A 56,514-nucleotide genomic window follows, 5' to 3' on the forward strand; every position below is an offset into this window, starting at 1 on the left:
GTGCACCGCCGAACGGTCGCCGTTCAAGGAGTGCTTTTTGTCCGGCGCCACGTAAACCGCCTGTGCCCCTCCCCCACCCTTCGGGTGGTCCCCCTCCCCCGTTGGGGGAGGATCGGCTATGCCCACTTCCGGTCGTCTAAGGACATTCGTCATCCCGGACTTGATCCGGGATCCACCGCGGCACTGAAGTCGTGGACCCCGGATCAAGTCCGGGGTGACGATGATGGATGGGGAGGCTTTCGGTCGTTAGCCGCCGCTCAGTTCGCGCTCGTCGCCTTCATCTGCGCCGCATAACCCGCCTGGACCATCGCGCTCATCCGATCGAACAATGCGTCGGGGTCGCTGCGGCGCAATTGAGCGATCGCGGCCTCGGCGCCCTCGGCGACCACCAGTTCGCGCGTGCCGGCATCGACTGCCTCGAGTATCTGCGCGGCGGCGAAATCGGGTGACAGGCCATTGTCGATCGCGGCGTCGCTTTCCCCGCGAACGCTGCCGTCGGCGTTCAGCGCGTTGCGGCTGACGTTGGTCTGCACCGATCCCGGCGCAACGACCAACACCTTCAGCCCCAGATGCTCATTCTCGGCGCGCACGCTGTCGTGATAGCCGATCAGACCGTGTTTGGCGGCGCAATAGGCGCTGCGCAACGGTACCCCGGCGATGCCTGCAACGCTTGAGATCGCGACGATCTGCCCGCCGCCCGCGCCGACCATGCGCGGCAGCAGTTGCTGGGTCAGCGCAATCGGGGCGAGCAGGTCGACCGCGACAATCTGCTGATAGACGGCAAAGTCGGTGTCGATTGCCAGGCTGCGCTGCGAGATTCCGGCGTTGTTGATCAGTCCGTCGATGCGGCCCTGCCAGTTCCAGGCTTTCTCGGCGATGGCGGGCAGGGCGGCATAGTCGGTCGCCTCGAACGGCAGGATCAGCGTTTCGGTCGCGCAGCCAGCAGCGACCGCCTCCAGCCCGGCGACATTGCGCCCCGACAGGATCAGCTTTGCACCGCGCGCCGCCAGCGCGCGGGCCAGTGCTGCACCGATTCCCGACGAGGCACCCGTAATCCACCAGATCTGATCGTTCATACCCGCTCCCACTCCCTGCTTTCGTTGCAACCTGAAACGGGTTCACGCGGCCGTCAAGGCGGCGCGCTCGCGCATCCCCGGGCGGGGGTGGCAATTTTGTTGCGAATCTGTTATAATAAATATCAACGCGCTGACATTCTGCCTCTTCCCGTCTCGGGCTGGGGCGTTTCGCGGCGTTCCGATGGAGCCATATCCCTTGTCACTCTGACTGGCTAGCGCCGAGCGACCGTAAATCCCCCTTGGCTAGAGGGCGGGATGCGCCGCTGTTGTCGCAGTTTCAGATCGGGGTCAAGGCACAACAAAAGGAAATTGCATGTCCGTAAACACGCTCTTGTTCGAAGTCGGTGATTATGTCGTTTATCCCAAACATGGCGTGGGGCGCGTCATCGAGTTGCAGAAATCGGAAATCGCCGGAATGCAGCTCGAACTTTACGTCCTGCGCTTCGAAAAGGAAAAAATGACGCTTCGCGTGCCGACGAACAAGGCCGAAGGCGTGGGGATGCGCAAGCTGTCGTCGGACAAGACGCTGAAGGAAGCGCTACAGGTGCTGACCACCAAGCCGAAGGTCAAGCGCACCATGTGGTCGCGCCGCGCCCAGGAATATGAAGCGAAGATCAACTCGGGCGACCTGGTGTCGATCGCCGAAGTGACCCGCGACCTGTTCCGCGCCGACGACCAGCCCGAACAGAGCTATTCGGAACGCCAGATTTTCGAAGCGGCGTCGAGCCGCCTCGCGCGCGAACTGGGCGCGATGGAAGAAAGCGACGAAAAGACGGCGCAGGCGAAGATCCTCCAGATCCTCAACGAACATGCGCCGCTATATTACGCCGAAAAGGTGTAAGCTGCGAGCTTAGCGATAAGGGAAGGGGCGGTCCGAAAGGGCCGCCCTTTTTCGTTTCAGTGATGGTTCCGTTTGTGGCGTTGCGTATGGTCCTGCGTCCGCGGCCTCATCACGATCGGCGTTTATGCCAGTCGAACCTATTTCGCCTGGTCCTCTTCGATAATCGATGTCCGAAGCTCATCGGCAGCATAGGTTGCGATGATGCGGCATTGCCTCTCTTTCGGACAATTGAGAGCCACACGTTTGGGCGCCGCTGCTTCATTGGCGGAATCGGTCCAGTAGGTTGCGCCAACGTTGTCGGCAAAATGGACCAGTATGCCCGAGCCGCTGTACTCGCCGAGCACGCATTCCATGCCTGTGTCAGCCGCGCACCGCTTGACGGCGGCGTCGACAGCCGCGTCCAAGCCGCTGATGCCTGAAACAAGCCATGTTTTCCACCGCCATGCTGGCGCTGCCGCCTTCGTCCAAGCGACGACGGCATATTTTCGGATTAACGGGATAAACGTCGGGAAGCTGTCCTTCGGACCTGTGCTGTTGAAGAAAGTCTTGGTAATCTCGCAGCCAACACTTTGTTGCTGACAAGATGCCAGAGCTTTTGAACGAGCAACTTCGTTATTGACGTCGCCTGCGGCAAAGGCATGTCCAATAGCATCTTGGGCCACCACGATGACAAAGGCGTTATAGCCCCCGTACAGAGCATAGCATCCTTTGCCCATCTGTCGTTGACACGCTTGCAAAGCGGCTTTGTCGGCAGCCGGACCACTGTCATAACCCGATGTCGCCCACAGCACCGAAGCGTCGGGGTGCGCGATAACGGACATGAAGGCGTCGGGTATCGGTCCAGGCGCCGAGTCGGGTTCGCCTTGGGGATTGCCGTCCGTCGGACCCATGGGGGCACATGCAAACCAGCCGACGTCCGCTCCGCCGGTGGGGTAATATCCGGGTGGACAACGTCCCTCCGCATTCGCCGGAGCAGAGATGCCAGCAATGCCGATCAGTGCGGCAAGAAAAACGTAAAGAGCTGATCGAGCAAAATTGAATGAATGCGAGCTCAACATCAATGCCTCGTTGCGGCTGATTGCCACCAAAACATCTTGGGGCTTTTGGGAAGCCTAACTCACGATGTCACTGGCAATACATAAATTTGGTACTGGTGCATTCACGAAGCGGGTCAGATCGCGGCTGTCGGCCCGAAGCGATGCGATGCCGAACCTGTCGGCAATCGTACCGAAGGGGTCCTCGAACGTTGCAATGATGCCCTGGCGGGTGTTTCGTTGGCTTGTGACAGGCCAGCTATGATCGTTAGCACCTGATGGTGCAGGACGCTACGCTCCGCAGCTAACTCGAGCACGACACATTCCGCGCCGACCGGCCGGTGTCTCTCATTTCCGAGCTTTTCGGTGGCGACCGGTTCGATTTCCTCGCCGAATTTCAGGCCGGGACGAAGAAGCGCGAAGGCGATTGACATCGACGCTGCCCCCGCCGACTTCATCTGCATTCTGCGGTGCGGAGCATAACCTATTTGCTTATGCTGTATTGCGATATTAATACGGTAGCTAAGCATGACCTGGTTCCGTAAATCCAAAACGCCCGATCCAGCGCCCGCCGCGCCGCCGCTTGCCATGCCCGGCGCGCCCGGTTTCGACGTGCCGCCCCCGGTTGTACCGGAAAGCCGCCGTCGCAAATGGTGGCGGCGAATCTCGCGCGGCTTTGCGATTTTTTGTATTCTCTTCATTCTGCTCGTCGGCTGGCTGGCGCTGACCGCGCCGCTGTCGAAATCGCTCGAACCGATTGTGCCGCCGCAGATCACTTTGCTCGCCTCGGACGGGACGCCGATCGCGCGGTCGGGGGCGATCGTCGATACGCCGGTGAAGGCGAGCGCGCTGCCCAAGCACGTCACCGGCGCCTTTCTCGCGATCGAGGACCGGCGGTTCTATTCCCATATGGGCGTCGATCCACGCAGCATCGCGCGCGCCGTTTGGAGTAATGTCACCGGCGGGCGGACGCAGGGCGGCAGCACGATCACCCAGCAGCTGGCGAAATTCACCTTCCTGACCCCCAAACGCACATTGGGGCGCAAGGCGCGCGAGGCGCTGATCGCCTTCTGGCTCGAAGCGTGGCTGACGAAGGACGAGATTCTCGAACGCTATCTTTCAAACGCCTATTTTGGTGACAATACCTATGGGCTGCGGGCCGCCTCGCTGCACTATTTCTATCGCCAGCCCGAAAAGCTGACCCCGGCGCAGGCGGCGATGCTGGCGGGGCTGGTGCAAGCGCCCTCGCGCCTCGCTCCGACCAAGAACCCCGACCTCGCCGAAAAGCGGATGCAGCTGGTGCTGAATGCTATGGTGGCGACAAACTATCTGTCCGCAGCCGATCGCAAGGCGATCCGTACCCCGCGCATCGATGTGCGCTCGCGCAACACGTTGCCGACGGGCACCTATTTCGCCGACTGGGCGCTGCCCGAGGCGCGCAAGCTCAGCGACGTCGGCTATTCGCGCCAGACGATCAAGACGACGCTCGACGCGCGGTTGCAGGCGGTGGCGCGGCGGGTGACGAGCCGCGCCGGGTTAGGCCAGGCGCAGGTCGCGCTGGTCGCGATGCGCCCGAATGGTGAGGTTGTCGCGATGATCGGCGGGCGCGATTATGCTGCCTCGCCGTTCAACCGCGCAACCCAGGCGCGGCGCCAGCCAGGATCGACGTTCAAGTTGTTCGTCTATCTCGCTGCGCTGCGCGCCGGGTGGGAACCCGATGATGTGATCGACAACCAGCCGATCGAAACCGGGTCGTACCGCCCGAAAAATTCCGGCGGCACCTATTCCAAAACGATCACCTTGGAGGATGCGTTTGCAACGTCGAGCAATGTCGCGGCAGTACGGCTGCTGCGCGAAGTCGGCGACGACAAGGTCATCGACATGGCGCGCGATCTGGGTGTCACCGCGCCGATGACGAAAGGCGACCCAAGCCTCGCGCTCGGCACGTCGAGCATGACCTTGCTCGAACTGACCGCCGCTTATGCCGCGGTCGCGGCAAACAGCTATCCGGTCGTCCCGCACGCGTTCGCGGGTGAGGAAAAGGGTTGGTTCGAAAATCTCATTTCTGGCCCGAGCCGCTTTCGTTCAGGCGTTCACGACGATATCGAACAGATGCTGCGCGCTGCGGTCAATCGCGGTACCGGCCGCGCCGCGCGGCTGCCGCAGGCAAATTTCGGCAAGACCGGGACCAGCCAGGACAATCGCGACGCGCTGTTCGTCGGCTACGCCAATGGCCTGGTCGTCGGAGTGTGGATCGGCAACGACGATAATTCGCCGCTGCGCGGCATTTCGGGCGGCGGACTGCCCGCGCGGATCTGGCGCGATTTCATGATTCAGGCATCGGGACAAAAAGCGGCGCCGCCACGGCCGACCAATCCGCGCGGCCCCGTCGAGCCGCAGGATATTCCCGATGTCGGTGCGATCCCGATCGGTGAAAGCAGCAGCGTGGGGATTGAGGGCGGCGATGCGGTGATCTCGACCGAAATCAACGGCAGCCGGATCGACTTGCGCGTGCCGATCGCGAACGAGGCGCCGCCCCCCGAGCCTGTCCCCGCGCCGCCGTGAGGGGGTGGGGACAGAGCATCGGCGTTCGTCTGATCGTTTTAAGATAACGCTGTTCTCCCGCGAAAGCGGGAGCCCATCACCGGCCCGTGCCAGTTGGAACCGGCCGGAGATGGATCCCCGCCTTCGCGGGGAAACAGGAATTTTCTTGGGCCTTAATCAGTCGGCCAACAGATCAAATTCGCTCGTTGCCATCGTCTGTCCATTGACGATCAGATCGACATTGTGCCGCCCCGGATGATGCCGCCGCGTACTGAAATCGCGGATCGTTTGGTTGATGCGCAGTGCGACGGCTTCGCCCCCGGCGAGGTCGAACGTCTTCCATTTGAACACCTTCGCTGCGCTTTTCCCGCCCGCCCGCGCATAGTGGACCCGGTAATCGACCACCAACGGCTGATTTGCCGTCGTGTCCGAAACGATTTCGGCGTTGATCGCGATCCGCTCGCCCAAGTGCACGGTCGATGGCTCAACCGCAAAGTTGCGCACCGTCACCGCAGCGCCATGGCCGACGCCGATCAGCGCCAGCGCGCGCGGTTCGCCCTGCTTGATCAGGGTGCGCAGCGCGTGGCGGATGATCCACGCGGTGAGCGGATCATCGTTCGGCCAGTCTGCCAGCCGATCGAGCAGCCAGTCGGGGCGGTCCTTGGCGATGTCGTTGAGATGGTTGGCGACCGATTTGCGAACATAGAGACTCGGGTCGGCCTTCAACGTCTCCAGAATAGGCGCCGCGCGCGTCGGATCGGCCTTCAGCGCCGGGACGCGCGTGGCCCACGGCAGCCGGGGGCGGGCGCCTTCGCTCGCCAGCCGCCGGACATGCTCGTCATCGCTGCCGGTCCAGCGCGCCATCGTTGCGAGCGCGCGATCAGCATCCTGCGCCAGAAAGGGCCGGATCGCGAATTCGGCGGTGCCAAAGCGCGTCAGAGCGGCGAGCGCGTCCAGCGATCGGTCGAAATCGTCGAGGCCATATCGCGCCACATATTCGGTCACCGCCACGGCCTGAAAACCATGCGTCAGCCGCGGCGCCATCGACCCGATCACATCCAGCGCTGCCGCATAGTCGGTGGGCAACGCAGGATGCAGCGCGTCCGCGATATGGCGCACCCGCTCCATGATCGACAGCGCGTCGAGGCCGTCGGAGGCGGCGGTCAGGAACGCCGCCCGATCAAACCGCGGCGTAGCGGCGGCGCCCGCATCGGCGATCGTCGTCAGTGCTTGCGGACCCAATATGTCCTTCAATAGGGCAGGGGCGTTATCCGTAATCGGCTGGCCCTTTCAGAGCGCGAAAAGACATGACTGGGTATCGTCATTGCGAGGAGCGAAGCGACGCGGCAATCCAGAGTGGCGTAAACCGCTCTGGATTGCTTCGCTTCGCTCGCAATGACGGAGTTGGGTCAACCAAAGTCACATGCTCTAGCGCCGCTCGACCAGCCCGCCGCCCAGCGCGACGTACAGCGTCACCAGATTGTCGACCTGCGCGCGGCGCGTTTCGATCAGGGTCTGTTCGGCGGCGAACAGATTGCGTTCGGCGTCGAGCACTTCGAGGTAGGTCGAAACCCCTTCGCGGTAACGCTTGCGCGCCAGATCCGCGATCTGGCGCTGCGCCAGCGTCCCGCGTTCCTGCGCCTCGACCTGCTCTGCCAGATAGCGGCGCCCGGCGAGGGCATCGGCGACTTCACGGAACGCCCCCTGGACTGTGCGCTCATAGGTCGCAACCGCGATATTCTCGCGCGCCTCGGCGACGGTCAGATTGCCTTTGTTGCGCCCGAAATCGAAGATCGGCAGGCTGATCGTCGGGCCGAAACTCCAGCCGAATCCATCGTTGCTGAACAGGTTATCGAGCGACCCTGATGCGAAACCGAGGTTGCCGGTCAGCGAGATCGACGGGAAGAAAGCCGCCCGTGCGGCGCCGATATTGGCCCGCGCGGCGCGCAACCGTTCCTCGGCGGCGAGAATGTCGGGGCGGGCGACGAGCAGCTCCGACGGCAACCCCGCGGTCAGCGTCGGCGACTGCCCCTGCGCAACGAGCGGGAGCGGCGCGGGCAAGGGACCGGCGACCGGGCCGCCGGTCAGCACCGACAGGAAGTTGTCGGCCTGCGCCTTGCCTAGTTTCAGGCTGGCGAGCTGCGTCTCCGCCTGCGTCAGCAGCGTTTCCGACTGGCGATAATCGAGCGCCGAGGTCACCCCGGCGTCGAGCCGCCGCTTCGCAATGCGAAGCCCTTCCTTGCGGCTGGTCACCGTCGCTTCGGCGAGCGCGATCTGTTCGGTCGCGCCGCGCGATGCGAAATAGGTCGACGCGACGTCGCGCACCAGGGCCAGCCGGAACGCGCGCTCGGCCTGTTCGGTCGCCAGATACTGGCTGCGCGCCGCTTCGGACAGATTCTTGACCCGTCCCCAGAAATCGAGCTCGAACGACGTGACCCCGACCCCGACCGAATAGCGGCTGGTGGTGTCGGTCCCGGCGCCGGTCAGCGACTGGCCGCGGCTGCGCGTCGCATCGGCGCTGGCGCCCACCGTCGGCAGCCGGTCGGCGTCCTGAATGCGGTACAAACCGCGCGCTTCTTCGATCTGTGCAACAGCCACTGCCAAATCGCGGTTGCGTTCGATCGCCTGCGCAATCAGCACTTCCAGCTGCGGGTCGGCGAAGAAATCCTGCCACGCCACATCGGTCGCGCGCTGGCCAATCGTCACGTCACCCGCGAACTCGGCGGGATAATCCGGCGCGGTGGGCAGCGCCGGACGGTCGTGCGGCGGCGCCATATTGACGCAGCCGGCAAGGCTGGCCGCCGCGACCAGCGCGATCCACTTACGCATGTCCGGGCTCCTCATGATGACCTCTTTCGGTGGGAGCAGGGGGCCGCTTGCGGCTGATCCATTTGCGCACCGACAGATAGAAGAGCGGGATAAAGAAGATGCCGAGCAAGGTGGCTGCGATCATCCCGCCCATCACGCCCGATCCGACCGCGATCCGGCTGGCGGCACCCGCGCCGCTCGCGATGACCAGTGGCACCATGCCCAAAATGAACGCCAGGCTGGTCATGATGATCGGGCGCAGCCGCAGCTTCACCGCCTCCATCACCGCATCCAGCGTCGATTTGCCCTCGGCCTCCTGCTCGATCGCAAATTCCACGATCAGGATCGCATTCTTCGCTGACAGGCCGATGATCGTGATCAGTCCGACGTTGAAATAGATGTCGGCGGACAGGCCACGGAACATCGAGAACAAGACTGCCCCCAGCACGCCCAGCGGCACCACCAGCAGCACCGACACCGGCACCGACCAGCTTTCGTACAGCGCCGCGAGCAGCAGGAACACGACGACCAGCGACAGCCCGAGCAGCAACCCGATCTGCCCCGCCGACTGTTTCTCTTCATAGGAGATGCCGGTCCACTCGAACGCGAAGCCCGACGGCAGCGTCTCGGCCAGCCGCTCCATCTCGGCCATCGCCTCGCCAGTCGACTGCCCCGGCGCCGGTTCGCCCGAGATCGTCATCGCCGGATAGCCGTTATAGCGCTGCAACTGCGGCGCCTCGGCCGACCACTCGGCTTTGCTGAACGATCCGAACGGAACCATGCCGCCATTGGCACTGCGCACGCGCAGGTCGAGCACGTCCTGCGGCGTCATCCGGCTCGCGGCATCGGCCTGGAGCAGCACGCGCAGCACGCGGCCTTCGCGGGTGAAGTCGTTGGCGTAGGCGCTGCCGAAACTGATCGCCAGCGTCGCATTCACGTCGCCAATCGACAGGCCCAGCGCGCGCGCCTGTACCCGGTCGATATCGACCTTCAGCACCGGCGCATCTTCCTGACCCTCGGGGCGGACATTGGCGAGCAGTTTGCTCTGCATCGCGCCGCCCAGCATCTGGTTGCGCGCCGCGACGAGCGCCTCGCGCCCGTTGGCGCCGCGGTCCTGCAGCTTGAAGGTAAAACCGCTCGACGTGCCAAGCTCGGGGATCGACGGCGGGCTCAGCGAGAAGGCAAACGCCTCCTTGATCCCCATCAGCGTCCCCATCGCCTTGCCGGCGATCGCATCGGCGCTGTCGCCATCGCCGGTGCGCTCGTCCCAGGGTTTCAGCGGCGTGAACATGATCGCGTTCGCCTGCCCCTGCCCAAAAAAGCTGAAGCCGTTGACCAGCACGATATTCGCAACCTGCGGCTGTTCGGCAAAGAAGGCTTTGACCTGTTTCGTCGCCTCAGCGGTGCGCTGCGACGTCGCGCCGGGGGGCGCCTGAACAACGGTGATCAGATAGCCCTGATCCTCCTGCGGCAGGAACGATCCGGGCAGGCGCGTGAACAGCAGGCCGGTCACCAGCACCATCGCGGCAAAGACACCCAGCCAGCGCAGCGGCGACGCGAGCATTTTGCCAACTCCGCCCTGATAGCGATCGGTGGTACGGCCAAACCAGCTGTTGAAGCGCGCAAAAAAGCGGTCGAAAAACGCACCGATCTTGCCCTTGCGCGCCTTATCATCATGCGGCTTGAGCAACGTTGCGCACAGCGCCGGGGTCAGCGTCAGCGCGAGCAGCGCCGAAAACGCGATCGAGATCGCCAGCGTCATCGAGAATTGGCGATAGATGCCGCCGGTCGACCCGGGAAAGAACGCCATCGGAATGAACACCGCGATCAGCACCAGCGTGATGCCGATGATCGCGCTGGTGATCTGGCCCATGGCTTTCACCGTCGCCTCATAGGGCGACAGATGCTCCTCGTTCATGATCCGCTCGACATTTTCGATCACGACGATCGCATCATCGACCAGGATGCCGATCGCCAGCACCATGCCGAACAGCGTCAGCACGTTGATCGAGAAACCGAACATCCACAGGCCCAGACACGCGCCCGCCAGCGCGATCGGGACGACGATGGTCGGGATCACCGTCGCCCGCCAGTTTTGCAGGAACAGGAACATGACGAGGAAAACGAGCACCATCGCCTCGACCAGCGTGATGATGACTTCTTCGATCGACAGCTGGATAAACGGCGTCGTGTCATAAGGGATCGACCAGGTGATGTCGGGCGGAAAGCCCTTCGCCAGCGTGGCCATTTGCGTGCGGACACCCTCGGCGGTCGCAAGCGCGTTGGCGCCGGGGGTCAGCTGGACCGCCAGGCCCGCCATCGGCTTGCCGTTCAGCTCCGACGAAAACAGATAGCTGGCCGACCCCAGCTCGACGCGGCCCACGTCGGCCAACGTCACCGCCGACCCGTCGGGATTGGCGCGCAGGATGATGCTTTCGAACTGCTCGGGCTTGGTAAAGCGGCCCTGCGTCGTGATGACCGCGTTGAGCTGCGCGCCCTTGGCGATCGGCTGGTCGCCCAGCTGGCCGCCCGGGGTCTGGCTGTTCTGCTCCTGCACCGCGCTCAACGCTTCGGCGGCGGACAGATTGTAAGACGCCAGCTTTTGCGGATCGAGCCAGATCCGCATCGCATATTCGGGCGCGAACGCCTGCACATTGCCGACGCCGTTCACGCGGCGCAGCTCGTCGAGCACCCGCGTGTTGGCGAAATTATTGACCTCCATCGGGTCGGTGTTGCCGCTCTTTGACGTGATCGCGACGATCAGCAGGAAACCCGAATTGGCCTCGGTCACTGAAATGCCCTGACGCCGAACGTCCTCGGGCAGGCGCTGCTCGACGCGGCGTAGGCGGTTCTGCACCTCCATCTGGGCATTATCGATGTCGGTTCCGGCCTCGAAGGTCAGATTGATCGACGCGGTGCCGTTCGATTCGCTGGTCGAGGCCATGTAGAGGAAACCCTCGACCCCGTTCAGTTCCTGCTCGATGACCTGCGTGACATTCTGTTCGAGCGTCTTGGCGTCGGCGCCCGGATAGGTGACGCCGATGGTCAGCGACGGCGGGGCGACCGACGGATATTGTTCGATGGGCAGGCCGCGCAGCGCGATGATTCCCGCGAGCAGGATGCCGATGGCAATGACCCATGAAAAGATGGGCCGGTCGATGAAAAAGCGGGGGGTCATGTCAGATCAGCGCTTCGCGGCGGGCGTCGACGCCGTGCGCTTGGGCGGCGCAATCCGCACCGGCTGGCCGGGCTGCACCTTTTGCAATCCGTCGACGATCACCCGGTCGCCGGGCCTCAGCCCATCAAGCACCGCCCATTGGCCCGCGACCATCGCGCCGAGTTTGATCGGCCGCGGAGTCGCGATATTTTTGGCATCGAGTACCATCACGCTTGCCTCGTCTCCGGTCAGTTTGACCGCGCGCTGCGGGATCAGCATGCCATCGGCGCGGTTGCCGGCAAAGATGCGCGCGCGAACGAACTGACCGGGCAGCAGCGCGGAAGCCGGGTTCGGAAATTCGGCGCGCAATGCCGCGGTTCCCGTCGCCTCGTCGATCGACAGGTCGAGGAAGTCGAGATGGCCGACCACCGGATAGGCGCTGCCATCCTCCAGGATCAGCTGGACTTCGACCCGCTCAAGCTGCGGGGCGCTGACCTTGCCCGACCCGATGTCGCGGCGCGTCGCCAGCAAATCCGAACTCGACTGGCCAAAATTGACATAGACGCGGTCGATCTGTTCGATCGTGGTCAGCAACGTGCCCTGCGCGGCGCTGACCAGCGCGCCTTCGGTGACCTCGGCGCGGCGGGCGCGGCCCGAAATCGGGGCGGTGACCGACGCATAGCCCAGGTTCAGGCGCGCCGACTCCAGATTGGCCTGCGCCGCCTGGACATCAGCCTCGGCGGTGCGTTGTGCAGCGACCGCGGCGTCATATTCCTGTTTGCCGATCGCTTGGTCGGCGAGCAGCGGCTGGTAACGCGCGACGACCTGCCGCGCATTGGCCGCCGTCGCCTGCGCGCGGGCCAGCTGCGCGCGCGCCGCATTGGACGTCGCGTTCAACTGGCGCGGGTCGATGCGGAACAGCGAGGTTCCGGCGCGGACAAAACTGCCCTCGTCGAACAGGCGTCGCTCGACGATACCATCGACGCGCGCGCGCACCTCGGAGGTGCGAATCGCCTGGACGCGGCCGGGCAGTTCGATGACGTTCGGCACCGCTTGCGAACGGACGGTGACGATCGTCACCTCGGGCGGTGGTGGGGCCGGGGGCGCTTCGGACGCGCAGGCGGTGAGCAACAAGGCCAACGCGGCGACGCTGACGCTGGCAAAGGAACGAGCGCGACTCATAAGAACCCCTGAATAATGCTGTATTATGAAGCGTGGAGGACGCAAAATACGCCTTGCACAAATCGCCATGTAATTTATATTACAGAAAAGCACAAGGGAGAGAATCGCGGATGGTAAAGTCCGATTTGCTGGAATGCCCGATGGAGCCACCGTCGCTGCGCGAACGTCGCCGCGATGCGATCCTCGACGCCGCCGAAGCGCTGTTTCTCGAACAGGGCTATGACCGCACCAGCCTTGCCGAAATCGTCAAACTATCGGGGGGATCGCTCGCGACGCTCTATGATTTGTTCGGAAATAAACAGGGGCTGCTGCACGCGATTGCGTCGCGCTGGGGTAATGAAGCCCGTTGCCAGCCCGCCGGATGCATGGCGATGGCGGATCTGTCGAACGCCGAACTGCTCAGGGGCTATGCGCACCGCCAGTGCGACCGGATGCGCTCGCCGCGCGCTGTTGCGCTCATGCGAATGCTCGTTTCGGAAAGCTTGCGCGACCGTGATTTCGCGCTGCAAATCTATCGCGACCTGCACATACCGGCGGTCGAAGAACTATCGGCGCTGTTCGCCGAATGGGCCGCGGCAGGCGAGGCTGAAATCGACGATCCCGAAGCGGCGGCAAAACTGCTGCTCAGCATCGTCATCGGCGATTCGATGCTCCACACCCTTGCGGGGCTGGAGGATGAATGGCTCGACGCCGACCAGCTTGACTGGCGCCTCCAGCCGTTTCTGTCGCATTTCAAAATCGGCTAGTGGCACGGACAATGCGTGTCTGTTGACATCACTGTCAATAACTGAAAGCCTGCGGTCTTCGGCATCGGGAGCATCGCATCGTGGTCAGTACCGTTCTGCCATCGGCTGGCCAGCCCGATCAAGCTGACACATTGCGCCCGCGCACCGTCGCCGCCTACGCCGCCACTGCCGGGCCGACGGTCATCCTCGGTCTGCCGTTCAGCGTCTATCTGCCGCCCTATATCGCCGAGGGCGGGGTTATTTCGGTGGCGCTCGTCGGGCTGCTCTTCTCGCTCACCACCATCTGGGACGGCGTCGTCGATCCGCTGATCGGGACGATGGTCGACCGCGTTCGCACCGGGCTGGGCGCGCATCGCCGCTGGATGCTGCTCGCGCTGGTTCCGCTCGCGCTGCTTTTGCTCGCGCTGGTCACCGTCGGCGACCGGCTGCCGTTCGCCGCGCTGTTCCTGATGATGGTGCTCTTTTACTCCAGCTACAGCCTGTACGAGGTCGCGCAATTATCATGGGGCTCGGCGCTCGTCCGCACCCCGCGCGACAGCGCTTTGCTCTATGGAATGCGCGACTGGTTCGCGAAAATTGCCTTGATCCTCGCCTTTGCCGCGCCGGCAGCGGCGCAACTGCTCATCCCTGGGGTCAGCCTGCAGGGCCGCATCATGGCCTATGCCAGCCTGTTCATGCTGATGGTCCCGATCGCGCTCTACGCGATCCGCCTGGTCCCGCCGCGCGCGGTGATCGCCGAACGCGGCATTGGCTGGCGCGACGAGATCCGCGTGTCGCTGGCGTTCCCGCCGCTGCTGCTGCTGCTCGGGGTGCAATTTCTCAACAGCTTTGCCTTTGGCTCGCTCACCTCCTTGTTCGTTTTCTTCGCCGCAGCGGTGCTCGATCTCGACGGGCAGAGTGCGGTGCTGCTTTTCGCCAGCTTCATCGGCGGGGCGATCGCCTCGCCCGTCTGGACATGGCTTGCGCGGCGCTACGGCAAGCCGCCGATGATGATCATGATGGGGCTGCTGATCTCCAGCCTGCTGATCACCACCTTGTTCCAACGGCCGGAGGGCGTCGCGCAGGCGGCGGGCTTTTCGATCATGCTCGGCACCGGTTTTGTCGGGCTGTTGTTCACTTACTCGATGCTCGCCGATATCATTCCGGGCGATGCCGCGCGCTGCGCCCGCAATCGCTCGGCGTTTCTGTTCGCGCTGCTCAACCTGATGCAGAAATTCGGCGTCGCTGCCGCCATCGCGGTCAGCTATCTTCTGCTCGACCTTGTTGGCTTCGATCCCCAAAATGGCAAGGCGGCGGCGCGCGAACTGCATCTAGTGTTTGCGCTCCAGCCGACGATCAGCTGGATGATCATGATCGGATTGCTCCTTTGGATGCGGCGCGCGCTGGCGCGCGAAGCCGACCCTGCACTTGCAATCGCCGCAGCGCGCCAGTAAAGGCCGCTTTCATTCGGACAGATGCGCCGTTTTCGTTCCGCCTTTCGCCGACACGCTCGGGGAGGGTGGGCGGACTATTGCCCAAAAGCGCGCTTGACGCGGGGGGCGCGGCAACCCATCTGGCCCGAAGCAGTAGTTTGTAGGACAGGACGATCGACATGGCGAAAACCAGCCCGGCTGAGTTCATCAATCAGGTGCGCGCCGAAGCCAAGAAGATCGTCTGGCCGACGGGACGCGAGACGGTGCAGACGACGATCATGGTGCTGATCATGACGACGATCCTCTCGCTGTTCTTTCTCGGCGTCGACACGGTTTTCAACGCGATCGTCAGCTGGCTGACGTCGCTCGCGCGCTAAACGCCGCACTTACAGGGACAGGATACGAACACACATGGCGCGCTGGTACATCATTCACGCCTATTCGGGTTTTGAAAACAAGGTGCGCGATTCGGTGCTTTCCGAAGCGGAGCGCATGGGCCTCAGCGAATTTGTCGAAGCGGTCGAAGTGCCGGTGGAAACCGTCACCGAGGTGAAGCGCGGCAAAAAGGTTCAGGCGGAACGCAAATTCTTCCCCGGTTACGTCCTCGCCAAGCTGACGATGACCGACGATGTCTATCACCTTGTGAAAAACACCCCAAAGGTCACTGGCTTTCTGGGTTCGATGGGCAAGCCGCAGGCGATCAGCGAATCCGAAGCCGCGCGTATCCTGAACAGCAAGGAAGAGGCTGCGGCCCGTCCGAAGCAGGAAATCCGCGTCGATTACGAAATCGGCGATCAGGTCAAGGTGCTCGACGGTCCTTTCGCCAGCTTCAACGGGCTGGTCGAGGAACTCGATTTCGAAAAGGCGCGGGTCAAGGTGTCGGTGTCGATCTTCGGTCGCGCGACCCCGGTCGAGCTCGACTTCGAACAGGTCGAACGGATGAAGTGACGGCGCCTGCCGTCAATCTTTTTGCAGATGGGATGACGTGATGACCCTGACTCCGGACGAGATTCAGGCCCGCATCGAACGCGCCCGCGAAATCAACGCCAGTATCGATGCGACCAAGGTCGTCGGCGCGGTGGCGCGCTTGTTCGATCTCTCGCCCGCTGATGAACCCGACGAGTTCACTTTCCCGGCGCTCGCGACCACTGCGCGCGAGCGGATTTTCGGCGGCCAGGTGATCGCTCAGGCGATGGTTGCTGCGGCGCGCACCGTCGATGCGGACAAGCAGGTCCATTCGCTCCACGCCTATTTCCTGCGCGGCGGCGACGAGACCAAGCCGCTGCATTTCCGCGTCCACCGCGATTTCGACGGGCGCAGCTTCGCCAACCGCCGTGTCGTCGTGCGCCAGGATGGCAAGGTCATCTTCAACCTCACCGCGTCGTTCCAGCTGCCCGCGCCCGGCCTGTCGCATCAGGTGTCGATGCCCGACCTGTTGCCGCCCCAAGAATGCCGCGACTTCCTCGAAACCATCGCCGCCGACCCCAACATCTCCGAACAGGCATTCGCGCATATGGCCCGGCGGCGCCCGTTCGAGCTGCGCAACCATCGCCCACCCGCGTCGGCGCAGGCGACGCAGCATTATCAATGGTTTCGCGTGGCGGCGCCGATCGGCGACGACCAACTGATCCACCGGGCGTTCCTGGCTTTTGCGTCGGATATGGGGTTGCTCTCGTCGGCGATGCTGCCGCACGGGCTCAACTGGTCGACCCCGGGGCTGTTCTCGACCAGCCTTGATCATGCGATGTGGTTCCACAATGATATCCGCGTCGATGACTGGTTCGTATTCGTGATGGACAGCGACTGGACCGGCGGCAGCCGCGGGATCAACCGCGGCTCAATCTATCGCCAGGACGGAACCCTGATTGCCTCGGCGGTCCAGGAAGGGCTGCTGCGCTACAATCCGGTTGCCTGACCGCGCCACAAGGCTTGTTTTCAGCAGCATTTGCGCTTATGCGCGCCGCTTCGCGTCAGATACGGGCGTGATTCCGCGCGGGAGGAGGGGGTGATGCCCTTCTGTTCGACCGCTTATTTTGAGCGCCGGATCTAGTCCGGGGCGACAGAAAGATAGGAGGCCATCATGGCTAAGAAGATCAGCGGCTATATCAAGCTGCAAGTTCCGGCGGGGACCGCAAACCCCTCGCCGCCGCTCGGGCCGGCCCTCGGCCAGCGCGGTGTCAACATCATGGAATTCTGCAAGGCGTTCAACGCCGCGACCGATTCCTTGGAAAAGGGCACCCCGACCCCGACCATCATCACCGTGTTCGCCGACAAGAGCTTTTCGTTCGTCACGAAAACGCCGCCGGCGACCTATCTGATCAAGAAGGCCGCAAACCTGAAGTCGGGTTCGAAAGAGCCGGGCAAGATCAGCGGCGGCAAGATCGCCCGCTCGAAACTGACCGAAATCGCCGAGATCAAGATGAAGGATCTCAACGCGAACGATCTGGAACAAGCGACGAAGATCATCGAGGGCAGTGCGCGCTCGATGGGCCTCGAAGTGACGGAGGGCTGATCCGATGGCCAAGCTGACCAAGAAGCAGAAGTCCCTCGAGGGCAAGGTGGACAGCCTCAAGCTGCACACCGTCGACGAAGCGCTCAAGACCGTGCGCGAGCTGGCCTCGGCCAAGTTCGACGAAACGCTCGAAGTTGCGCTCAACTTGGGTGTCGATCCGCGCCACGCCGACCAGATGGTCCGCGGCGTCGTGACGCTGCCCGCCGGGACCGGCAAGGACGTCAAGGTCGCCGTGTTCGCGCGCGGCGACAATGCCGACAAGGCGCTGGCCGCCGGTGCCGACAAGGTCGGTGCCGAAGACCTGATGGAAGACATGCTCGCGGGCAACCTCGACTATGGCCGCGTCATCGCGACGCCGGACATGATGGGCATCGTCGGCCGCCTCGGTAAGACGCTGGGTCCGAAGGGCCTGATGCCGAACCCGAAGCTGGGCACCGTGACTCCGAACGTCGCCGAAGCCGTGAAGGCCGCCAAGGGTGGTCAGATCGAATTCCGCGTCGAAAAGGCAGGCATCATCCACGCCGGTCTGGGCAAGCTGTCGTTCGGCGAGGAAAAGCTCCGCCAGAACTTCGACGCCTTCGTCGACGCGATCGTCAAGGCGAAGCCGGCTGGCGCGAAGGGCAAATATGTCCGCAAGATCGCGCTGTCGTCGTCGATGGGCCCGGGCGTCAAGGTCGATACGGCCGACGTCACCGGCGCCTGATTTCGCGTCGCACTGAATTAGGAAAGGGCCGGGGGAAACTCCGGCCCTTTTCTTATGGGCGGCGGTGGGCTCCGCATCAATTTCGTCATCCCGGCGAAGGCCGGGATCTCACTCTCTCGTATCATCGCACCGGCGAGATCCCGGCCTTCGCCGGGATGACGGGACTATTGACGCCCGCCACCGCTTACTCCCTCAACCCCCGCATCGCCGCCCCCGCCGCAAACGGCCCGATCATCGTCAGCAGCAAACTCGTCGCGCCAAGCAATTTCATCGCCCCGCGCCCCGACGGGTCGAGCATCCCGGCGCCAAAGATCAGCAGCGGCACCGCCAGCGGCAGCACCAGCAGCCCGCCGATCGCGCTTCCGCCCTTCAGCCCCGCGGTCAGCGCCGCGCTTAGCACCGCCAGCGACGCCAGCGCCGGGATCGCAATCGCAATGCCGACCGCCAGCACCTCAACCCGCGCCGCGTCCTGCGCCAGCAACGCCGCCGCCGGGAACAAGGCGATCATCAGCGGCAAGCCGAACGCAATCGCATGCGCCACGATCTTCACCGCCGCGATCACCTCGTCGGCGATGCCGCGCACCGCGAGTTGGTCGAGCACCCCGGCGTCGCGGTCGGGGCGCACCAGCCGGTCGATCGGCAGCAACGCCGCGAGCAGCGCCGCCACCCACACCATCCCGCCGCCCGCGCGCCGCAGCAACGGCGCGTCCGGCCCCACCGCAAAAGGAAAGGCGGTCGCGACGAGCAGGAAGAACAGCACCGGCAACCACAATGCCCCGCTGCCCCACGCCCGCCGCAGGTCGCGCCAGAACAGGGCGAGCAGGGTGGTCACGCCAACGCCCCCATATCCAGCTCCGCCAGATCGCCAATTCCCACCGCAAAATGCGACGCCAGCAACACCGCGCCACCATTATCCCGATGCGCCGCAATCGCCGCCACCAGCCGCGCCTGCGCCGCATCGTCCATCCCGTTTGCGGGCTCGTCGAGCAGCCAGATCGGCGCCCCGCTTGCGATCACCCGCACCATCGCGGCGCGCTTGCGTTGCCCGGTCGACAGCATCGCGACCGGCACGTCGCTTAGCGGCGCCAGCGCCATCGCCGCCATCGCGCGGTCGACCGCATGGCCGTCAACCGTGTCGACGCGCGCCCAGAAATCGAGCGCGCGGCGCAGCGGCATTTCCGCATCGAGCGCCGATGCTTCGTCGATCAGCGCGCAGCGCCCGCGCCGCTCGACCGTCCCCGCCGCGGCGCGCAGCAGTCCTGCGGCCAACCGGATCAGGCTCGACTTGCCCGCGCCATTCGGGCCGCGCAGCCACAAAGCCTCGCCGGGTTTGAGCGCCAGCGACAGATTCTCGAACAACAGCCGCTCGCCGCGGATGCACGCCACGCCATCGAGCCGCAGCAGCTCGCTCACGCCATATCTTCCAGGGCGTGCATATCATCGTCCGAAAAGCCGAAATGATGCCCGATCTCATGGATCAGCACATGCCGCACCAGCCGGTCGAGCCGCTCACCGGTCTCGATCCATTCGACCAAGATCGGAATGCGGTACAGCGTCACCCGGTCGGGCATCCCGCCGCTCTGATCGATGCTGCGCTCTGTCAGCGGGCGGCCTTCGTACAGCCCGGTCAGGTCATAGGGATGCTCGATGTCGAGCGATTTCAGCACCTCGTCGTCGGCAAATTCTTCGATCGCGATCACCACGCCCTGAATGTGCGGCAGAAACACCGCGGGCATCGTGTCGAGCGCGACCTCGGCCATCGCGAACATCGCATCGGCATCGGGGGCGGTTCCGGTCCATCCGGCTGGCAGGCTGCTCTTGTCGCTCATCGCGCCCTTCCTTATGGCGGCGGCACGGCCTTTACCAGCGGGAGAAAATTCATGGTCCAGAAACTCGACGACGACGCCCGCACCGCCTTGCTCGTGCGTTTCCCCGCGTGGACGCACGAACCGACCCGCGACGCGATCACCCGCCGGTTCGAATTCGATGATTTCGCAAAGGCGTTCGGCTTCATGACCAGCGTCGCGATCATCGCCGAGAAAATGGACCATCATCCTGAATGGTCGAACGTCTATAACCGCGTCGACATCCTGCTGACGACGCACGACGCCGACGGCCTGTCGGAGCGCGATGCCAAGCTGGCCGAAGCCATCGAGCGGCTGCTCTGATCGCATGATCCGCTTCGACCCCTCGCACCAGCTGCTCGCCATCGGGGTCGCGATCCTCGCCGGGTTTGTCGATGCCATCGGCTTCGTCGAATCGGCGGGCTTTTTCGTGTCGTTCATGACCGGCAATTCGACCCGGCTCGCGGTCGGGCTGGCCGAGGGGCAGCACGCCGCACTGGTCGCCGCGATTATCATTGCCGTCTTTGTCACCGGCGTGGTCGCCGGGTCGCTCGTCGGCGCGCATGCCGGGCGGCGACGGACTCCCGCGGTGCTGCTCGGCGTCACCATCTTGCTGGCTATCGCGACCGTGCTGCGGTTCGACGGCGAGGATTGGAGTGCGATCCTGTCGCTTGCCCTTGCGATGGGCGTTGCAAACGCCGCCATCGCGGGTCGCGACGGGGCGGTGATCGGCGTCACCTACATGACCGGCACGTTGGTCCAGATGGGGCAAAAGATTGCCAATGCCTTGCGCGGCGAGGGCGATCGGCGCTGGCTCCACCACCTCGGCCTGTGGGCAGCGCTGGTTGGCGGCGCCCTCCTCGGCGCGCGCGCGGTCATCTGGTCGCCATTGCTGGCCTATGCGCTCGCCGTTGCGCTGGCCGCGGTGCTGGCGCTGCGCGCTGGCTGGATCGTCCGCAATGCAAGGTAGCGATCTTCATCGAACCGTCCAATTGCCACTCCGAAGCTGTTGCTTCACGCGATTCTCACGGCGCATCTTGCGCTCATGTCACACCGGCCTCAAAGGCAGGAAAAATTTTTTCCTTTAGGAGAGGGCTCCCCATGTCAGACAGCTTGCTGCGCCGTAAACCAATCGTTCCGGAAAAGCAGGAGGGGCATGGGCTCGCCCGCACCCTCGGCTGGCCGCACCTGATCGCGCTTGGCGTCGGGGCGATCGTCGGCACCGGCATCCTGACCCTGATCGGGGTGGGCGCCGACAAGGCTGGTCCGGCCGTCATCCTCGCCTTTGGCATCGCGGGCCTGATCTGCGCCTGCGCCGCGCTCGCTTACGCCGAAATGGCGACGATGATCCCTGCTTCGGGCAGCGCCTACACTTACTCCTATGTCGTGATCGGCGAACTCATCGCCTGGGTGGTCGGGTGGAGCCTGATCCTCGAATACTCGCTGGTGGTCAGCGCGGTCGCAGTTGGCTGGTCGGGCTATGCCGCGCCCTTGCTCGAAGCCTGGGCGGGCGTGCCGATGGCGTTGATGCAGGGGCCGGAACTCGGCGGCGTCGTCAACCTGCCTGCGATCGCGATCATCGCGGTCGTCGCTGGATTGCTGCTCGTCGGCACGCGCGAAAGCGCGACGCTTAACGCGATCCTGGTGATCGTGAAGGTCATCGCGCTGGTGATCTTCGTCGCGGTTGCGCTCCCCGCGTTCAACGCCGCCAATCTCGAACCGTTCAGCCCCTATGGCTTTGCCAAGCATATGGGTCCCGACAACGTCGAGCGCGGCGTCATGGCCGCCGCCGCGATCATCTTTTTCGCCTTCTACGGCTTCGACGCGATCGCCACCGCCGCCGAGGAAACGCGCAACCCCGACCGCGATCTGAAAATCGGCATCGTCGGGTCGATGTTCGTCTGCGTCGTCATCTATATCGCGGTTGCGGTCGCTGCGGTCGGCGCCATCGCCTACACCCGCTTCGCCAACAGCCCCGAACCGCTGGCGCTGATCCTGCGCGAACTCGGCAGCCCGCTCGCGGCGCAATATCTCGCGGTGTCGGCGATCATCGCGCTGCCCACGGTGATCCTCGCCTTCTTCTACGGCCAGAGCCGCATCTTCTTCACCATGGCGCGCGACGGTTTGCTGCCGGCCAGCCTCGCGACCCTGTCGTCGCGCGGCACCCCGGTGCGGATCACCATCTTCACCGCGCTCGTCGTTGCGGTGCTCGCAGGCTTCATCCCGCTCGGCGAACTGGCGGCGCTCGCCAATGCCGGGACGCTTGCGGCGTTCACGGCGGTATCCATCTGCATGCTGATCATGCGCGTCCGCGCCCCCGACGCCCCGCGCACCTTCCGCGCCCCGATGCCGTGGGTGATCGGCGGCATCGCGGTGTTCGGCTGCATCTATCTGTTCTTCAGCCTGCCGACGCAGACGCAGCTGTGGTTCCTGGTATGGAACGTCGTCGGGCTGGGGGTCTATTTCCTCTACGCCCGGCGGAATGCGGTGGTTGGTTAGTAGCATCCGTCGCCCCCGCGAAGGCGGGGGCCGCTGTCATTCTACACAGAGGTGACTGGTCTAGGCCGCCGGCGGCCCCCGCCTTCGCGGGGGCGACGGCTTTCAGTCGAACAACTCGCTCAAAAAGCTCTTCTTGTAATTCTTCTTGTATGGCTTGCTGCCATAATAGCGGTCGTCATGGCCATGCTCACGATACTGCGGCGGCTGCTGATAGGGCTGCTGCGGCGACGGAGGCGGCGGGGCCGAGGCGCGCGGGGCAGGGGCGGCGACTGCTTCGCTGCGCTCGATAATCTTGTCCAGCTCGCCGCGGTCCAGCCATACGCCGCGGCATTGCGGACAATAGTCGATTTCGATCCCCTGCCGCTCCGACATCGTCAAATTCACGCGGCAGGTCGGGCACAGCAGGCCTTGGGGCTCGGTCACGGAGGATCCTTTCGTCGGTTGCGAATACGGCAGCTGAAAAAGCCGCCGCCTGGTCCAACGCATCATTGCAGATTCGCGTTCCGCGTCAAACCGGCAAAGGAAACCCCGCTCCGACCGGGGGGCGGAGCGGGGTCAGGTTGGTCGGGGAGGCGGCGTCAGCGTTCGGGTTCGAACGCCAACAGATCGCCCGGCTGGCATTCCAGTTCGGTGCAAATCGCCTCCAGCGTCGAAAAGCGCATCGCCTTGGCCTTGCCGGTTTTCAGGATCGACAGATTGGCCAATGTGATCCCGATCCGGTCGGACAGGTCGGTCAGCGTCATCCGTTTGGCGTGCAGCAGGTCATCCAGTTTCACGACGATCGCCATCACACGGTCCCCTCCAGCTCATCGCGCATTGCTGCGCCCTGTTCGAACACCGTGGCCAGGACAAATGCGAGCAGGATGGCGAGCAGGCTGCCGATCGAAATCCCGCCCATCTGGCTGAAATCGCTGCTCGCCTTTGCAATGCTGCTGGCGGTCCAATGCAGCGGAATAGCCAGCAACTGGATCGCAACCAGCGCCCAGCCGATCCGGCGCAGCCGCGCGGCATTGTCGATGACGAAGGGATCATGCGCGGCACTGGCGACCAGCGCCTGCAACTGGCGAATGACATAGCCCGCCGCGGCCAGGATCGCGATAAGCAACAGCATCAGGACGCTTAGGGGAAATCGCATGGTCGTCGCGTCGATGAACATGGGGCTGTTGCGAATTTCGGCCATCACGTCGGGCCAGGCGACAACCAGTGCGACCGTGACCCCGGCGACGATAAACGCCGACGCGATAATCAGCCCCAGCGTCAGCCAGAGCAAGCCGCGTGTCGCGCGGAGGAGAGTGGGATTGGTGGTGGGCATGTCGTTCTCCGATAAGTGGTTTATCGAAGAACAATATATTGTGAGTCGTGCTTATCGTCAATCAATAATATCGAAGAACGATAAAATCGGGCCTCGGCTCGCGTCATCGCAAGCGAAACCCGGCAATCCAAAGCGGTTGCCACTCGATGTTTTGCACTGCCCGGTCGAGATCGCGGCGGCGGCGTCGATCCATGAATTCGCGGCGCCCATCGACTTCTTCCAGCGCGTGGGCACGCAGCGAGGGACAAGTTTATCGACGTACGCGCTCTGCCTTGACTTCCCGTCGTTTCCGGCTAATAGCGCCCCCGTGTTGCCGCAGGTTCGCTTGCGGCAATTCCGTCCGAGACAGTTGGTGCAGGGGATTGGCCCTGCTTAATTTCCAGCCGAGACGGGGAACAGTCTTTTTCGGTCGCCCGCCTGCATGTTCAGGCGACGCGTCTTGACCGACCCCTTCGGACATCGTTGCGCAAAGACGGCTGAGCTTTGGCTCGTATCCGGTTTTGCGTGTGTTAGCCGCCCGGCGGCGCCAAGCGTTTCGGCGCCTCGCGCATCCGGGCACAGAGTGGAGTATAGGCATGGATCGTACGGAAAAGGCCGAAGCCGTATCCTCGCTGAACGCTACGCTGGCATCAGCTGCCTCGGTTGTGGTCGTCCGCAACCTCGGCATGACCGTCGCTCAGTCGACGGTGCTGCGCCAGCAAATGCGCGATGCAGGAGCCGACTTTCGCGTCACGAAGAACCGTCTTGCCAAAATCGCGCTCGACGGCACGTCCTACGGCGGGATCGGCGATCTGCTGACCGGCCCCACCGCGCTTGCAACCTCGACCGATCCGGTCGCGGCCGCCAAGATCGTGGTGGAATTTGCCAAGACCAACGACAAGCTTGAAATCGTTGGCGGCGGCATGGGCGACGTGGTGCTCGACGTGAATGGCGTCAAAGCGCTGGCTTCGCTTCCCTCGCTCGACGAGCTGCGCGCCAAGATCATTGGTCTGGTGCAGGCTCCGGCTACCAAGGTTGCGCAGATTGCCGCAGCCCCGGCTGGCCAGCTGGCGCGGGTTTTTGGCGCATATGCCGCCAAAGAAGCAGCGTGATTTCGAACTAACTTTAAACCTTACTGCCGGGATATCCCGGTTTTGATGGAGAATGAACATGGCTGATCTTGCAAAGATCGTTGAAGAACTGTCGGCACTGACCGTCCTCGAAGCGGCTGACCTGTCGAAGATGCTCGAAGAAAAGTGGGGCGTTTCGGCTGCCGCTGCTGTTGCTGCTGCTNNTCTCGAAGAGAAGTGGGGCGTTTCGGCCGCAGCAGCGGTTGCAGCAGCTCCGGCAGCTGGCGGCGGCGCCGCTGCTCCGGCTGCTGAAGAGCAGACCGAATTCGACGTCATCCTGACGGGTGACGGCGGCAACAAGATCAACGTGATTAAGGAAGTCCGTGCGATCACCGGCCTGGGTCTTGGCGAAGCCAAGGCACTTGTCGAAGGTGCGCCGAAGGCCATCAAGGAAGGCGTGAACAAGGCAGAAGCTGAAGAGCTGAAGGCCAAGATCCTCGCCGCTGGCGGCACCGTCGAACTGAAGTAATCAGTTCGCGGATCCGGTCGGCTCAGCCGATCGGCTTCTGACAAAAAGAAAGGGCGGCGCCGCGAGGCACCGCCCTTTTTTTGTGCGGTGAGGGGACCACCGCAGGAAACCGACTTAGCTGTTCGAAAAGCCCGGGCGGAACGTTGTCGTCGTACGGGTACGGGCCGGTTCGGGGCGGCGCACGTCCTGTTCCTGCATCACGGGCGCCGGGCGCTGAGCGATTTCCCAGGCACTTACTGGCTTGCGGGTCACGTCCTTCTGGGCTGCCAACGTGTCGGCATAGGCGATGCGCTCCTGACGATCGAGGAACCGCGCTCGCTTTAGGCGCTTGCTGAGGGTCGCAAACGGGTTTTCCGGCGTCGGACCCGTCATCGCCATGGCTTCATGGCGTCCCATGCTGCCGCTCGGCGCTGCGGCAAAGGCCGGGGTGGTCCGCAGTGCTGCCGTGACCGGCTCGCGCGGTGCATAGGCCGGGGTCACCCATTGTTCGGTTTCGTTTGTCACCGGCGCGCGCGCAGCAACCGGGTCGAAACGCTGGGCCGGAGCGTCATGGACAACCTCGTCATAAGTGACTTCGGTCGCATGGTGACGGCGACGGCGGGCAAGGGCGAGTCCGGCTCCGCCAATTAGGAGCAACGCGGCGGCGCCGCCAGCGATCTCCCAAGGGAATTCACTGCCGTTGGTCGTAGCCGTTTCGGCGGGCAACGGAGCCGCGTCGATCACCGGGTCGGTCGGCACGTCCATCGGGGCAGAGATTGGCGCCATTTCGGTGGTCGAGGGGGCTTCGGGTGCCGTCGGCGTAGTCGCTGCGGCCGCTGTCGGCGTGGCGGCTACCGGCGCGGCAGCGGCGGGACGGCTGCGTTCAGCCGCGCGCGGGGCGCGAACCGGAGCGGGCGCTTCGGTGCGCTGGGTCGTTTGCGGGGTCGGCGCAGGTTCAGTCGGGGCGATATCCAGCGGCACACGGATCACCGGCGTCGGGGTCGCGGTTTGCGCGGCAGGCGGCGCGGCCACCGGGGCGGGCGTGGTCGGCTCAGCCACTGTCGGCGGAGTTTGCGTCGTGGGCGCCGTCGGTTCTGCGACCGGCGGGGTCATCGTGATCGTTGGCGCTTCCTGGGCGAAAGCGGCGGGGGCGGAAAGGACCAGGAACGCGGCAATCGCGCTCGTGGCGGGGCGGGAGAGGGCGATATTCTTCATCATAGTGAAGGACAAACGAACCGCGTCGGAAAAGCGCTGCGCCCGATCGCGGATTTCCGCGACGAGCCGTGGCCGTCCGGCGGCGCGACGAAGATTTAGTGATGATTCATCGGGCTAGCGCATCGGCTTTGCGGTCAGCCGAACCACGCTGCCGGGTCGGCGTCACGACGCAAAAATCTAAATTTTCCAACACGTTAAAACAAAAAATGACATTGGTCTTGCAGTTTGCAGTCATCCATCGTCACCAATTCGTCATCGCCGCGCAACCTCGACGTGGTCGGTGCGGCCTATGAAAACGACCGACCTCGCGCCGACCCGGCTGCCCGATCGCCTGCGCGAAACGCAGCGCCTGTTGTTCATCGCCAAGCACGCCCGCTGGACCGGGGGGCTTCATGCCGACGACCGCAACCATGCGCTATATCACCGCGAGATGCGCGAGACGTTGGAGGGGCTGGGCATCAGGCTTTTGATCGCTGATGACTACGCCTTGCTATTCGATCGGCCCGCCGCCGACTTCGTGTTTCCGCTGCTCAACCGGGGCGGCTTCTTCAATTCGGAAATGCTGATCCCGTTGCTTTGCAACCGGCATGGCATCCCATATCTGGGCGCTTCGCCGATCGTCCGTGGCCTGTCCGACGACAAGCATCTGACCAAGCTGGAGGCCGCGGCGCGCGGTGTCCCCACCGCGCCTTGGGCCCTGTTCCGCCGCGGCGCGCCGGTCGATGTGGCGCGTTGCCCGCCCGCGCGGCGCTGGGTGATCAAGCCGAACAACAGTTCGGCGTCATGGGGCGTGCGCGACGCGCAAGATCGCGTCGAACTGGCGCAGGCGATCGCGGAAATCCACGCGCTCGACCATGATGCGATCGTCGAACCCTTTATCGACGGCAGCGACATCGAGGTGCCGGTCATCACGCTGGACGGCGAACCCGCGATGCTGCCGATGATGATTTTCGAGCAGGACGATCCGACACAATTGCGCACCTATCAGGAAAAGCGCGATCTGGTTGGCAACGTCGGCTATTCTATCAAACGCTTCGATGACCCGCTGATCAGTCGGCAGGTCGTCGAATATACCCGCCGCATGGCCGATGTCTTTCGTCCCTTCGATTATGGCCGCTTCGAGTTTCGGGTCGATCAGGCGACCGGCGACGTGCGCCTTCTTGAAGTGAATCTGAACTGCAACCTGTGGTCCGAAAAGCTGTTTTCGCGCTCGGCCACGATTGCGGGCTTCACCCATGCAACGCTTATTGAAACCATTGTTGCCGAGAGCATGATCCGCCAGATCGTTCCCGCGATGGCGCGGCGCGACGCCGCATGATCGGCTCGATCCTGATCCTCGCGGGCCGACGCGCGGGCGCCATCGATGCGTTGGCCGCCGCACATGGGGTCGCTGACAAATGCCTGGTTCCCGTCGCCGGGCGCCCGATGATCGCGCATGTGCTCGACAGCGCCGCGGCCGGGCAAGCGAAACAGATTTTCGTGTCGACCCATCATCCTGGCCTGCTCGCCGACCTGCCCGAATCGGTGATCCAGTCCTTGGGCGATCGCCTGATCATCGTCCCCGCTGCCGACAATCTGGCGGATTCGGTCCTCGCGGTCGCGGGTGTTGCCCGCTTTCCTCTACTGATCACGACCGCTGACAACTGCCTGTTGACGCCAGAGACGATCGCCGAGATTGAGGCGGAGGCGGCCCGCCTCGACGCTGAGGCGGGGGTGACGCTGGCGCGGCGCGAGGATGTGCTGGCGGTGCATCCAGAGGGGCAGCGCCGCTTCTATGAATTTTCCGACGTCGCGGTGTCCAACTGCAACGCCTATTGGATCGGCCATCCCGGTGCACTGAAAGCAACCGAGGCGTTTCGCGGCGGCGGCCAATTCGTCAAGAAGCCTTTGCGCGTGATGCAGGCGTTCGGTCTGATCAACCTCCTGCGCTTCCGCTTCGGCATGGGACCGATCCACCATATTTTTGCGCGTATTTCGCGGCACATGAAGGTCGAGATCGCCCCGCTGCTGATCAGCAACGGGGCGACGGCGATCGATGTCGACAATGAACGCTCGCTGCGCGTCACCGAGGCGCTGATGGCGCGCCGCGGGTCAGTCCGCCACCCAGTTCCCGTGAAACCCCGGCGGAACCCGGTGCGGCAGGTGAACGACAGCTTGCGGTGACCCGGTAAAATCGTCGGCGTTCAGGATGACGAGCGCGGTCGTTTCGTCGTTCATGTCGACGACCAGTCCGATCAGCCAGCCGTCATCCTCGGCGCCGTCGGCGCGGCGCGGGACAAAGACGAACTCGCCGGGATGGCGGCCGGGACCGAAATCATGGACCGCGGTCGTGCCGGCCTGCAAATCGTGGCGGAACAGCCGGGTGTCGCCGATCTCCATCTCGGTGGTTGTGCGGTCGGGGAGCGCGACCGAATAGACATAGCGATAGGGCTGCGTCGTCAGCCGCTCGTCGTAGCGCGGGAATTCCTGCGGATGATCGTGGATGACGGCGCGCGTCGTCGTGCCTGCAATCGGATCGATCGTCCAGCGCTCCATCCGCGACCGCTCGCTGTCGGGGCCGCGCTTTGAGCTGGCGAACATCGTCTCGTGCGCCACCACATCGACGATCACCTTGCCGTCCGCGGTCTCATACGCATTGGCGGGGTGAAAAACATAGCAGGGCTCGACCGGCACCCAGATGATGCTGTCGCCGCGGCCCTTCCGCGGAAGAAGGCCCACGCGCGCGGGGTGCGCGTCGTTCCACGCATAGGGGAAGCGATAGCCCGCGAGCAGCAGCTTCATCGAAAAGGTGACCGGCAGGTCGAACACCAGCGCGTAATTTGCGGTGATCGCGCAGTCGTGGATCGACGGGCCGTCGCTGACCGCAATCGCCTCTTCGCGGATGACTTGGGCGTCCTTGTCGAGCACGACGTGCCAGACCTTGTTTGGCTCGTCGCCGCGATAGGTGATCGCATGGACCTCGTCGGTGAACGGGTCGTGGTGGGGATGCGCGGTATAGGCGCCGACCAGCGTCCCGTCGAAGGGGTTGTGCGCGATGGTGCTCAGTTCATAATCCAGCTCGACCGGTTTGCCCCCGGCTTCGACGATTGCGAAGGTCCGACCGGCCAGGCCGACGACATTGGTGTTCGGCGCATCGTTGCGATCTTCGCGCGGGCCGAGAGGGATAGGCTCGCCCAACACTGCACACGCTTCGGTGCCGCGGACCCAGCGGTTGCGGTACCAATCGGCCTTGCCGCCCTCGATGCGGATGCCATGCACCATTCCCGCGCCGCTGAACCAGTGATAGCTGGCGGGATCGGGTGCGACAGCCGGGTTGGGGCCATTGCGCAGATAGCGGCCGGACAGCGCCGCGGGGATTGTGCCCTCGACGCGCAGCTGTTCCAGCGTCAGTTCCTCGGTCATCGGCTGGTGGATGCCGGTCAGATAGGGGTGCGCGTCGGTCGGGCGGGGCAGGCGCTTGCGGTTGAAATCGGCGACCTTGCCGATGCCTTTGACGACGGCGCCGCGGATCAGGGTTTCGACATTGCTTGCCATGGTGATGCTCCTTACGGATGGTAGCGAAAGTGGCGGACAGCGTGGAGGGGATTGCGCTGGCGACTCGGAATGTTTACGGTGACAACATGATCGAACAAGATAACAGTGTCAACATAAAAAGCGACGGCGCGAAGGCGGCGGGCGCTTATCACCACGGCGACCTGCGCGCGGCGGTGATTGCGGCGGGACTGAAACGGCTAGAGGCGGGCGACGATGGCGAATTGGGGCTGCGCGCCCTCGCGCGCGACGTCGGGGTCAGCGCCACCGCATTGTACCGCCATTTTCCCGACAAGGAGGCGCTGCTCGACGCGCTTGCCGACGAAGGGCTGCGGCGGCTGGGGGCGCGGCAGGCGCAGGCGTGGCTGAAAGCGGGCGGCGGGCGCAATGGGTTCAAGGCGACGGGGATCACCTATGTCCGCTTTGCCCACGACGAACCGGCGCTGTTCCGTCTCAGCTTCACCCGGCAGATGTCGGCACGCCACGCCAAAGTTGGTGGCGACGGCGGCGAAGTGGCCTATAATCTGTTGCGGGCCGGCGTGGGGGAGGCGTTGCCTGGGGTCGAAAATCCCGATACGGCGGCGTTGCATGCTTGGGCGCTGGTCCATGGTCTGGCCATGTTGATCCTCGACCGGCGGCTGGAGTGGGACGAAGCGATGGTCGACAATGTGGTCGGGTTGACCTTTGGCGGGATCGACTGAGCGCCGACGCAAACCGATCGCGCGGCGGGGGCCAGCGGACAGGGGTCAGAACACGGGGGTGAGGGGCAATGGCCAGATGTTAGCGGTTTCTTTCCCTCTTTTCGGTTAGTTGGACCGATGACCCGGCCCCTGTCCCCCCGAGTCGAGGCGGTTTTCTGGTTTCTTTTGACCGCTACCGGCTATTTCCTGCTGGCAAGCCTGTCGCTTTACGCGACCAAGGGCGCGGACAATATCGCCGCCGTCTGGCCGCCGAGCGGCTATTTCCTGGCGTTATTACTGTTGATGCCCTCGCGGCAGCGCATTGTCGCGTTCGTTGCCATGGCGGGCGCCAGCGTGGGCGCGAACATGATCGAAGGGGTCCCCGCTGCGGCGGCTGCCGCCTATACCGTCGCGAACACGGCCGAGGCGATCATCGCGCTGTGGCTGGTGCGGCGTCATAACGCGGGTGAGATGTCGTTCATGGCACCGCGCGCCGTCGGTCGTTTTTGCATCGCAGCGCTGATCGCCAGCGCCGCGAGCGCCGTTATCGCAACGCTGTTGACCCGCAATGGCTTTGATTTCCTGCTGTCGTGGATGACAACGGTCGGGCTGGGAATGTTGATTGTCACCCCGCCGATCGTAATGCTGGCGCGGATGGTCGGGTCGAACGCACTGAACAACGCGTCAACGGCGATGAAGTTGGAAGGCATTGCGCTGTTGACCATCGCCGCCTTTATCACCGGCGCGTCGTTCGCCCAGTCGGATTTCCCGGTCACCTTCCTCCCATGCGTTGCGGTGATCGTGGCGGCCTATCGACTGGGACCATTTGGCGCCGCCGCGGGGATGCTGATCGTGGCCATCATCGCGTCGCTGCTGACCGGCCAGGGCTATGGCCCGATCGCGGCGATGGACCAGGGCCAAAAGGTCGAGGTGCTGTTCCTGCAATTCTATCTGGTGACGATGTTGTTCATCGCGCTGCCGCTGGCGGCGTTGCTGGTGGTTCAGCGGCGGCTGGCCAAACGGCTGGAACAAAGCAATCGCTGGCTGCTCCAGGCCGAGGCGGCGGCATTGGTCGGCCATTGGCGTGTCGATCTGGTTGGCTGGACGATCACATGGTCGGATCAGACGTATCGCGTCCACGGGTTGCAACCCGGGATGCCAGTCGATGTGGACTACAGCGTTGAACAATATCTGCCCGACGACCGGGTGGCGGTACGCAAGGCGCTGGAAGAGGCGGTCCGTTCCGGCGAGCCCTTTGTGTTTCAGGGACGGATCCGGCGCGCCGACGGGGAAATCCGCTATGTCAAATCGCACGGGTCGATCGAAAAGGGACGCCGCGGCAAAGCGGTCGGCATTTTCGGGACAGTCCAGGATGTGACCGACACGGTCGAAAATGCGCGCATTCTGGAATCGGCGCGCAGCGCGGCCGAACGGATCGCCAACACCGACATGCTGACCGGCCTGCCCAACCGGCGTCATACGCTGGCATTCCTGGATCAGGCGCTTCGCCGGGCCGTACAGGACGGCGCCCCGTTGGCGGTCGCGATTTTCGACATCGACCATTTCAAGGCGATCAATGATCAGCATGGCCATGCTGCGGGCGACGAGGTGATCCGCCGCGTCGGCCAACGAGCGAAAGCATCGCTGCGCGACGACGACATGGTCGGGCGCTATGGCGGCGAGGAGTTTGTCTGCATCCTGCAAGGCCGCAGCGCGCTGTCCGCCGAACTGGTTGCCGAGCGGGTGCGCAAGGCGGTCCATGCCGACGCCGAAGGCGTTGCCGCAGGTTTACCGGCGGTAACGGTCAGCATCGGACTGGCGATCTTTGCCGGCGAGGCCAGCATCGAAGACCTGCTCCAGCGCGCCGACAAGGCACTGTATACCGCGAAGCGCGAGGGACGGAACCGCCTGCGCATGGCGGCCTGAGCGCGGGCCGATCTAGGTTGGTGCGAACCAGACGGAAAATCTTCGACCAACCAGAACCAGCCGTCGTTTTCATCGTCGCCCCCGCGAAGGCGGGAGCCGCTGACGATTTACGCGAGGGAACCGAAAGAGGCAGATGGCGGCCCGCTCCCCGCCGCCAATCACTGCACCCGCGTCACCCTCATCCCCTTGGTCTCGAGAATCGCCGGAACGCCCTGAGCTCCAATCAGATGACCGGCGCCCACCGCCATCAGCACGGTTCCGGGCTGCTCCATGCGGTTTTGCGCCCATGCCGCCCAGCGATGGTTGCGATCGGTGATGATCGCTTGGCGCGCCGCGGGAACCGCGTCGACATCCTCGTTGATCATGTTTTCCAGCGCCGCAACATCGCCGCGGCGCCAGGCGGCGGTCAGGGCGGTGATCCGGGCAACGGCATCGTCGGCGCCCGCGGCGGCGCGGGTCAACAGCGCGCGCTGGGTCGGCGCGTCGAGATTTTCGAACAGCATCAGCTGACTACGCGCGGACTCCAGCCCGCCGATCGGTTTGTCCGCCGCTTCAAAAGTGTCCGTCAGTCCTTTTTCGACTCCGGCCGCGGGCGACAGGTCGGCCGCGCGCGCGGCGCGCTGTCCGATCAGGATCATCACCGCCCAATCGTCGAGCGTGTCGCCGCCCAGTGCGCCGCCGCTCGCCTCCAGCGCGCGGTAGCGGGCGAGCGCTGCGCCGGACAGCCGCGCTTCGATCGGCAGCGGCGCGGGACGCGATGCCAGTGTCTGAAACATCGCGCCCGCCGCCGCCAGTTCGCGCGGCGACAATTCCATGATCAGCGCGTCGGACGCCGCAATCGCTTGTGCCACCGCGCCATCGTCCCAGTCGGTCCCGCGCGGCAGCGCATGCATCGTACCGAGCAGATAGATACGGGTATCGTCATCCTGGACCAGCCACATCGCCGGTCGCGCCGGCGATGCGGGTTTGTCGGTCCCGCACCCGACCAACAGCAACGGCAAAAGGGCCGCCGCAAAGCGGCGACCCCAATGGCCGGCAAGATTGGGTTTTGTCCTCAATACGCGATCCGCGTGGCGGTCAGGCCGCGGTCCTTGAGATAATCCTGCACGCTTTTTTCGCCCGCCAGATGCCCGGCGCCAACCGCGATAAATACCGTGCCTGGCTTGTCCATCCGCGTCTTGATCTGGTCGGCCCAGCGCGCGTTGCGATCATAGAGCAAAATCTGGGCGAGTTCCGGGGTCGCCGCCATGCTTTCGTTCATCGTGACCGCCAAGCCGTCGGGATCGCCCTTCGCCCACAGTCCGACCATCTTGTCGAGCATCGGCCCCAGCTTGTCGATGTCCTTGACCACCGCATTCAGGAACGCAACCTGCTGGGTTTCGGGCAGTTTGTCGAAAAAGCCGAGCTGTTCTTCGAGCGTTTCCAGCCCCGCGACCGGCTTGCTGTCGGCCTTGGCAAATTTGGTCAGCAGCTTTTCGGCGCCCTGTTCGGGATCATAGCCGAGTTTGGTCAGCGGCAGCACCGACAGGGTCATGGCCGGGAACCAGGGTTCGAAGCTGTCAAAGGCGTTGGCGGGTACGCCGACGCTGACCAGTGCGGCCTGATAGGCCTTGAGCTCGTCTGCAGTCAGGCGCGACGGGATGGTCTTGCCGGTCGTGTCCATTGCGAGCGGCATCATCGTCTTGGCCACCGCCGCCTGATCTTCGGGCATCACCAGTTCGAGCATCATCTCGTCCGACTTGTCGAACGCGTCCTTCACTGCCTCGTCGAACCAGCTGAGGCCGGGCTTGAGAACATGGACGGTGCCGAACAGATAGATGGTGGTGTCGTCGTCCTTGACCACCCACAGCGCCGGATCGGCGTCGGTCGTCGCAGTGGCCGCGGCAACCGGAGCGGGTTCGGCGGCGGTGGCGACATTGCTGCCGGGCAGGACCGCGCATTGCGCAAACGGAATGACCGCGCAGGTGGTGGCGAGGATTTTGAACCATTTTTTCATCGGAGAATGTCCTTTTGTCTATGGCACTTATGGCCGGAGGGGGTGGAGAAGAGGAGAGGGAAAGTGATTATCGGAACTTGTACCAGAAATAGATGACGGCGTTCGCGGCCAGCGACAGGCCGAACAGCGGCATGGCGTCGACCGGTGGCGCCAGATCGGCGCGCCATAACACCCACCAGACAGGGCAGGGAAAGACGAAGGCGTAAAAACCCGCCAGCCCGCCCAGATGATAAGCCTGCCGTTCATGGTCATCGACCGTACGGTGATACAGGATCAGCGCGATCGTCAGTCCGACGACCCACATCGCCGACAGTGCAATGGCGACCGGGGGGGTCAAGGCAGCGTTGCTGAACAAACCGTCGGTTCCGTCGCTGCCGGCCTGCATCACCATGGCGGCGACGAAACCTAGCGCGCCGGACAATATCAGGCTGATCCAGTAAAGGCGCTTGCGCGGCGACCAGCTGCGGAATGCGTCGGCGTGGCGGCGGACATAATAGGCGAGCGCAAGGCCGCCGATCAGGACCGCGACGACCGGCCCGATCCACGGCGCCAATACCGCATCGCCGCGTTCGGCGGCTGCATCATTGTACCCGGCAAAGCCGCCCGCCAGCATGGCGGTGCCGATGCCGATCGCGACCGGCCAGATCATGTTGGGCGCGCGACGCTTCTGGGGTTCATTCACCATCGTCATGTCCTTCATGGCCATCATCGAAAATCTCCTCGATCGGCATCGCGAACAGCCGCGCCAGTTTGAACGCGAGCGGCAGCGACGGGTCGTACTTCCCCGTCTCGATCGCGTTCACCGCTTGGCGTGACACGTCGAGCCGGTCGGCCAGTTCGGCCTGGCTCCAGTTCCGCATCGCGCGCAGCACCTTCAGCTGGTTGTTCATCGTCGATCCCGTTGTCAGGCGACACTGACCGTATGTCATGTGTCCATGACTAAATGACATGATTCGCTGACTGTGTCAACAAGACCTTACATCGCCCCGAAATGACGCGCTGCGCGGCACTTTCGCCAACATCCACGCCGCACGCGCCTTGACCCTGCACGCGCCCTGCGCCAAGGGCAGCGACACTTGTTGCACCTGCGAAAGAGCGGATAGTGGCCGACGCGGCAGAGACGAAATCCTTGAGCTTTCAGGACATGATCCTGACCCTGCACGCCTATTGGGGAGCCCGCGGCTGCGCGATCCTGCAACCCTATGACATGCGCGTCGGGGCGGGGACATTTCACCCCGCGACCACGCTGCGCAGCCTTGGCCCCGAACCGTGGAACGTTGCCTATGTCCAGCCCAGCCGCCGCCCGACCGACGGCCGCTATGGCGAAAACCCCAACCGGCTCCAGCATTATTACCAGTATCAGGTGATCCTGAAGCCTTCGCCCGCCGACCTGCAGGAACAATATCTGGGTTCGCTGGTCGCGATCGGCATCGACCCGCTGCTCCACGACATCCGCTTCGTCGAGGATGACTGGGAAAGCCCGACGCTGGGTGCGTGGGGGTTGGGCTGGGAAGTCTGGTGCGACGGGATGGAAGTCACCCAGTTCACCTATTTCCAGCAGATGGGCGGCTTCGACTGCAAGCCCGTCGCCGGCGAGCTCACCTACGGGCTCGAACGCCTCGCCATGTATATCCAGAATGTCGACAATGTGTACGACCTGCGCTTTTCCGACCCCGTCGGCGACGTGCCGGGGGTGAGCTATGGCGACGTGTTCCTCGAAAACGAGCGCCAATTCTCGAAATGGAATTTCGAGGTCGCCGATACCGACAGCCTGTTCGCAGGGTTCAAGGCCGCCGAGGCCGAATGCCAGCGCGCGATCGCCGCGAACGTGCCGCTGGCGGCCTATGACCAGGCGATTGAGGCGAGCCATTTGTTCAACCTGCTCCAGGCGCGCGGCGTGATCAGCGTCCAGGAACGCGCCAACTACATGGCCCGCGTCCGCGATCTCGCGAAGGGGAGCTGCAAGGCGTGGATCGACAGCCAGTCGGACGCATGGACCGCGAAATATCCGGGGTGGACGCTGTGATGGCCTGTCGTAGTTCCGCCGTCCTCTTCTCCGTTCGTGTCGAGCGAAGTCGAGACACGCAGCGGCTTAGCGCTGTCCTTCGCGGCATCTCGACTTCGCTCGATGCGAACGGGGTTTGGGGATCGGGGGATTTCAGATGACCGACTTCCTTCTCGAACTGCGCAGCGAGGAAATCCCCGCCCGGATGCAGGCCGGGGCGCGCGCCGAGCTCGACAAGTTATTCCGGGCGCAGATGGCGGCCGCGGGCATCGATGTCGGCGATCTCAGCATCTGGTCGACCCCGCGGCGCTTGGCGCTGATCGCCAAGAATTTGCCCGACGCGACCGCCGCGGTCAGCGAAGAACTCAAAGGCCCGCGCAGCAGCGCGCCGCCGCAGGCGCTTGAGGGTTTCCTCCGCAAGACCGGGCTGACTCAAGATCAGCTCGAAGATCGCGACGGCGTGTATTTCGCCGTCATCGACAAGCCCGGACGCGCGACCGCCGAGGTGCTGGCCGAGGCGATCCCCGCGATCATCCGCGCCTTTGCCTGGCCCAAATCCATGCGCTGGGGCAAGGACAGCGCGAGCAGCGAAAGCCTGCGCTGGGTCCGCCCGCTGTCGGGCATCGTCGCGATCTTTGGCGAAGAATTGATCCCGTGCGAAATTGGCGGGGTTGCGTCGGGCTATGCGACGCGCGGTCATCGCTTCCACTGCCCGGGCGAAATCACGATCGGTTCGGCGTCGGACTATGCTGAAAAGCTGCGCGCCTGCCACGTCATCGTCGACCACGAGGAACGGCAGACCATCATCCGCGACGGCGCTGCGAAGGCCGCGGCTGATGCGGGCCTGACGCTGGTCGCGGACGAGGGGCTGGTGATCGAGAACGCCGGGCTGACCGAATGGCCGGTGCCGCTACTCGGACGCTTCGACGAAGCGTTTCTGGAAGTGCCGCCCGAGGTTATCCAGCTGACGGCGCGCGTGAACCAGAAATATTTCGTCGTGAACGACGCGGCGGGCAAGCTGGCGAACGGCTTTGTCTGCACGGCGAATATCGATGCGGTCGATGGCGGGGCAGAGATTGTTGCGGGCAACCGCAAGGTGCTCGCGGCGCGATTGTCGGATGCGCGCTTTTTCTGGGAGCAGGATCGCAAGACGGCGCTGGCCGATCATGCGAAGAAGCTGGACCGGATCACGTTCCACGAGAAGCTGGGGACGGTTGCGGACAAGGTCGAGCGGGTGGCGAAGCTGGCCGAATGGCTGGCAAGCGCAGGCATCGTGCCGAACTGCGACCCCGCGCTCGCGCGGCAGGCGGCGGAACTGGCAAAGGCCGACCTTGTCACCGAAATGGTTGGCGAATTCCCCGAATTGCAAGGCCTGATGGGCGGCTACTACGCCCGCGCCGAAGGCTTGGGCGATGCAGTGGCCGACGCGATCCGCGACCATTACAAGCCGGTCGGGCAGGGCGATGACGTGCCGACGGCGCCGGTGACGGTGGCTGTGGCGTTGGCGGATAAGCTGGATACGCTAAGCTCGTTCTTTCTCTACGATATGGTCCCAACTGGTTCCAAAGATCCATTCGCGCTTCGGCGTGCCGCGATCGGTGTTTTGGAATTGCTAACTAAGAACAACATTAGAGTTGCGCTGAACTGGGCTCTAACGTTTCCTATGACGGGTGTTCTCGGCCGGAGCGTTGGTCTTGACGCATTTGAAGGAGCAATGGGCCTCGTTCAGGCCTTCGAGAATGCAGGCCGATCGCTGTCTGAAGGAGAAAAGCTCCAACTGATTGAAGAGGCCAAGGATCGAGCATTGGCGGGCCCTTTCCGTGATGAATTGCTCGACAACGTTCTTGATCCAGCGAGAGCGAAGCTGATTTCATTCTTCGCCGACCGTCTCAAAGTCCAGCAACGCGAGGCCGGTGTTCGTCACGACCTGATCGACGCGGTGTTCGCGCTTGGCGGCGAGGATGATCTGGTGCGGCTGCTAGCGCGGGTGAAGGCGTTGCAGGCGTTTATGGCGAGTGATGACGGGGCGAATTTGCTGGCGGGGTATAAGCGCGCGGCGAATATTTTGAAGCAGGCGGATATTTCCGTCGCCCCCGCGAAGGCGGGGGCCGCTGGCGGTTTACGCAGCGATGCGGGGGAAGCACCTCCAGCGGCCCCCGCCTTCGCGGGGGCGACGGATGTGGATCGTGCTTTGCTTGCCGCCCTCGACACCGCAGAACCCGCCGCCTCCGCCGCCGTGACCGACGAACGCTTCACCGACGCCATGGCCGCGCTCGCGTCGCTGCGCGCGCCGATCGATGCGTTTTTCGATGGCGTGATGGTCAATGATCCCAACGAAGCGGTGCGCGCCTATCGGCTCGGACTGCTCGCCCGATTTACCGGTGCGGTGCATGGCGTGGCCGATTTCTCGAAGATCGAGGGGTAAACCGACCTTTCATTCCCGTTCGTGTCGAGCGAAGTCGAGACACGTCGAAGGCGAGCGCGAAGGATAGCGTGTCTCGACTTCGCTCGACACGAACCGAGTAGGGGTGGGGCGCTTGAAACGGACGAAGCAAAACTGAATCGACTAACTGCGATTGCATTCCTATCCAGCCGCAACCTCCTCCCCGGGGCAGCAGGAGCATATGATGACGAAGATGGTGCATTTGTTCGGCGGCGCGGCCACGACGGCCGAGCGTTCGAAGGAATTGCTGGGCGGCAAGGGGTCGAACCTGGCCGAAATGGCCTCGATCGGCCTGCCGGTCCCGCCGGGCCTGATCATCACCACTGACGTCTGCACCGCTTATTACGCCAATGGCGAACAATTCCCCGCGGGCCTGATCGAACAGGTGACCGCGGGCATCACCCATATCGAAGGCATCACGGGCAAAAAGTTCGGCGACCCTGCCGATCCGCTGCTCGTGTCGGTGCGCTCGGGCGCGCGCGTGTCGATGCCGGGGATGATGGACACCGTCCTCAATCTGGGGCTCAACGACAAGACCGTCGTCGGCCTGTCCGAAGCGTCGGGTGATCCGCGTTTCGCGTGGGACAGCTATCGCCGCTTCGTCCAGATGTACGCCGACGTCGTCATGGGGCTCGACCACGCCGAGTTCGAGGAAGCGCTGGAAATCGCCAAGGAAGACCGTGGCTTTTACCTCGACACCGAAATGTCGGCCGAGGACTGGCAGGCGCTGGTCAAGGAGTATCAGGCGATCGTCGAGCGCGAAACCGGCGCGCCGTTCCCGCAAGAACCGAACGACCAGCTTTGGGGCGCGGTTGGCGCGGTGTTCGCGAGCTGGGAAAGCGACCGCGCGAAAGTCTATCGCCGCATCAATTCGATCCCCGGCGAATGGGGCACCGCGGTCAGCGTTCAGGCGATGGTATTCGGCAATATGGGCGACACGTCGGCAACCGGCGTCGCCTTCACCCGCGATCCCGCGACGGGCGAGCATGCCTGGTACGGCGAATGGCTGATCAACGCGCAGGGCGAGGACGTCGTCGCGGGCATTCGCACCCCGCAATATCTGACCAAAGCCGCGCGCGAGCGGGCCGGGGCCAAGCCGCTGTCGATGGAAGAGGCGATGCCCGAAACCTTCGGCGAGCTGGGCCGCGTCTTCGATACGCTCGAAACCCATTACCGCGACATGCAGGACATCGAGTTCACCGTCGAGCGTGGGACGCTGTGGATGCTGCAAACGCGGTCGGGCAAGCGCACCGCCAAGGCGGCGTTGAAGATCGCGGTCGATATGGCGGCTGAAGGACTGATTTCGGAAGAGGAAGCCGTGGGCCGCGTTGATCCCGGTGCGCTCGACCAGCTGCTCCACCCGACGCTCGACCCCGATGCGCCGCGCGATGTGCTGACCAAGGGGCTGCCCGCCAGCCCTGGCGCCGCGTCGGGCAAGATCATGTTTACCGCCGATGCTGCCGAAAAGGCTGCGGAGATGGGCGAGGCGGTGATTCTGGTGCGTGTCGAGACGTCGCCCGAAGACATCCACGGCATGCATGCAGCGAAGGGCATTCTGACCGCGCGCGGCGGGATGACCAGCCATGCGGCGGTCGTTGCGCGTGGCATGGGGCGTCCGTGCGTCTCAGGCGCCGGTGGGCTGTCGATCGACGGCAATGCGCGCGTGCTGCGCGTCGCCGGGCGCGAACTGCGCGAAGGCGACATCATCACCCTCGACGGATCGACCGGCGAAGTGATGGCGGGCGAGGTCAACACGCTGCTGCCCGAACTGGTCGGCGATTTCGGCACCCTGATGGTGTGGGCCGACAAGGTCCGCCGCATGAAAGTGCGCGCCAACGCCGAAACGCCCCAGGACGCCCAAGTCGCGCGCGACTTTGGCGCCGAGGGCATCGGGCTTTGCCGCACCGAGCATATGTTCTTCGACGCGGCGCGGATCACCGCGGTGCGCGAGATGATCCTGGCCGAGAATGAGGCGGGCCGCCGCGTCGCGCTCGCCAAATTGCTTCCCGAGCAGCGGGCGGATTTCGCCGGGATTTTCGAGGTGATGGCGGGGCTGCCGGTCACCATCCGCTTGCTCGATCCGCCGCTGCATGAGTTTTTGCCGACGCGCGAAGAGGATTTCGCCGACGTTGCGGCGGCTGCGGGCGTGGGCATCGAGGCGCTGAAGGCGCGCGCGAACGAACTGCACGAATTCAACCCGATGCTGGGCCATCGGGGTTGCCGGTTGGGGGTCACCTATCCCGAAATTTATGAGATGCAGGCGCGCGCGATTTTCGAGGCGGCGTGCGACGTGGCCGCCGCCACCGGTGCGGCACCCATCCCCGAGGTGATGATCCCGCTGGTGGCGACGCGGCGTGAATTCGACCTGATGAAGGCTGTCGTCGATGCACAGGCGAAGGCGGTGTTCGCCGAAAAGGGCCGCGAGATCGCGTATCTCGTCGGTACGATGATCGAACTGCCGCGCGCCGCGCTGATGGCGGGTGAGATTGCCGAAACCGCTGAATTCTTCAGCTTCGGCACCAACGACCTGACCCAGACGACGATCGGCATCAGCCGCGACGACGCAGGCCGCTTCCTGACGCAATATGTCGACAAGGGCATCTTCCTGACCGACCCGTTTGTCAGCCTCGACGTCGAAGGCGTCGGGCAGCTGATCGAGCTGGCGGCGGAACGCGGTCGGAAGACGCGCCCCGACGTCAAGCTGGGGATTTGCGGCGAGCATGGCGGCGACGCGCCGAGCATCCATTTCTGCGAAAAAACCGGCCTCGACTATGTCAGCGCCTCGCCCTACCGTGTGCCGATTGCACGGCTGGCGGCAGCACAGGCGGCGTTGAAAGCGAAATAGTCGTCGCCCCCGCGAAGGCGACGACGGGGGGAGTGATCGATGAAAAGCTGGCACCGCTATGCGATTGCCCTTGTCGGCGGCCTGACCGTCGGTCTCGGCGCAGCCTGGGCGCTCACTAACGGCGGGCTCAGCAATGGCGCGATTGCCAGCGGGCCGTGGACGACCTCGCTGGGCTTTGGCACCAAGACCGCCGATCCCGTCACCCGCGCTCTGGTCGCCCGCGCCGGCCTGCTCGCGCTGCCTGCGAAGGAAACGGTCTATTGGTCGGCAACGGCCGATGCCGCGGGCGCGCCGCTCGACGGCAATTGCCGCTACCGCCTGTCGGGCAAGCCGCTCGATGCGCGCTGGTGGAGCGTGACCATCTATGATGCCAAAGGCTATCTGGTTGCCAATCCGGCGAACATCTGGTCGGTTAACGGCGCGAATGTCGCGCTGGATGCCAAGGGTGAATGGCGCGTCACGATCGCGCCGGACAAGCCAGCCGAGGGCGCATGGCTGCCCGGCACCAAGGGCCAGCCGTTCCACCTGACACTCCGCATGTACAATCCGGGTCAGGCGTTCCGTGCCGATCCGGCGAAGGCGGTGCTGCCGCAAATCGTCAAGGAGGGCTGCTGAGATGCGCAACTGGCTCGGCCCGTTCGCCTTTGGGCTCATCTTTGCCGCCGCGACCGCGTGGGCGGTGATCGGCGCGATCCCTTATGGCCTGATGAAAATTGCCTCGGATCGGTTGGGGCAGGGCGGCGTCAACACTATGTCCTATGGCAATCTGGCCAACCCCGATCGCCAGCCGGTGGTGCGGCCCAGTCCCGACCTTGCCTATTCCAGCTGTCCCTATGATCTGTCGGCGGGGCCACTGGCGATCGACGTGACGCCCGTTCCGGGCCGCTACAGCTCACTCAGTGTCTTTGACGCAGCGACCGATGTGATTTTTGTCCGCAACGATGTCGAGGCGGGGGGCAATCCGTTCCGAATCATCCTTGCGCGCGAAGGGCAGGCGGTCCCCGCGCGCGCCGAAGTGGTTCGCACGAACCATGATCGCGGCATCGCGCTGATCCGTCTGCTTTTGAAAGACCCCAAGGAAATCGGCGGGCTGAACGCGGTGCGCCGCCAATCATCCTGCGCTACGGTCACAAAGCTGAAATAGGGGGTTGCGCGCCCACGCGACGCCCCTTAAAGGCGCCTCTCCACGCACCCGTAGCTCAGCTGGATAGAGCATCAGACTACGAATCTGAGGGTCGGGCGTTCGAATCGCTCCGGGTGCACCATTTCCCCACATCGCCGGATATATTGCCGCCGGGGCAGCGGTTCGTCGGAGATTCTGCTGGCGCTGCCCGACGAAAATCGGCAGCAATGCGGGATGTCCGCGCGCCCCGTCCTTGGCATCATCGCCTGCAACCGCACCGTCGGGGTCGAAACCGCGCAGGCGGTAATGAACCGCTATGCGATGGCGGCGATGCAATATGCCGACTGCGCGGCGCTGATCATTCCCTCGCTGCCCGATTATATGCGCGCAGAGGAAGTCGTCGGACGGCTCGACGGGGTGCTGCTGACCGGAACGCCGTCGAATGTCGAACCGGCGCGTTATGGCGATGCGGCGCCGGGTGAGGGGCCGTTCGATCCGGATCGCGACCGCATGATGATCGAACTGGTCGAGGCGGTGATCGCGGCGCAGCGGCCGCTGTTCGGCATCTGCCGCGGGTTTCAGGAGATCAATGTCGCGCTGGGCGGGACGCTGCGCCGCGACACGTCGGCAAGCGCTCAGTTGCTACTCCACCATGCACCCGATGAGGCCGATTTCGATGCGATGTTCGATCATCGCCACCCGGTCGACCTGGTCGCGGGCGGGCTGCTGGCGGCGGCCTATGATGCGCCGACGCTGGAGGTGAATTCGGTGCATTATCAGGGCATCGGCGCGCTGGCCGACGGCCTGTCGGTCGAGGCGCGCGCGCCCGACGGGCTGGTCGAGGCGTATAGCGCCCGGCCCAACGGCGCGCCGTTGCTCGCCGTCCAGTGGCATCCCGAATGGGCGACGGACGGAAGCGCCGAAAGCCAGACCTATTTCCACCTGCTGGGCCGTGCGTTAAGAGGCGCATTATGAATCGCCGCGTCACCCGTTATGACCGCTATCTCGCGCGGATCAGCTTCTCGCCCTGATCGAAAACCCAAGCGCTCTTCTCCGTTCGTATCGAGCGCAGTCGAGACACCCATCGTCGCAACGCAACGCCGAGAAGCATCTCGACTTCGCTCGATGCCAACGGTTTTCAGGAATCAGGAGTTTTCATATGCCCCGCAATCACGACATCGCCGAACTGCGCCGCCTCGACGTCGCGCACCATTTGCCCGCGCAGGCCGACTGGGCCGAAATCGAAAAGCTCGGCGGCAGCCGCATCATCACCCATGCCGAGGGCTGTTACATCCACGACGGCGACGGCCACCGCATCCTCGACGGGATGGCGGGGCTGTGGTGCGTCAACGTCGGCTATGGCCGTGAGGAACTGGTCGAGGCGGCGGCGGCACAGATGCGCGAGTTGCCCTTCTACAACACTTTCTTCAAGACCGCGACGCCGCCGACCGTCATGCTCGCCGCGAAGATCGCGAGCCTGACGAACAATCGCCTGCCGCACGTCTTTTTCAACGCCTCGGGCAGCGAAGCGAACGATACGGTGTTCCGCATGGTGCGCCATTATTGGAAGCTCAAGGGCGAGCCCAAGCGCACGGTCTTTATCAGCCGCTGGAACGCCTATCATGGCTCGACCGTCGCGGGCGTTTCGCTGGGCGGGATGAAGGCGATGCATGCGCAGGGCGACCTGCCGATCGCCGGGGTCGAGCATGTCCGCCAGCCCTACGCCTATAACGAAGGGCAGGGGATGACCGAGGAGGAGTTCTGCGACGCGTGCGTGCAGGCGATCGAAGACAAGATCCTGGAAGTCGGCCCCGAAAATTGTGCCGCCTTCATCGGTGAGCCCGTCCAAGGCGCGGGCGGGGTCATCATCCCGCCGAAGGGATATTGGCCGAAGGTTGAAGCGGTGGCGCGCAAATATGGCCTGCTGATCGTCGCCGACGAGGTGATCTGCGGCTTCGGGCGCACCGGCAAGATGTGGGGGCATGAGGTGATGGGCTTCACCCCCGATCTGATGCCGATGGCGAAAGGGCTGTCGTCGGGATATTTGCCGATCTCGGCGACCGCGGTTGCGGCGCATGTCGTCGAGGTGCTCAAGACCGGTGGCGACTTCGTTCATGGCTTCACCTATTCGGGTCATCCGGTCGCGGCGGCGGTTGCGCTCAAGAATATCGAGATCATCGAGCGCGAGGGGTTGGTCGAACGGACGGGCAGCGTGACCGGGCCGCATCTGGCCAAGGCGCTCGCGACCTTGAACGATCATCCGCTGGTCGGCGAAGCGCGCTCGATCGGGCTGCTCGGCGCGGTCGAGATTGTCGCCGACAAGGAAACGCGCGCGCGCTTTGGCGGAGCCGAGGGAACCGCCGGGCCGATGGCGCGCGATGCGTGCATCGCCAACGGGCTGATGGTGCGCGGCATCCGCGACAGTTTGGTGATGTGCCCGCCGCTGATCATTTCGACCGAACAAATCGATGAGATGGTTGCCATCATCCGCAAATCGCTTGATGAGGTGCTGCCCAAGTTGCGGGCGCTGAGCTGAAAACTCGCGCTTTCCTATCAATCCGTTCGTGTCGAGCGAAGTCGAGACACCCATCGTGGTAGAGTGACGCCGAGAGGTGTCTCGACTTCGCTCGACACGAACGGGTAGATGGGTCAATCCAGAATCCTCAGAAGGACCAAATCTTTATGCCCTCCGGCCTTTTTGCCTTGCTCGACGACGTCGCCACGATCGCCAAGGTGGCGGCGGCCAGCATCGACGATATCGGTGCCGCTGCGTCGAAAGCGGGGGTCAAGGCCGCGGGGGTTGTGGTCGACGATGCGGCGGTGACGCCGCGATATGTCACCGGGTTCCAGCCCAACCGCGAACTGCCGATCATCTGGCGCATTGCCAAGGGGTCGTTCTTTAACAAACTGGTGCTGATCCTACCGGCGCTGCTTTTGCTGTCGGCGGTCGCGCAATGGGCGATCACGCCGCTGTTGATGATCGGCGGTGCGTATCTGTGCTTCGAGGGCGCCGAAAAGGTATGGCATTCGCTGCACAAAGACAAGACACCGCTCGCCGAGGCAGCGGAAATCGTCGCCGACAAGGACCATGAAGAAACGATGGTGAAGGGCGCGATCCGTACCGACTTCATTCTGTCGGGCGAAATCATGGTGATCGCGCTGAACGAAGTGATCGACGAAGCCTTTGCAATGCGCGCCGCGACGCTGATCGTGGTGGCGATTGCGATCACGATTGCGGTTTATGGCGCGGTCGGGCTGATCGTGAAGATGGACGACATTGGCCTGCACATGGCGAAAGCGGGCAATAGCGTCCGCCGCGCGATCGGGCGCGGACTGGTTGCCTTCATGCCCAAGCTGCTCGGCGCGCTGGCGCTGGTCGGGACCGCGGCGATGCTGTGGGTCGGTGGCCAGATCATCCTGCACGCGCTCGACGAATATCATATCGGCAATCTGGGGCATGGCCTGTACGATTTTGCCCATGCGGTGGCGGGCAATCTGCCCGCGGCGGGGCTGTGGGAATGGCTGATCAATGCGGGCGGCGCCGGGGTGTTCGGGTTGGTGCTGGGTGGGGTGATCGTGGCGGCGCTGCATCTGGTGCCGGGGAAGAAGACGGCCACTCAATAAATTCGTCACCCCGGACTTGATCCGGGTTCCATGACTTCGTCGCCGCATTGGATCCCGGATCAAGTCCGGGATGACGAGCAAAGAAGGTCAGCCCAGCAACACCACCGGACTATCCGCCCGCCAGTGCATGCTGACCTTGTCGTCCCAGGTGAAATCCTCCTGATCGTGGCGCGACAGATTGGGGCGCGAGACGCGGATGCGCGCACCCGATTCCAGCTCGATCTCGAACAGCGTGATGTCGCCGAGATAGCTCATCCCTTTGATCTTGCCGCGCGCGAAGTTGTAACCATCGGGGGCGTCCTGCGCTGCGGCCTTGACCGCTTTGCCTTCGCCGGGAACGTGGAGATAGATTTTCTCGGGGCGCAGCGCGATCCAGACATCGGCGCCGTGTGGGCCGGTGACCCCGTGGTTCAGGTAAATCTTGCCGACCCCCGGACAGTCAACTGCCGCCTTGTCGGGTTCGTCGAGGGTCAGCTTGCCCTCGAAGATATTTACCGACCCGACGAAATCGGCGACAAAGCGGTTGGAGGGATATTCATAGAGGTCCGACGGCGTCGCGAGCTGCGCGACCTCGCCCTTGTTGATCACCCCGATGCGGCACGCCATCGACAGCGCCTCGTCCTGATCATGGGTAACGGTGACAAAGGTGATGCCGACCTTTTCCTGAAGCTCCGACAGCTCGAATTGCATTTGCGCGCGGAGTTTCGCGTCGAGCGCCGAGAGCGGTTCGTCTAGCAGCAGCACTTTGGGGCGCATCACCAGACTGCGCGCGAGCGCGACGCGCTGGCGCTGCCCGCCCGACATCTGGTCGGGCATGCGCTCGCCAAAACCGCCGAGCTTCACGAGATCGAGTGCCTCGGCGACGCGATCCTTAATCTCGCCGCCCTTCACCCCAGCGATCTTCAGACCATAGGCGACATTGTCGGCGACGCTCATGTGCGGGAACACCGCATAGCTTTGGAACACCATATTCACCGGGCGCTTGTTCGGCGGAATGCCCGCCATGTCCTGCCCGTCGATCAGGATCCTGCCTTCGGTTGGCAACTCGAAACCCGCGATCATCCGCAGCAACGTCGTCTTGCCGCAGCCTGAGGGGCCGAGCAGCACGAAAAATTCACCTGCATTGATGTCGAGGCTGACATTGTCGACCGCGGTGACTTTGCCAAAGCGTTTCGAGACATTCTGGATCTGGATGATCGGCTTGGCGGGATCGGTCATGGTCAGTGGGTTTCCGCAATGGCTTTCACGCCCTGGGCCTTGAGCGCGATAAAGGTCAGGACGACGGTCAGGATGATCAGCAGAGTCGACGCCGCATTGACCTCGGGCGTCACCGAGAAGCGGACCATCGAATAGACCTTCACCGGAAAGGTGATCGTGTCCGGGCCGCTGGTGAAATAGGTGATGACGAAATCGTCGAGGCTGAGCGTGAAGGCGAGGAGGGCGCCCGCGACGAGGGCGGGCTTGATATGCGGGATCAGCACGTCGCGGAATACTTGCGCCTCGCTGGCGCCCAGATCCTTGGCGGCTTCCTCCTGTTCACGGTTGAAACTCGCCAGCCGCGAGCGGACGACCATGGTGACGAAGGGGAAGCAGAAGGTGATGTGCGCGACGGTGATTGCGCCGAGATTGAACGGCCAGACAAGATCGGTCGGCCACCCCACCGCGGCGAAGAACATCAGGAAGGCGACGCCGAGGCAGATTTCGGGAACGATGATCGGCAGCGAGATCGTGCCATCGATTGCGCCCTTCCACGGGAAACGAAAGCGCCACAGCATCACCGCCGCGAGGGTGCCGAGCACGAGGCTGGCCAGCGTTGCGAGCGCGGCAATGGTCAGCGAATTGATGAGCGCCTCGACCAGCTGGTCGTTACCCAGCGCCTTCTCGTAGTATTTGGTGGTGAAGCCGCGCCACACGACGTTCCGCTTGCTGTCGTTGAAGCTGAATATCATCAGCACCACCAGCGGCGCGTAGAGAAAGACCATCACTGCGCCGACCCACAGCCGCATCCACAGCGTGCGGCTATATTCGAGCGGGGCGATCGGTGCGCGCGCGAAAAAGGCCATCAGCGGACCTCCGGCACTTTTTTGCGCATCGACTGGATCGCGATCAGGATGAACATTGCATAGATCAGCAGGAACGACAGCGCCGCGCCGAACGGCCAGTCATTCGCTTTCTTGAACTGGCGTTCGATGACATTGGCGATCATCTGGCTGTCGGTGCCGCCCATCAGATCGGGGGTCAGATAGGCGCCGAGCGCGGGGATCAGCGTGATCATCACCCCGGCGATGATGCCGGGCGCCGCCAGCGGCACGACGATGCGCATGATGGTGCGGAAATGCCCGGCGCCAAGGTCGAGGCTCGCCTCGATCAGGCTGCGGTCGAGCCGGTCGAGCGCGGCGTAGAGTGGCAGTACCATGAAGGGCAGGTGGACATAGACGAGCCCGAAGACGACCGCGAAATTGTTGAAGAGCAGCTGCACCGGCTCCCACGTCGGCAGCGGTTGCAGCCCGACGAGCGTCTTGATCCAGCTCGTCCCCTCCCACAGCGCGCCCATTCCCTTGTTGGCGAAACCCTGCGTGCCGAGCAGCATCATCAGCGCATAGGTGCGGATCAGGAGGTTGGTCCAGAAGGGCAGCATGATGCCAAGCAGCAGCCACGGCCGCCACTTCTCGCTAGCAAAGGTGATTGCCATCGCGACGGGGAATCCGATGATCAGGCAGATCAGGGTGACGAGCGCGGCGACCGCAAAGCTTTTGCCGAAAATGGTCAGATAGAGCCATTCGGTGGCGCGCTTGTAATTGTCGAGCGTGCCTGAGAATTCAATCTCGGTCAGGCCGCGATTCTCACCGAAGCTGTAGAGCCAGACGATGGCCATAGGGACGAGGAAGAAGACGATGACCCAGAACAGGGTCGGCAGCGAAACCGCCGCGAAAGTCCTTTTGCTCGTCTTCCAATCCTGTTCGGCCACCCCCCGATTGCCTCCCTAAATTTTTGAGCTTGGTTCGATGTGGCTAGCTGCGTGCTCCCGCGAAGGCGGGAGCCGATCTCCTGTTGGCGCGATTTCGAACCGACCGGTGATGGATCCCCGCCTTCGCGGGGAAACACGCATTTTGGCTGAGCCTGGCATTTAAGCCGCGCGCACCCGCGTAAAGGCTTCTTCGAACAATGGCTGCAAGGTCGGGTTGAACTTGGCATATTCGCATTTCGCCAGCACATCGGCGGGCGGATAGATGACCGGGTTGTTTTTGTAACTGTCGGGCATCAGCGCCTTGGCTGCGGCGTTGGGGGTCGGATAGAGGATTGTTTCGGTGATCTTCTTGCCGACTTCGCCGTCGAGCAGATAGTTGATGAAGGCGTGGGCGTTCTTGGGATGCGGCGCGCCTTTCGGGATGCAGAGGTTATCCGAATTGAGCTGGCTGCCCTCCTTTGGAATGATGAAGTCGATATCGTCATCCTCGGTCATCGCCTGCGCGATATCGCCATTATATTCGAGCACCAGATCAACATCGCCCTTGAGCAGCAAGTCCTGGCCGTCATCGACGTGGAAATTTTTCACATTCGGCTTTTGCTTGATCATCAGCGCCTCGATCGTCGCGATGTCGGCGGGGGTCAGTGCGTTGACCGACTTGCCGAGATATTTGCCATAGAGGCGGAACATGTCGCCGGCTTCCGACAGCAGCGCGATGCGCCCGGCATATTCGGGGCTGTCGAACAGGACTTTCCAGCTGTCGGGTTTCGCCTTCACCTTCGACTTGCGATAGCCGATGCCAAGCGCGAGCCAGGTGTAGGGCATCGAGACTTTGCGGCCCTGATCATAATCGACGTCGATGAAGGTCGGGTCGATATTCTTCATGTTGGGGATCGCGGCATGGTCGAGCGCCTGCAACATACCCGCCTGCGCCATGCGTTCGACAAAGTCGTTCGAGGGGACAATCACGTCGTAACCGGGGTTGCCGGCCTTGAACTTGGCAAACAGCACGTCGTTGCTGTCGAACAGGTCCATCTTCACTTCGACGCCGCTGGCTTCCTTAAAATCATCGAGCGTCGTCTCGCCGATATAGGTGTCCCAGTTGTAGAAGTTGAGCTTGCCCTCTTCGCCATTGGCGAGCTTTTTGCCTTCGCCCTTGCTGCATGCGGCAAGACCGCCAAAGCTGATCCCGATCGCCGCGACCCCCATCGCCTGCAGGAGCGAGCGACGCCCGCGGGTTTGCTTGATCAGTTCGTTCAGATCCATGTGCAGCCTCCCTGTTTGTGACGTCAAGCTGACTCAATAAAGTCCGCTTGGAAAGAGGTTATTTTGCACCGCAGCAGGAATCTTTGAAAGATTCATGCGTTGCGGAGGTACCAGTCGTAATCAAGCGTCGGTACGACGCCGAAATAACGGTCCTGTTCGACACGTTTGACGATGCTGAACATGTCGACAAAGCGTGACCCGAGATAGTCGCGCATCAGGGCCGAGCCATGGAAACGATCGACCGCCGCGAACCAGTTCGACGGCGGCTTGTCGTCGCCCGAATTGTCGCGGTCATAGCCGTTGCCGACCACTGCGGCGCCGGGATCGGTCTTGTTCGTCATTCCGTAGTGCATCCCGGCGAGGACGGCGGCCACCGCCAGGTAGGGATTGGCGTCGGCGCCGCAGGCGCGATGTTCGACGTGGCGGCTGGGCGGCGGACCGGCGGGGATGCGGAACGACACCGTGCGGTTGTTGACGCCCCAGGTTGGCGCGACGGGGGCATAGCTGTTGGCCTTGAAGCGGCGATAGCTGTTTGCATGCGGGGCAAAGAGCGCAAAGGCATCGCCGACGGTGGCGATCATGCCGCCGATCGCGTGGCGGAGCGCGGGGGTGCCCTCGGGATCGTCGCTGGCGAAGATGTTGGTGCCCGCGTCGTCGTTGACCGAGACATGGATGTGCATGCCGCTACCGGCCTGCTCGGCGAAGGGCTTGGCCATGAAGGTGGCCTCCAGACCCTGTTGCTGCGCGATCGCCTTGACGAGCCGCTTATACATGATCGCGTCGTCGCAGGCGCGCAGCGCGTCGGGTTTATGGCGCAGCGTTAGCTCGAATTGGCCCGGCGCAAATTCAGAAATGGCGCTTTCGAGCGGAATGTCCTGCGCGTCGGTCGCGGCGTAGAGCGCGTCGAAGAAGGGCCGGAAATCGTCGAGCTCGCGCAGGCCGTACACCTCGACATTGCGCGGCGTGTCGCGGCTATAGCCGGGGCGGGCAGGGCGCACCGTGCCGTCGCGGGCGCGGCGCGGATCGACGAGGTAGAATTCGAGCTCGACCGCGAGAACCGGGGTGAGGCCGTCGGCGGTAAAGCGGTCGATCACGCGGCCGAGAACATGGCGGGGATCGAGGTCGTGCGGGGTGCCGTCGAGCTCGTAGAAATCGACGAGGAATTGCGCGGCATGGTCGCCGCCCCATGGGGTGCGGACGAGGGTGCCGGGGATCGGCTTCATCGAGCGGTCGGCGTCGCCATCCTCCCACACCAGCCCGGTTTCGACGGTGTCCTGCCCGGTGATATCGACGACGGTGATCGATCCGGGGAACATGCGTCCGCTTTCGTAAACCGCCATCACCTCATGCTGGCGCAGCCGCTTGCCGCGCGGGACACCGCCCATGTCGGTGTAGATCATCTCGATCGAATCGACGTCGGGATGGGCCTTGAAAAAAGCCTCGGCCTCCGAACGCGGCGCCACAACGCCCGATGATTTCGACATCGCCCCTCTACTCCTTCAATGCTTTGGTGCAGTCGGCGAAGCCGTCCACCAACCGGTCGATCTGGTCGTCGCCGGTAACCGGGCTCACCAACATCATATTGTGGAACGGCGCCAGCAAAATTCCGCGATTGGCGAGGAACAGGTGGATCGCCGCTTCAAGGTCGGGCTGCATCGCTGCCTTTGCCTCGCCGCCATTGCGCGGGGGAGCAGGGCAGGTGAGGAATTCGACGCGGGCGCCGACCTGGGTGACGTGCCAGTCGAGATCGGCGGCGGCGATTTCCTGCTCCAGCCCCGCAACCAGGCGCGCGGCGCCGCGCAGCATATGGTCATAGGCGGCGGGGGTGATGACGTCGCTTAGCATCGTGTCCATGGCAGCGATTGCGAGCGCGTTGGCGGAGAGCGTGGTGCCGATGCCGCTGTGACCCGCTGGGCGCGACTGGTTGAGCGCCGCCATCCGTGCCGCGACGTCGGCGGTGAAGCCATAGACCGCGCACGGAACGCCGCCGCCCATCGATTTGCCGACGACCATCAGATCGGGCTTCGGGCCATGGGTGACCCCATGGCCGCCGTAGCCCGACGAGATCGTGTGCGTTTCGTCGAACACAAGCAGGGTGCCGGTCTCATCGCATAGTCGGCGGAGCGTCCCGAGAAATCCCGGCGCGTCGCGGACCATGCCGACATTGGTCATCACCGGCTCGGCGAGGACGCAGGCAATGTCGTCACCGCGCAGCGCGTCGGCGAGGGCGCTTTCGTCGTTGAATTCGATCACGGTGGTCGCGTCGCGCAGATCATGGACCTGACCGACCAAGCTGGCGCGCATGACGGGCTGGCCGTGCTTCAGATCGACGAAGGCGTCATCGACCGCGCCATGATAGGCACCGTTGAAGGTCAGAATTTTGGCGCGGCCACTGATCCCGCGGCACCAGCGGATGACGGCGCGATTGGCTTCGCTGGCGGTTGTAGTGACCTGCCNNCCCTGCCATAACGGCAGGCCGAACATTGCCGCGAGACGCTGCGACAGTGCCGCGCCGCGTTCGGTCGGGAGCATGTAGCTCAGGCCTTCGCTGACCTGCCTCGCCAGCGCTGCGGCAAGCGCGGGCGGCGAATGGCCGAACAGGCTGGCGGTGTCGCCCAGGCAGAAATCGTCGTAGGTCTGCCCGTCGATGCTGGTCAGCGTAGCGTCGCTCGCCGACGCGGCGACGATCGGCACCGGGCTGGGCCAGTCCCTCATCCAGTGAAACGGCACCGACTGGAACCAGCCGGTCCCCGCGGCATGGTGCGCGAAGGCGCGCGGATTGGCAGCGCGGAAGCGCTCGGATTCGCGTTTGGCGACGCGCGTAATGGCGGCCGCGGTGGTCATCCGAGTTTGTCTTTCATCGCATAGTAAAGCAGCCCAAGCGTTGCGAGCGGCTGGCGCAGCCATTTGCCGCCGGGGAAGGGCTTTGAGGGCAGGTTCGCCAGCACGTCGAAGCGTTCGGCGGTTCCCGCCATCGCCTCGGCGATCAGTTCGCCTGCCAGCGTCGTCACCAGCGCGCCATGCCCCGAAAAACCGTGCGCGAAAAAGACATTCCCACGCCGCCCGATATGCGGCAGCCGGTTCATCGTCACCGCCACCGCGCCGCCCCAGCCATAATCGATCCTCGCATCGGCGATCTGCGGGAAAACTTGCGCTATAAAGGGCCGCACGAACGCCGCGATGTCGCGCGGCGGCGTCTGCGAATACCGCTCGCCACCGCCAAAGATCAGGCGCTTGTCGGCGGAGAGGCGGAAATAGTTGAGCACGAACCGGCTGTCTGCGACCGCGGCATCGCTGGGGAGCAACGCGTCGGCGTTTGCGAGTGGGGCGGTTGCGATATTGTAGTTCATGATCGGCACGGTGTAGCGGCCGAGGTCGGGCTCGACCTGGCCGATCCAGCTGTCGGTCGCGTCGATGACGTATCGCGCGGCTAAATGCACGCGATCGGTCATCACACCAAGACCATCGGACGTGTCAGTGATCTCGTAGGCGCGCTGACCTTCCCAGATGCAAACACCCGCAGCTTCGGCAGCTTGGGCAAGACCGATCGCGTAGTTCAGCGGATGGAAATGGCCGCCCTGCGGGTCGTATATGCCACCGTAATAGAGCGGGCTGGCGATATGGTTCGTCATATCTGCTTTCGCGACGACGTCAGTCTGGTAGCCGAAGCGCGTGGCGAGATAGTCCGCCTCGCGCCGCATGGCGTCGAAATCCTTCGTCGTCCACGCTGCTTCAAGATGCCCCGTTTTCAGGTCGCAATCGATGCCGTGCTGGGCAATCCGCGCCGCCACCCGATTGGCGCGCCAGCACAGGTCGAACAAGGCATCGGCGTGATCGCGGCTGAATTCGTCCTCAAGCTCGGATGCGGACCAGCGCAGGCCAGGGATCAGCTGTCCGCCATTGCGGCCCGACGCTCCGAAACCGACATGCTCGCGTTCAATCAGAATTACAGAAAAGCCGCGCTCAGCGCAGGCCAGCGCCGCGGACAGACCCGTGAAACCGCCGCCGATCACCGCGACGTCGCACGACAAATCCTCTGCGAACTCGCCCGATTTCCACTTTTGCGCGGTCGCGGCGTAATAGCTGTTGTTGAGTGGGTCGCTCATTCGAGAGCCAATCGCTAATCCCGTTCGCGTCGAGCGAAGTCGAGACACCTCGCGCGCCTGCGCGGCGTCTCGACTTCGCTCGACGCGAACGGGGAAGGTGGCTTTGACGACACGCTAAACCCGCATCAACAGATGTTCGCGTTCCCAGCTCGATACCACCGACTGGTAATTGAACAGCTCATAATCCTTCACGGCAAAGAAGATTTCGAAGAAATCGTCGCCGAGCAGATTGCGGACCTTCTTGCACGAGCTGAACCGGTCGAGCGCTGCCTCCAATGTGCGGGGCAGGGTACGGGCGCGGTTGTATGCGCTGCCGGTGATTGATTTCGCCGGGACCATGCGATCGACAACGCCGATGTAACCGCAGATCAACGACGCGGCGATCGCCAGATAGGGGTTGCTGTCGGCGCCGGGCAGGCGGTTTTCGACGCGGCGGTTGGCCTTTTCCGAGATCGGGACGCGGAACCCGCACGAGCGATTGTCCTCGCCCCACTGGACGTTGATCGGCGCCGCGCTGTCGGGGCGCATACGGCGGAAGCTGTTGACGTTGGGCGCCCACAGCGGCGCGATTTGCGGCATATAGCGAACGAGACCCGCGATGTAGCTGCGGAACATCGCGCTATCGCGGCCATTGGCGGTCGAAAACAGGTTCTTGCCCGTCGTCGCATCGACCACCGACTGGTGAATGTGCATCGCGCTGCCTGGCTGGCCCGCCATAGGATTGGCCATGAAGGTCGCATAGACATCATGCTGCTTGGCGACATTGCGCACGACGCGCTTGAACAGGAAGACTTCGTCGGCCAGCCGCAGCGGGTCGCCATGCTCGAAATTGACCTCCAGCTGCGCAGCGCCCATTTCGTGGATCATCGTGTCGATATCGAGCCCCATCAGCTCGCAATCGTCATAGATATGATCGATGATATCCTCATATTCGTTCATCGCTTCCAGCCCATAGGGCTGGCTGGCGGACTCGCTGCGCCCCGACTGGCCGGTCGGCGGGGTCAGCGGAAAGTCGGGATCGACATTCTGCGACACGAGGTAAAATTCGACCTCGGGCGCGATGACCGGGCGCCAGCCTTTTTCGGCATAGAGCGCGAGGACTTTTTTCAGAATCGTGCGCGGCGCGATATCGACCTCGCTGCCGTCGCGATTGAGGACGTCAGCGATCACGAAGGCCGTCGGCGATTTGAACCCCGGCGCGACGCAAATGGTGTCGGGATCGGCGATCAATATCTTGTCGGGATCCTTGTCCCAGATATCGTCGATGTCCTCGGGGTAATGGCCGTCGATCGTGCAGATGAACACGCTGCCCGGGATGCGCAGCGACTTGTCCTTCACCGACGCCAGAAATTTTTTGGCGGGGAGCACCTTGCCGCGTTGAACCCCGTTGATATCGGGGACGATGCATTCGACTTCGTCGATCTTATGGTCGCTGATCCACTGTTCCAGATTGACTGACATGAGCCCCCGATTGGGCCAAGGATTTGGCCCGTTGTGTGGCGGCAGCGTATCGCAAGGTTGGGCAAAGCGCCAGAGGGACGCGCTATTCAGGCATTTCC

The 56,514-nt window shown here is 63.8% G+C and carries 54 protein-coding genes and 1 tRNA gene; 28 read left to right on the forward strand and 27 right to left on the reverse strand.

Annotated features, from left to right (window positions below):
• Positions 1-257: 257 nt before the first annotated feature.
• Entirely contained in the window at positions 258-1,076 is an 819-nt protein-coding gene (locus B4F07_RS01110) for an SDR family NAD(P)-dependent oxidoreductase (RefSeq protein ID WP_293703519.1), read from the reverse strand.
• A 313-nt stretch (positions 1,077-1,389) separates the two neighbouring features.
• Here B4F07_RS01110 and B4F07_RS01115 point away from each other — a divergent pair, with 313 nt between their 5' ends.
• On the forward strand, positions 1,390-1,917 hold the full coding sequence (locus tag B4F07_RS01115; RefSeq protein WP_293643877.1) for a CarD family transcriptional regulator: 528 nt from the start codon (positions 1,390-1,392) through the stop codon (positions 1,915-1,917).
• Positions 1,918-2,054: 137 nt separating this feature from the next.
• Here the strand turns inward: B4F07_RS01115 and B4F07_RS01120 are convergent, their stop codons facing one another.
• Positions 2,055-3,002, reverse strand: coding sequence for a DUF4189 domain-containing protein (locus B4F07_RS01120; RefSeq protein WP_293703516.1), 948 nt, complete (start codon positions 3,000-3,002; stop codon positions 2,055-2,057).
• 86 nt (positions 3,003-3,088) lie between these two features.
• Positions 3,089-3,481: a hypothetical protein gene (locus B4F07_RS01125; RefSeq protein WP_293703514.1), complete on the reverse strand. Its 393-nt coding sequence runs from the start codon at positions 3,479-3,481 to the stop codon at positions 3,089-3,091.
• On the opposite strand from B4F07_RS01125, the gene B4F07_RS01130 reads away from it, so the two are divergent.
• Positions 3,480-5,516, forward strand: a complete 2,037-nt coding sequence (locus tag B4F07_RS01130; RefSeq protein ID WP_293703512.1) for a transglycosylase domain-containing protein — start codon at positions 3,480-3,482, stop codon at positions 5,514-5,516. The genes B4F07_RS01125 and B4F07_RS01130 overlap by 2 nt on opposite strands.
• 156 nt (positions 5,517-5,672) lie before the next feature.
• Here B4F07_RS01130 and B4F07_RS01135 read toward each other — a convergent pair whose 3' ends face one another.
• The 4 genes from B4F07_RS01135 to B4F07_RS01150 all read right to left on the reverse strand — a co-directional run bounded on the left by B4F07_RS01135 (position 5,673) and on the right by B4F07_RS01150 (position 12,642).
• Positions 5,673-6,749 (reverse strand): DNA alkylation repair protein, encoded by a 1,077-nt coding sequence (locus tag B4F07_RS01135; protein ID WP_293704350.1) that lies wholly within the window; start codon positions 6,747-6,749, stop codon positions 5,673-5,675.
• 174 nt (positions 6,750-6,923) lie between these two features.
• Positions 6,924-8,324, reverse strand: coding sequence for an efflux transporter outer membrane subunit (locus tag B4F07_RS01140; RefSeq protein ID WP_293703508.1), 1,401 nt, complete (start codon positions 8,322-8,324; stop codon positions 6,924-6,926).
• Entirely contained in the window at positions 8,317-11,481 is a 3,165-nt protein-coding gene (locus tag B4F07_RS01145; RefSeq protein WP_293703506.1) for a multidrug efflux RND transporter permease subunit, read from the reverse strand. Before B4F07_RS01145 ends, B4F07_RS01140 begins: the two co-directional genes overlap by 8 nt.
• A 6-nt stretch (positions 11,482-11,487) precedes the next feature.
• On the reverse strand, positions 11,488-12,642 hold the full coding sequence (locus tag B4F07_RS01150) for an efflux RND transporter periplasmic adaptor subunit (RefSeq protein ID WP_293703504.1): 1,155 nt from the start codon (positions 12,640-12,642) through the stop codon (positions 11,488-11,490).
• A 110-nt stretch (positions 12,643-12,752) separates the two neighbouring features.
• Between B4F07_RS01150 and B4F07_RS01155 the strand changes: the two genes are divergently transcribed.
• The 7 genes from B4F07_RS01155 (at position 12,753) to rplA (ending at position 18,015) form a co-directional block, all read left to right on the forward strand.
• Entirely contained in the window at positions 12,753-13,388 is a 636-nt protein-coding gene (locus B4F07_RS01155; protein WP_293703501.1) for a TetR/AcrR family transcriptional regulator, read from the forward strand.
• 80 nt (positions 13,389-13,468) lie between these two features.
• Positions 13,469-14,821, forward strand: coding sequence for an MFS transporter (locus tag B4F07_RS01160; protein WP_293703499.1), 1,353 nt, complete (start codon positions 13,469-13,471; stop codon positions 14,819-14,821).
• Between the two features lie 158 nt (positions 14,822-14,979).
• Entirely contained in the window at positions 14,980-15,177 is a 198-nt protein-coding gene (gene secE, locus B4F07_RS01165; RefSeq protein WP_293703497.1) for a preprotein translocase subunit SecE, read from the forward strand.
• Between the two features lie 34 nt (positions 15,178-15,211).
• Complete coding sequence (nusG, locus tag B4F07_RS01170; protein WP_088442199.1) at positions 15,212-15,748, forward strand: transcription termination/antitermination protein NusG; 537 nt, start codon at positions 15,212-15,214, stop codon at positions 15,746-15,748.
• A 40-nt stretch (positions 15,749-15,788) separates the two neighbouring features.
• Entirely contained in the window at positions 15,789-16,715 is a 927-nt protein-coding gene (locus B4F07_RS01175) for an acyl-CoA thioesterase (protein ID WP_293703494.1), read from the forward strand.
• Positions 16,716-16,880: 165 nt separating this feature from the next.
• Positions 16,881-17,312: a 50S ribosomal protein L11 gene (gene rplK / locus B4F07_RS01180; protein ID WP_088441337.1), complete on the forward strand. Its 432-nt coding sequence runs from the start codon at positions 16,881-16,883 to the stop codon at positions 17,310-17,312.
• A gap of 4 nt (positions 17,313-17,316) precedes the next feature.
• Positions 17,317-18,015 (forward strand): 50S ribosomal protein L1, encoded by a 699-nt coding sequence (rplA, locus tag B4F07_RS01185; RefSeq protein ID WP_088441336.1) that lies wholly within the window; start codon positions 17,317-17,319, stop codon positions 18,013-18,015.
• 184 nt (positions 18,016-18,199) lie between these two features.
• On the opposite strand, the gene B4F07_RS01190 is transcribed toward rplA, so the two are convergent.
• Genes B4F07_RS01190 through B4F07_RS01200 form a run of 3 tightly spaced genes read right to left on the reverse strand, consistent with a single transcriptional unit; the run spans position 18,200 to position 19,844 of the window.
• Positions 18,200-18,847 (reverse strand): heme exporter protein CcmB, encoded by a 648-nt coding sequence (locus B4F07_RS01190; protein WP_293703488.1) that lies wholly within the window; start codon positions 18,845-18,847, stop codon positions 18,200-18,202.
• On the reverse strand, positions 18,844-19,428 hold the full coding sequence (gene ccmA, locus B4F07_RS01195; RefSeq protein WP_293703485.1) for a heme ABC exporter ATP-binding protein CcmA: 585 nt from the start codon (positions 19,426-19,428) through the stop codon (positions 18,844-18,846). The genes B4F07_RS01190 and ccmA overlap by 4 nt, the downstream gene beginning before the upstream one ends.
• Positions 19,425-19,844: a metallopeptidase family protein gene (locus tag B4F07_RS01200; RefSeq protein WP_293703482.1), complete on the reverse strand. Its 420-nt coding sequence runs from the start codon at positions 19,842-19,844 to the stop codon at positions 19,425-19,427. The genes ccmA and B4F07_RS01200 overlap by 4 nt, the downstream gene beginning before the upstream one ends.
• 51 nt (positions 19,845-19,895) lie before the next feature.
• Here B4F07_RS01200 and B4F07_RS01205 point away from each other — a divergent pair, with 51 nt between their 5' ends.
• The 3 genes from B4F07_RS01205 (at position 19,896) to B4F07_RS01215 (ending at position 22,358) form a co-directional block, all read left to right on the forward strand.
• A complete protein-coding gene (locus B4F07_RS01205; protein ID WP_293703478.1) occupies positions 19,896-20,183 on the forward strand; it encodes a 4a-hydroxytetrahydrobiopterin dehydratase in 288 nt (95 codons plus the stop codon).
• A 4-nt stretch (positions 20,184-20,187) separates the two neighbouring features.
• Positions 20,188-20,829 carry a YoaK family protein gene (locus B4F07_RS01210; RefSeq protein WP_293703475.1) on the forward strand — a complete coding sequence of 214 codons (642 nt, stop codon included), beginning with the start codon at positions 20,188-20,190 and terminating at the stop codon, positions 20,827-20,829.
• 131 nt (positions 20,830-20,960) lie between these two features.
• Positions 20,961-22,358: an amino acid permease gene (locus tag B4F07_RS01215; protein WP_293703472.1), complete on the forward strand. Its 1,398-nt coding sequence runs from the start codon at positions 20,961-20,963 to the stop codon at positions 22,356-22,358.
• A 102-nt stretch (positions 22,359-22,460) separates the two neighbouring features.
• On the opposite strand, the gene B4F07_RS01220 is transcribed toward B4F07_RS01215, so the two are convergent.
• The 3 genes from B4F07_RS01220 to B4F07_RS01230 form a co-directional block, all read right to left on the reverse strand.
• Complete coding sequence (locus B4F07_RS01220) at positions 22,461-22,730, reverse strand: zf-TFIIB domain-containing protein (RefSeq protein WP_414711734.1); 270 nt, start codon at positions 22,728-22,730, stop codon at positions 22,461-22,463.
• A 206-nt stretch (positions 22,731-22,936) separates the two neighbouring features.
• Positions 22,937-23,146, reverse strand: a complete 210-nt coding sequence (locus tag B4F07_RS01225; protein ID WP_293703466.1) for a helix-turn-helix domain-containing protein — start codon at positions 23,144-23,146, stop codon at positions 22,937-22,939.
• Complete coding sequence (locus B4F07_RS01230) at positions 23,146-23,670, reverse strand: DUF2975 domain-containing protein (protein WP_293703463.1); 525 nt, start codon at positions 23,668-23,670, stop codon at positions 23,146-23,148. The genes B4F07_RS01225 and B4F07_RS01230 overlap by 1 nt, the downstream gene beginning before the upstream one ends.
• On the opposite strand from B4F07_RS01230, the gene B4F07_RS01235 reads away from it, so the two are divergent.
• The 3 genes from B4F07_RS01235 to rplL all read left to right on the forward strand — a co-directional run bounded on the left by B4F07_RS01235 (position 23,669) and on the right by rplL (position 25,248).
• Positions 23,669-24,046, forward strand: coding sequence for a hypothetical protein (locus B4F07_RS01235; RefSeq protein ID WP_293703460.1), 378 nt, complete (start codon positions 23,669-23,671; stop codon positions 24,044-24,046). The genes B4F07_RS01230 and B4F07_RS01235 overlap by 2 nt on opposite strands.
• Before the next feature lie 199 nt (positions 24,047-24,245).
• A complete protein-coding gene (rplJ, locus tag B4F07_RS01240) occupies positions 24,246-24,761 on the forward strand; it encodes a 50S ribosomal protein L10 (protein ID WP_293703457.1) in 516 nt (171 codons plus the stop codon).
• 58 nt (positions 24,762-24,819) lie between these two features.
• The gene (rplL, locus tag B4F07_RS01245) at positions 24,820-25,248 is read left to right on the forward strand and encodes a 50S ribosomal protein L7/L12 (protein ID WP_293704352.1); all 429 of its coding nucleotides are present in this window, start codon (positions 24,820-24,822) and stop codon (positions 25,246-25,248) included.
• Between the two features lie 114 nt (positions 25,249-25,362).
• Here the strand turns inward: rplL and B4F07_RS01250 are convergent, their stop codons facing one another.
• A complete protein-coding gene (locus tag B4F07_RS01250) occupies positions 25,363-26,445 on the reverse strand; it encodes a hypothetical protein (protein ID WP_293703452.1) in 1,083 nt (360 codons plus the stop codon).
• A gap of 286 nt (positions 26,446-26,731) precedes the next feature.
• Between B4F07_RS01250 and B4F07_RS01255 the strand changes: the two genes are divergently transcribed.
• Positions 26,732-27,760: a D-alanine--D-alanine ligase family protein gene (locus B4F07_RS01255; protein ID WP_293703449.1), complete on the forward strand. Its 1,029-nt coding sequence runs from the start codon at positions 26,732-26,734 to the stop codon at positions 27,758-27,760.
• On the forward strand, positions 27,757-28,605 hold the full coding sequence (locus tag B4F07_RS01260) for an NTP transferase domain-containing protein (protein ID WP_293703446.1): 849 nt from the start codon (positions 27,757-27,759) through the stop codon (positions 28,603-28,605). The genes B4F07_RS01255 and B4F07_RS01260 overlap by 4 nt, the downstream gene beginning before the upstream one ends.
• On the opposite strand, the gene B4F07_RS01265 is transcribed toward B4F07_RS01260, so the two are convergent.
• Complete coding sequence (locus B4F07_RS01265; RefSeq protein WP_293703443.1) at positions 28,534-29,976, reverse strand: carotenoid oxygenase family protein; 1,443 nt, start codon at positions 29,974-29,976, stop codon at positions 28,534-28,536. The two genes, B4F07_RS01260 and B4F07_RS01265, sit on opposite strands and share 72 nt — an antisense overlap.
• An 86-nt stretch (positions 29,977-30,062) precedes the next feature.
• On the opposite strand from B4F07_RS01265, the gene B4F07_RS01270 reads away from it, so the two are divergent.
• Together B4F07_RS01270 and B4F07_RS01275 are read left to right on the forward strand one after the other, a co-directional pair.
• Positions 30,063-30,674, forward strand: a complete 612-nt coding sequence (locus tag B4F07_RS01270) for a TetR/AcrR family transcriptional regulator (RefSeq protein WP_293703440.1) — start codon at positions 30,063-30,065, stop codon at positions 30,672-30,674.
• Between the two features lie 117 nt (positions 30,675-30,791).
• Positions 30,792-32,579, forward strand: coding sequence for a sensor domain-containing diguanylate cyclase (locus B4F07_RS01275; protein WP_293704353.1), 1,788 nt, complete (start codon positions 30,792-30,794; stop codon positions 32,577-32,579).
• A 158-nt stretch (positions 32,580-32,737) separates the two neighbouring features.
• Here B4F07_RS01275 and B4F07_RS01280 read toward each other — a convergent pair whose 3' ends face one another.
• The 4 genes from B4F07_RS01280 to B4F07_RS01295 form a co-directional block, all read right to left on the reverse strand.
• The gene (locus B4F07_RS01280; protein WP_293703434.1) at positions 32,738-33,637 is read right to left on the reverse strand and encodes a TraB/GumN family protein; all 900 of its coding nucleotides are present in this window, start codon (positions 33,635-33,637) and stop codon (positions 32,738-32,740) included.
• On the reverse strand, positions 33,634-34,575 hold the full coding sequence (locus tag B4F07_RS01285) for a TraB/GumN family protein (protein ID WP_293703431.1): 942 nt from the start codon (positions 34,573-34,575) through the stop codon (positions 33,634-33,636). Before B4F07_RS01285 ends, B4F07_RS01280 begins: the two co-directional genes overlap by 4 nt.
• Positions 34,576-34,642: 67 nt before the next feature.
• A complete protein-coding gene (locus B4F07_RS01290) occupies positions 34,643-35,284 on the reverse strand; it encodes a hypothetical protein (RefSeq protein WP_293703429.1) in 642 nt (213 codons plus the stop codon).
• Entirely contained in the window at positions 35,250-35,465 is a 216-nt protein-coding gene (locus tag B4F07_RS01295) for a helix-turn-helix transcriptional regulator (protein ID WP_137753487.1), read from the reverse strand. The genes B4F07_RS01290 and B4F07_RS01295 overlap by 35 nt, the downstream gene beginning before the upstream one ends.
• 254 nt (positions 35,466-35,719) lie before the next feature.
• Between B4F07_RS01295 and B4F07_RS01300 the strand changes: the two genes are divergently transcribed.
• The 9 genes from B4F07_RS01300 to B4F07_RS01340 all read left to right on the forward strand — a co-directional run bounded on the left by B4F07_RS01300 (position 35,720) and on the right by B4F07_RS01340 (position 46,615).
• Positions 35,720-36,601 (forward strand): glycine--tRNA ligase subunit alpha, encoded by an 882-nt coding sequence (locus B4F07_RS01300; RefSeq protein WP_293704049.1) that lies wholly within the window; start codon positions 35,720-35,722, stop codon positions 36,599-36,601.
• 136 nt (positions 36,602-36,737) lie between these two features.
• On the forward strand, positions 36,738-39,005 hold the full coding sequence (gene glyS / locus B4F07_RS01305; RefSeq protein WP_293704355.1) for a glycine--tRNA ligase subunit beta: 2,268 nt from the start codon (positions 36,738-36,740) through the stop codon (positions 39,003-39,005).
• A 202-nt stretch (positions 39,006-39,207) separates the two neighbouring features.
• A complete protein-coding gene (gene ppdK / locus B4F07_RS01310) occupies positions 39,208-41,868 on the forward strand; it encodes a pyruvate, phosphate dikinase (RefSeq protein WP_293704450.1) in 2,661 nt (886 codons plus the stop codon).
• Between the two features lie 39 nt (positions 41,869-41,907).
• Positions 41,908-42,483 (forward strand): DUF1214 domain-containing protein, encoded by a 576-nt coding sequence (locus tag B4F07_RS01315; protein ID WP_293704356.1) that lies wholly within the window; start codon positions 41,908-41,910, stop codon positions 42,481-42,483.
• Between the two features lies 1 nt (position 42,484).
• The gene (locus tag B4F07_RS01320; RefSeq protein WP_293704358.1) at positions 42,485-43,012 is read left to right on the forward strand and encodes a DUF1254 domain-containing protein; all 528 of its coding nucleotides are present in this window, start codon (positions 42,485-42,487) and stop codon (positions 43,010-43,012) included.
• A gap of 44 nt (positions 43,013-43,056) precedes the next feature.
• Positions 43,057-43,133: transfer RNA gene (locus tag B4F07_RS01325), tRNA-Arg, on the forward strand.
• Positions 43,134-43,225: 92 nt separating this feature from the next.
• Positions 43,226-43,966 carry a gamma-glutamyl-gamma-aminobutyrate hydrolase family protein gene (locus tag B4F07_RS01330; RefSeq protein WP_293704360.1) on the forward strand — a complete coding sequence of 247 codons (741 nt, stop codon included), beginning with the start codon at positions 43,226-43,228 and terminating at the stop codon, positions 43,964-43,966.
• Between the two features lie 184 nt (positions 43,967-44,150).
• Entirely contained in the window at positions 44,151-45,527 is a 1,377-nt protein-coding gene (locus B4F07_RS01335) for an aspartate aminotransferase family protein (RefSeq protein WP_293704362.1), read from the forward strand.
• 146 nt (positions 45,528-45,673) lie between these two features.
• Positions 45,674-46,615 carry a DUF808 domain-containing protein gene (locus tag B4F07_RS01340; protein ID WP_293704364.1) on the forward strand — a complete coding sequence of 314 codons (942 nt, stop codon included), beginning with the start codon at positions 45,674-45,676 and terminating at the stop codon, positions 46,613-46,615.
• Positions 46,616-46,702: 87 nt separating this feature from the next.
• Here B4F07_RS01340 and B4F07_RS01345 read toward each other — a convergent pair whose 3' ends face one another.
• The 8 genes from B4F07_RS01345 to B4F07_RS01380 all read right to left on the reverse strand — a co-directional run bounded on the left by B4F07_RS01345 (position 46,703) and on the right by B4F07_RS01380 (position 56,416).
• On the reverse strand, positions 46,703-47,833 hold the full coding sequence (locus tag B4F07_RS01345; RefSeq protein WP_293704366.1) for an ABC transporter ATP-binding protein: 1,131 nt from the start codon (positions 47,831-47,833) through the stop codon (positions 46,703-46,705).
• 2 nt (positions 47,834-47,835) lie between these two features.
• Entirely contained in the window at positions 47,836-48,678 is an 843-nt protein-coding gene (locus tag B4F07_RS01350; protein WP_293704368.1) for an ABC transporter permease, read from the reverse strand.
• Entirely contained in the window at positions 48,678-49,583 is a 906-nt protein-coding gene (locus B4F07_RS01355; RefSeq protein WP_293704370.1) for an ABC transporter permease, read from the reverse strand. Before B4F07_RS01355 ends, B4F07_RS01350 begins: the two co-directional genes overlap by 1 nt.
• A gap of 159 nt (positions 49,584-49,742) precedes the next feature.
• On the reverse strand, positions 49,743-50,849 hold the full coding sequence (locus tag B4F07_RS01360) for an ABC transporter substrate-binding protein (protein ID WP_293704372.1): 1,107 nt from the start codon (positions 50,847-50,849) through the stop codon (positions 49,743-49,745).
• A gap of 92 nt (positions 50,850-50,941) precedes the next feature.
• Positions 50,942-52,333 (reverse strand): glutamine synthetase family protein, encoded by a 1,392-nt coding sequence (locus B4F07_RS01365; RefSeq protein WP_293704374.1) that lies wholly within the window; start codon positions 52,331-52,333, stop codon positions 50,942-50,944.
• A gap of 7 nt (positions 52,334-52,340) precedes the next feature.
• Positions 52,341-53,756 (reverse strand): aspartate aminotransferase family protein, encoded by a 1,416-nt coding sequence (locus B4F07_RS01370; RefSeq protein WP_422663581.1) that lies wholly within the window; start codon positions 53,754-53,756, stop codon positions 52,341-52,343.
• Complete coding sequence (locus B4F07_RS01375) at positions 53,690-54,955, reverse strand: NAD(P)/FAD-dependent oxidoreductase (protein ID WP_293704377.1); 1,266 nt, start codon at positions 54,953-54,955, stop codon at positions 53,690-53,692. Before B4F07_RS01375 ends, B4F07_RS01370 begins: the two co-directional genes overlap by 67 nt.
• 114 nt (positions 54,956-55,069) lie before the next feature.
• Entirely contained in the window at positions 55,070-56,416 is a 1,347-nt protein-coding gene (locus B4F07_RS01380; RefSeq protein ID WP_293704379.1) for a glutamine synthetase family protein, read from the reverse strand.
• Between the last annotated feature and the right edge of the window lie 98 nt (positions 56,417-56,514).

This window comes from Sphingopyxis sp. UBA6723 (genome assembly GCF_002454115.1).
GTDB lineage: Bacteria > Pseudomonadota > Alphaproteobacteria > Sphingomonadales > Sphingomonadaceae > Sphingopyxis.

Bases quoted from the DNA above. Each gene is read 5' to 3' on its own strand.
- B4F07_RS01110 (WP_293703519.1), bottom strand. From the start codon at position 1,076: ATGAACGATCAGATCTGGTGGATTACGGGTGCCTCGTCGGGAATCGGT.
- B4F07_RS01115 (WP_293643877.1), top strand. From the start codon at position 1,390: ATGTCCGTAAACACGCTCTTGTTCGAAGTCGGTGATTATGTCGTTTAT.
- B4F07_RS01130 (WP_293703512.1), top strand. From the start codon at position 3,480: ATGACCTGGTTCCGTAAATCCAAAACGCCCGATCCAGCGCCCGCCGCG.
- B4F07_RS01125 (WP_293703514.1), bottom strand. From the start codon at position 3,481: ATGCTTAGCTACCGTATTAATATCGCAATACAGCATAAGCAAATAGGT.
- B4F07_RS01140 (WP_293703508.1), bottom strand. From the start codon at position 8,324: ATGCGTAAGTGGATCGCGCTGGTCGCGGCGGCCAGCCTTGCCGGCTGC.
- B4F07_RS01145 (WP_293703506.1), bottom strand. From the start codon at position 11,481: ATGACCCCCCGCTTTTTCATCGACCGGCCCATCTTTTCATGGGTCATT.
- B4F07_RS01150 (WP_293703504.1), bottom strand. From the start codon at position 12,642: ATGAGTCGCGCTCGTTCCTTTGCCAGCGTCAGCGTCGCCGCGTTGGCC.
- B4F07_RS01155 (WP_293703501.1), top strand. From the start codon at position 12,753: ATGGTAAAGTCCGATTTGCTGGAATGCCCGATGGAGCCACCGTCGCTG.
- secE (WP_293703497.1), top strand. From the start codon at position 14,980: ATGGCGAAAACCAGCCCGGCTGAGTTCATCAATCAGGTGCGCGCCGAA.
- nusG (WP_088442199.1), top strand. From the start codon at position 15,212: ATGGCGCGCTGGTACATCATTCACGCCTATTCGGGTTTTGAAAACAAG.
- B4F07_RS01175 (WP_293703494.1), top strand. From the start codon at position 15,789: ATGACCCTGACTCCGGACGAGATTCAGGCCCGCATCGAACGCGCCCGC.
- rplK (WP_088441337.1), top strand. From the start codon at position 16,881: ATGGCTAAGAAGATCAGCGGCTATATCAAGCTGCAAGTTCCGGCGGGG.
- rplA (WP_088441336.1), top strand. From the start codon at position 17,317: ATGGCCAAGCTGACCAAGAAGCAGAAGTCCCTCGAGGGCAAGGTGGAC.
- B4F07_RS01200 (WP_293703482.1), bottom strand. From the start codon at position 19,844: ATGAGCGACAAGAGCAGCCTGCCAGCCGGATGGACCGGAACCGCCCCC.
- B4F07_RS01205 (WP_293703478.1), top strand. From the start codon at position 19,896: ATGGTCCAGAAACTCGACGACGACGCCCGCACCGCCTTGCTCGTGCGT.
- B4F07_RS01210 (WP_293703475.1), top strand. From the start codon at position 20,188: ATGATCCGCTTCGACCCCTCGCACCAGCTGCTCGCCATCGGGGTCGCG.
- B4F07_RS01215 (WP_293703472.1), top strand. From the start codon at position 20,961: ATGTCAGACAGCTTGCTGCGCCGTAAACCAATCGTTCCGGAAAAGCAG.
- B4F07_RS01220 (WP_414711734.1), bottom strand. From the start codon at position 22,730: ATGTCGGAGCGGCAGGGGATCGAAATCGACTATTGTCCGCAATGCCGC.
- B4F07_RS01225 (WP_293703466.1), bottom strand. From the start codon at position 23,146: ATGGCGATCGTCGTGAAACTGGATGACCTGCTGCACGCCAAACGGATG.
- B4F07_RS01235 (WP_293703460.1), top strand. From the start codon at position 23,669: ATGTCGTTCTCCGATAAGTGGTTTATCGAAGAACAATATATTGTGAGT.
- B4F07_RS01230 (WP_293703463.1), bottom strand. From the start codon at position 23,670: ATGCCCACCACCAATCCCACTCTCCTCCGCGCGACACGCGGCTTGCTC.
- rplJ (WP_293703457.1), top strand. From the start codon at position 24,246: ATGGATCGTACGGAAAAGGCCGAAGCCGTATCCTCGCTGAACGCTACG.
- B4F07_RS01250 (WP_293703452.1), bottom strand. From the start codon at position 26,445: ATGATGAAGAATATCGCCCTCTCCCGCCCCGCCACGAGCGCGATTGCC.
- B4F07_RS01255 (WP_293703449.1), top strand. From the start codon at position 26,732: ATGAAAACGACCGACCTCGCGCCGACCCGGCTGCCCGATCGCCTGCGC.
- B4F07_RS01260 (WP_293703446.1), top strand. From the start codon at position 27,757: ATGATCGGCTCGATCCTGATCCTCGCGGGCCGACGCGCGGGCGCCATC.
- B4F07_RS01265 (WP_293703443.1), bottom strand. From the start codon at position 29,976: ATGGCAAGCAATGTCGAAACCCTGATCCGCGGCGCCGTCGTCAAAGGC.
- B4F07_RS01270 (WP_293703440.1), top strand. From the start codon at position 30,063: ATGATCGAACAAGATAACAGTGTCAACATAAAAAGCGACGGCGCGAAG.
- B4F07_RS01275 (WP_293704353.1), top strand. From the start codon at position 30,792: ATGACCCGGCCCCTGTCCCCCCGAGTCGAGGCGGTTTTCTGGTTTCTT.
- B4F07_RS01285 (WP_293703431.1), bottom strand. From the start codon at position 34,575: ATGAAAAAATGGTTCAAAATCCTCGCCACCACCTGCGCGGTCATTCCG.
- B4F07_RS01290 (WP_293703429.1), bottom strand. From the start codon at position 35,284: ATGATGGCCATGAAGGACATGACGATGGTGAATGAACCCCAGAAGCGT.
- B4F07_RS01295 (WP_137753487.1), bottom strand. From the start codon at position 35,465: ATGAACAACCAGCTGAAGGTGCTGCGCGCGATGCGGAACTGGAGCCAG.
- B4F07_RS01300 (WP_293704049.1), top strand. From the start codon at position 35,720: ATGATCCTGACCCTGCACGCCTATTGGGGAGCCCGCGGCTGCGCGATC.
- glyS (WP_293704355.1), top strand. From the start codon at position 36,738: ATGACCGACTTCCTTCTCGAACTGCGCAGCGAGGAAATCCCCGCCCGG.
- ppdK (WP_293704450.1), top strand. From the start codon at position 39,208: ATGACGAAGATGGTGCATTTGTTCGGCGGCGCGGCCACGACGGCCGAG.
- B4F07_RS01315 (WP_293704356.1), top strand. From the start codon at position 41,908: ATGAAAAGCTGGCACCGCTATGCGATTGCCCTTGTCGGCGGCCTGACC.
- B4F07_RS01320 (WP_293704358.1), top strand. From the start codon at position 42,485: ATGCGCAACTGGCTCGGCCCGTTCGCCTTTGGGCTCATCTTTGCCGCC.
- B4F07_RS01330 (WP_293704360.1), top strand. From the start codon at position 43,226: ATGTCCGCGCGCCCCGTCCTTGGCATCATCGCCTGCAACCGCACCGTC.
- B4F07_RS01335 (WP_293704362.1), top strand. From the start codon at position 44,151: ATGCCCCGCAATCACGACATCGCCGAACTGCGCCGCCTCGACGTCGCG.
- B4F07_RS01340 (WP_293704364.1), top strand. From the start codon at position 45,674: ATGCCCTCCGGCCTTTTTGCCTTGCTCGACGACGTCGCCACGATCGCC.
- B4F07_RS01345 (WP_293704366.1), bottom strand. From the start codon at position 47,833: ATGACCGATCCCGCCAAGCCGATCATCCAGATCCAGAATGTCTCGAAA.
- B4F07_RS01350 (WP_293704368.1), bottom strand. From the start codon at position 48,678: ATGGCCTTTTTCGCGCGCGCACCGATCGCCCCGCTCGAATATAGCCGC.
- B4F07_RS01360 (WP_293704372.1), bottom strand. From the start codon at position 50,849: ATGGATCTGAACGAACTGATCAAGCAAACCCGCGGGCGTCGCTCGCTC.
- B4F07_RS01365 (WP_293704374.1), bottom strand. From the start codon at position 52,333: ATGTCGAAATCATCGGGCGTTGTGGCGCCGCGTTCGGAGGCCGAGGCT.
- B4F07_RS01375 (WP_293704377.1), bottom strand. From the start codon at position 54,955: ATGAGCGACCCACTCAACAACAGCTATTACGCCGCGACCGCGCAAAAG.
- B4F07_RS01380 (WP_293704379.1), bottom strand. From the start codon at position 56,416: ATGTCAGTCAATCTGGAACAGTGGATCAGCGACCATAAGATCGACGAA.